Below are 57,671 nucleotides of genomic sequence, written 5' to 3' on the forward strand. Positions count from 1 at the left end.
AACTCTACGCTCGCCGTGAACAATGATCGATTCCAGGCTATGTCAGAACACCTGAGCATTGGTCTTTGTATGTTCGATGGTAGCGGAAATCTTGTCGTCTGTAATGACAACTTCTTGAAAATGTACGATCTCCCGTTTGAGCTTCGCGATCGGGAGGCAAGTTTCAAAGAAGTTGTGATACTTTGCGTCGATAACGGATTCTGGGCGGTGCGGAATGGGGACGAAGGCGGTGTTTCCGAGCCAACCTATTGGGGGCGTCTCGATGAGGAGCCTTCAAACCGTTGCGTGTATGACCTTGTGGATGGCCGATCCATTTTGGTGACGCGTCAGCGTATGAATACCGGTGGCTGGGTATTTACGCATGATGACATCACTGAGAAGCGTAAGAAGGACCGGCAGATCGAACTGTTGGCACTTTCAGATTCGTTGACATCTCTGGCCAATCGTCCGCGCTTGCTCCGCGAATTGGAATCGATGGTTGCGTCTGAGGATCGGAACTTCGCGCTGCTGTTGCTGGACCTCGACCATTTCAAATCAGTCAACGATAGTCTCGGGCATCCGGTCGGCGATAAGCTCTTGATCGAGGTTGCGGAGCGTATCAAGCGAACCTGCCGCGAGGGAGATGTTGTTGCGCGTCTCGGTGGCGATGAATTTGCTGTTATCGCCAAAGATCTCCAGGCCGTTAAGGACGCGAGCAAACTTGCGGCCCGGCTTATACAAGAAGTGTCTCAGCCCTATCTTGTCGCCAGCCATGAACTGGTTATTGGGGTCAGTATCGGTATTGCGCTTGCACATTCCACGGATCTCGCGCCGGAAGTACTTATGCAGGACGCGGACGTTGCGCTTTATCGCGCGAAGGCGGAAGGACGTAACGCTTATCGGATCTTCGCGCAGCAGATGATGCTGCAAGTCAAGCAGCGGCGCCTTTTGGAAACAGAACTACGGACGGCGGCCATCGAGAATCAGTTTGAGCCCTATTTCCAGCCGATTGTTAACACACATGATGGCCGCGCCGTGGGGTACGAGGCATTGGCGCGGTGGCATCATCCGTCGAAAGGACTGGTGATGCCTGGCGAGTTCATTGATGCTGCGGAGGAGACGGGGCTTATTGGTCCAATCGGACGACAATTATTCCGGCAAGCCTGTCAGGCTATGCGGCGCGCCCCGGAGAATGCATTTCTTTCGATTAACATCTCGCCGGTGCAGTTGCGCCATAACGATTTTGTCGAGCGCATTCTGAAGCTTTTGCAGGAAGGCGGACTGGAGCCTGATCGCGCTCAGATTGAGATTACGGAAGCTGTTGTGCTCAGGGATGATGCGATTACGCAGCATAATCTTTTGGCGTTACGGCATGCCGGTGTGCGGATCGCTGTCGACGACTTCGGTATGGGTTACTCATCCCTGAGTTATCTGAAGGAATATCCGTTTGATACGGTGAAGATCGATAAGAGCTTTACCAGCGGCGTCACTGACAATGGCCGTGGCCTTGCAATCGTCAAAGCGATTGTCGAACTAGCGCACGCTATCGGTATGGACGTTACGGCGGAAGGGGTCGAGACGGAAGAGCAGTTCACGCTCCTGAGGAGCATCGGCTGCAGTAAGGTGCAGGGCTACCTGCTGGGGCGCCCAGTGCCGGTTGATATGATTTTTGCTGGCTCCGCTACAGCTTATACGCCGTCGAGCGATGATTTGGGGGCGGGGAAAATTTACGCCTGACGAGAGACGATGCCCCCGTGATTGCTCTCTGACACAGCCTTCTGGGTGAGCGATTAGTGTCGAGAAGCGCGCAAGCGCATGTGCGTCGGATAAGCGCGCACTTTTGGTACGAGACCGGCGTTGAGCGCGCGCTGCATCCCCTCCCAATAGGCTGTTGTCATTAGTTCCCCATTGATTTCGCGAAAAGCGCGACGCAGATCAGGGTCGTCGACGCGAAGTCCAACCAGCATCTCCTCAGGTAGGAAGATGGTACCTTTTTCGAAAAACCAATCGGGGATGTCCTCTTCGCCTTCGATACGATCGAGGTTTGTGCGGACTTTGATGCCTGTGAGGGGTTCCACCGCATCGTAGTCGAATAGATAAACGCGGCCAATTCGGCTGACGCCATAATTGCGGGCGTCGAGATCCTTGTTGAAGATGTTGGCCGCAGCATTATTCGCGATACAAGTGCCGAGTTCGCGTATGGCGGCTTTGGCTTCCGTGGGAGATGCCTTTTTCAGAAACTCGGGAACGGGCGTAAGTTTCATTTGAACGATCAAATGACGGAATAGCACATAGCGGTGGAGAATCTTGACGCTGTCCGGCGCAGCGTTGGCGAATTCCTGCAACAGCTGCGGCGTGAACCATTCGCGGTCCAAGCGGACATTATCGTAGATTATGTTGTCCAGCATGGAGCCCGCACGATCGGTCTCGTGTACCGCCCGGTATTTCTGAAGTATGGCATCGACGCCGGGAAAGGTATCCCACTTATAGCCCTCGGCGGGCTGATCCCGAATTACCTTCAAGACGTACCGCGAGGATGGCGTTGAAAAACCGATGGCCACGGTGCCGCGAAAGCCTAACGCAAAATCGAGCTGTTCGGTGGCGGTGTTGTGTTCGGCTTGAAGCTCGCGCATGACGGCGACCTTGCCGACGTGATTGAAGCCGATCGTCGAATAATGGAGGCCCAAGGGCCGCTTCGGCATGACGGAATGGAGGAAGTGCGCAAGCTGATGGTACGCTTCCGCAGTAACGTGAAAGTTGGCGAGCGCAGAAGAGAAGACGTAATGCAGTCGATCAGCCTCGAACAGGACGGCATCGACATATATGCCGTCCTTCTCATTGAGCAATGCGAGGGCTAATGGAATGTCGGGCCCAGATGGTTGCTTTATGCGACCAACGAGATAAGCACCACGATTTCGGAAAAAGCCGCCATCGATCATTTCGATCGTGATTGATGCGCCTGAAATGTCGCTGTTCGTGGCGGCTTCCAGTGTCTCGTTTATGCGCATTGCGATTAGCCGAGCGTCATCGACAATGTCACGGAAAGGCGCGTTGAAGCCCGGCACCTGCAGCAGATCAATTACCGTTTCGTTTTTAACGGGCCAAATACAGGTGAACGTACGTATGGCAGTGGGGCCGTTGTCATGAGGAACGATCTCTTTCTGCCTGCCGGCAAAATATGAGACTGGCGCCCATTCACCTTGCCGCATGAGGCGGCGCGTTGAACGTAGGAAGGCAAAGGCAAGATCGGCTTCATAGCGCTCGCGAATTTGAGTGAGATATTGCGCTTCAACCTCAACCCAAAAACCGCGTTCGTCAGCGAACTGGGGCCACGATTGCTTTAGCAGTGGAATCAACGCGTCGAGATTGCGCCCGTAAATGTCGAGACGCTCACGGCTCAGGTTGGTCGTTTCCGGCCAATTACGCGTCTCGAACGCTTCCTTGGCAAGATAGGGGATGTGACGCGAGCGGACGTAATAGTTGTCGAAGACGGCCAGGATAGCATTGGCGATGTGGCTCGCCTGAGCTTCTCGTGTTGTGGCTTCGGGTAGTGCGCTGAGCGCGTCGCGAGCGACTTCCTCAACCGGGATGAAAGATGCGGGGGATGAGCTGGCCTGAAACGCGACCGTCATTGCTGTGTCCTTATCGGTTGGGGCGCGACGTAGCCAGATGAGGAATACAAAAAAGCGCTCAAATAAAAAATGCGGCAGCCCAGCCGGGCTGCCGCATTGAATTGGCGAACAGGTCGGTGCCTGTTCGCAATCTTAGCTGATTATTCCGCAGCCTCAACGCGTGCGCGAACTTTCTCAACCTTGGCTGCGCAGTATTTGAACTCCGGAATCTTGCCCATTGGGTCAAGTTTCGGGTTCGTCAGCATGTTTGCGGCAGCCTCTGCAAAGCAGAATGGAATGAAGACCATCCCTTCGGGAACGTCGCGATCCATGCGGGCTTTGAGAGTGATTGTGCCGCGCCGTGTCGAAACTTCGACTTCATCACCCGGCTGCAGGCCTTGCCGTGCGAGTTCGCGCGGATTGAGGCTTGCGATAGCTTCCGGCTCCAGGCTATCGAGCGTGGCTGCGCGCCGCGTCATCGAGCCGGTGTGCCAATGCTCCAGCAAGCGGCCTGTGGTAAGGATCAGCGGATATTCGTCATCCGGCACCTCATCGGGTGGGAGAAGGTCGGCAGGCGTAATCTTCGCGCGACCGGACTTGGTCGGGAACGATGATGCGAAGATGATCTCGTTGCCCGGCTTGTCGGGCGAATCACAAGGATACGTGACTGAGCCCTCACGCTCGACGCGTTCCCACGTGATGTTGTCCAACGACGGCATGACAGATGCCATTTCGTCGAACACTTCGTTGACGCCGGCGTAATCCCAATTCAGTCCAACGCGCTGAGCTAGTTCTTGAAGGAGTTCCCAGTCCTGACGTGCTTCGCCCGGGAGCGGCACGACGGGGCGGCCAAGCTGAACCTGGCGGTTGGTGTTTGTGAACGTACCGAGCTTTTCGGCGTGAGCGGAAGCCGGGAGTACGACATCGGCATGCCACGCTGTTTCAGTGAGGAAGATATCCTGAACTACGAGATGGTCGAGCTCAGTCAATGCTTCGCGTGCATGCTGGACGTCAGGGTCCGACATGGCGGGGTTCTCGCCCATGATATACATGCCGTTGATTTTGCCATCGTGGATGGCGTGCATGATTTCAACGACAGTGAGACCGGGCTTGGGATTGAGTTCTGCTCCCCAAAGCTTTTCATATTTCGAGCGTGTCGCCGGATCAGTCACAGAGACGTAGTCCGGGAAGACCATCGGAATGAGACCCGCGTCGGAAGCACCTTGGACGTTGTTCTGGCCACGGAGAGGATGAAGGCCGGTACCTGGGCGGCCGATCTGACCGGTCACAAGTGCCAGCGAGATCAGGCAACGGGCATTGTCTGTTCCGTGGGTGTGTTGTGAAACCCCCATGCCCCAGAAGATGATGGAGCGCTGCGACGTTGCGTAAAGGCGGGCAACTTCGCGAATTGTCTCGGCGGGGATTCCGCAAACGGACTCCATCTTTTCAGGTGTGAATTCCTGAATTTTCTTTTCGAGAGCCTGGTAACCTTCCGTGTGTGCCTGAACGTACTGAACGTCGACCAAGCCTTCGGTGACGATCACGTTCAGCATAGCGTTCAGGAGCGCGACGTCGGAGCCGCCCTTGAACTGCAGCATGTGCGAGGCGTGACGTGCGAGCGTACCATTATGACCGCGAGGGTCCATAATGATGAGCTTTGCACCGCGTGCGGCTGCGTTCTTCAAATAGGTGGCGGCGACGGGGTGGTTTTGGGCGGGACGGGCGCCGATGACGATCATGCAGTCGCTGTCACCAGCTGCCGTGAACGGAGCCGTAACAGCGCCGGAGCTCACGCTTTCCATGAGCGCTGCCACTGATGATGCGTGGCAGAGACGCGTGCAGTGATCGACGTTATTGGTCCCGAAGCCCTGGCGGATAAACTTCTGGAAGAGATAGGCTTCCTCGTTTGAGCCTTTGGCCGAGCCGAAGCCGGCAATGGCGTTACCACCCTTCTCTTCGCGAATTTTGACAAGGCCCTGGGCGGCTTTCTCAAGAGCCTCTTCCCAAGTTGCTTCGCGGAAGACCTTTGCGAAGTCTTCAGGACGCAACTGCATGTTGGGGTCTTTAGCGACGCCTTCGCGACGGATAAGCGGCTTCATCAGACGGTCTGGGTGACTGATGTAATCGAAGCCGAACCGCCCCTTAACGCACAGGCGGTTTTCGTTCGCCGGGCCGTTGCGGCCGTCCACGTAGAGGATCTTGTCGTCCTTGACGTGTGCGGTGGTTTGGCAGCCAACGCCGCAGAACGGGCAGAGCGTATCGACGGAGTGGTCTTCGTAAGCGACGCGTTTGCCTGCATCATCGAGCAGGTTGGCTTCCATCAGAGCGCCGGTCGGGCAAGCCTGGACGCACTCTCCGCACGCAACGCACGTTGATTCACCCATTCCGGAGTCGAAATCGAAAACGACCTTCGAGTGGTGGCCGCGGTAGGCCATGCCGATGACGTCGTTCATCTGGACTTCGCGGCAAGCGCGGACGCAAAGACCGCAATTGATGCATGCGTCGAGATGGACCGAGATCGCTGAGTGCGTGTTGTCCGCGACAGGGCCGGCTGCGCCTGGGAAGCGGCTCGTCGTGGCGATGTCCATCTGGCCGACCCAGTTCCAGAATTTGGACGATGGGTCGTGGCTTTCTTCTTTCGCAGGCTGGTCGGCGATGAGCAGTTCGAAGACCATTTCCCGGCTTTTCTTCGCCCGTTCGGAAGCGGTCTTCACCTTCATGCCATCGGCGACTTTGCGTTGGCAGGACGCCGTGAGAACGCGCTCGCCCTCGACTTCTACCATGCAGGCGCGGCAGTTGCCGTCAGCGCGGTAGCCTGGCTCCGGCAGCCAGCAAAGGTGGGGAATTGAGGTGCCGTGGCGTTTGGCGACTTGCCAAATCGTTTCGCCAGGCGCGGCCTCGACGGTCTTACCATCGAGCTCAAAGGTGATCTTATCGGTCATGATCTATCTCAGCACGTAATGGAGTTGGTTTCGCCGTATTGCGACGGCTGCTTATCCCTTGCGTTAGTCCCGTTCTGGCGCCGCGGGGCTGCCTGAAACGATGTCGTCCGGGAAGAATTTAATGACGCTGGTCAGCGGGTTCGATGCCGCTTGCCCCAAGCCGCAGATAGACGCATCGCGCATCACTTGCGCGAGATCATCGAGAAGTTCTTTGTCCCAGCTGGGCCGGCTCATCAATTGGACCGCCTTCTCTGTGCCGTTACGACACGGCGTACACTGGCCGCAGCTCTCGTCCTCAAAGAATTTCATGAGGTTCAAGGCCACAGCTTTCATATCGTCCTTATCCGACAGGATAACAACCGCGTGCGAGCCAACGAAGCAGCCATGCTTTTCGAGCTGGCCGAAGTCGAGCGGAATATCCGCCATCGACACGGGCAGAATGCCGCCCGATGCGCCGCCCGGCAGGTAGCCCTTGAAGGTGTGACCTTCTTTCATGCCGCCGCACAAACGCACCAAGTCGTTGGCTGTCGAGCCGGCTGGAGCCAGGATGACGCCGGGGTTCGCGACGTGACCGGAAACGGAATAGGACCGGAAGCCCTTCGCGCCGTTGGTGCCCTGGTTCTCGAACCACCCCGCACCTTTTTCGATGATTTGGGGGATCCAGTAGAGCGTCTCAACGTTGTTGACGAGCGTCGGACGATTGAAGATGCCGACCTGAGCAACGTAAGGTGGGCGATGACGAGGTAGCCCTCGCTTGCCTTCGATCGATTCGATCATGGCGCTTTCTTCGCCGCAAATATAAGCGCCAGCGCCGCGGCGTAGGTTGATCTTGGTATGCGGAGCCAGGTTCGCAGCCTGCAGTTTGGGAAGTTCAGCCCGCAGAATTTCAAGCACAGCTTGATACTCATCGCGCATGTAGATGAAGACTTCCTCGGCCTCTACTGCCCAAGCCGCGATCAGCATACCTTCGAGGAACTGGTGCGGACGCGTCTCGAGATAGTGCCGATCTTTAAAGGTTCCGGGTTCGCCTTCATCGCCGTTGACGGCCATGAGCCGCGGACCCTTCTCAGCCCGAACCAACGTCCACTTGCGTCCGGTTGGGAAGCCCGCGCCACCGAGGCCGCGCAGCCCACCATCAGAGAGTGTTGCGATAACGTCCTCGACTGTGTGCTTGCCGGAGAGGCAGGCCTTCAAGACCTCATAACCACCTTCGGAAACATATTGTTCGAGTGTTTGATAGGCGGGAACCTCAGGATGCGTATGGCCTCCGGTCGCGAGTTCCATCACCTTCGTGGGCGTAGCGTGGTCGACGTGGTGGTGGCCGACGTGTGCAACCGGTGCCGTATGGCAGGAGCCAACGCACGGGGCGCGGAGGATGCGCACATTTGGTGCGTCCTTGGACTGAAGCGCTTCGATAAGCTGTTCAGCACCGGCCATCATGCAGGAGAGGCTGTCGCAGACGCGGACGGTTACGGCCGGGGGACGCTCAGCATCATCCGGGACGACGTCAAAATGCGCGTAGAACGTTGCAACCTCAAAAACCTCTGCCATGGGGACGCGCATGAGTTCTGCTAGCCCCTGGAGAAGGCCGGCAGGCAGGCAGCCCTCGGCATCCTGAATTTTGTGGAGATATTCGATAAGAAGCGGCCGCTCATACGGTCCTTCGCCAATCAGCCCCTTTACCGTCGCGAGTTCCTCGGGCGTGAGAACACGGCCTTTTGGATGCAACAGTGCGTTGCGACGTCCTGCGCCGGGGTGAATTGGCTTCTTACGTCCGCCGCCACCGCCATTGCCGTGACCGCCTTTTATTGTCATATCGTTCATGTTTTCGTGCCTAAACCCGCTTCAAGCGATCCAGTTCTCGAACCAGCGGATCGCATCCCGATTGAAATTTCCTATCAAAACCAGTCTTAGGTCAAATCGGCGTCGTCTATTCCTGCCATCGTCTCTTCTTTTCTTTGTCTATACGGCAAGTGTTTTCCGCATTGTTTCGCCGACTGTGGCTGCGTTGGGTGCGACGACAACGCCGGCTGATTGCAGGGCCGCGATCTTGCTAAGCGCCGTTCCGCCGCCACTCGATGAGGCAAATGCGCCGGCATGCCCCATGCGCCGCTCCGGCGGGGCGTGACGACCGGCTACAAGCGCTACGATCGGCTTTGTCGGCTTAAGCTCGGAGATCAGCTCTGCGGCTTCTTCTTCTTCCGTTCCACCGATTTCGCCAATTACGATGACGCCATCGGTGTCAGGATCATCCAGAAAAAGTTTAACGCAGGTCTTCAAATCGACGCCATGAACCGGATCGCCGCCTACGCCGATGGTTGTCGACTGGCCGAGTCCCGCTTGTGTCGTTTGTAGGACTATTTCGCTGGTTAATGAAGCTGACCGAGAGGCGATTCCAATGCGCCCGGGGCTTGCGTCGACCGTCGACATGACCCCCAACTGCGTTACGCCCGGAACCAGAATACCTTGTGAGTTTGGACCAATCAAACGCGTCTGGGTGCCGATGAGTGCCTGGCGGACGCGGACCATATCTAAAATGGGTATTCGTTCGGTGACGCAAACGATCAAAGGTAACTCAGCTTCAATTGCTTCAATGATCGCTGCGGCCGCGTTGTTGGGTGGCACAAAAACTATCGTGGCATTGGCGCCAGTTGCGTCAATTGCTTCGCGAACGTGATTGTAGACGGGAAGATCCAGATGTCGGTTGCCACCTTTACCTGGCACGACACCTGCGACAAGCTGAGTGCCGTAAGAGAGCATCCGGCCACAGTGGAAAGTTGCGGTGCGGCCTGTCATGCCCTGGCAAAGGACCTTAGTTTCTGGACCAATGAGTACTGCCATCAGGCTGCTTTCCTTCTCGATAGCGCGACCGCCTGCTGGGCGGCGTCCGCCATATCGCTGACGGCGACGTAACGTGTGCCGTTGTTTTCCAGGATGGTGCGCGCGAAATCGGCGTTGTTTCCTGCCATACAAATCACGATAGGTATCTGACGGGGATGACGGCGCAGCGCGATGCCGATGCCTTCGGCGATGGTGTCACACCGTTGCATGCCGCCGCCGTGCACGTTGACCAAAATGGATTTGACCTGTGAGTTTGTCAGGAGCATTCCGAAACCATGCGCGATATCAAGGCTGGTTGCGGTGGTGCGGATGTCCATGAAATTCGCGGGCTGTCCGCCGGCGTCGACGATGAGATCGTACGTCGCCAGAGCAAGACCGGCGCCGTTGACGACTATCCCAACGTCTCCGTCGAGCGGGACGTAATTGATCTGGAAGCGCTGAGCTTCGAGTTCGGTTGGAGAGCAGACGATCCGATCGTTCTCCTGACGCAAGGCGGCGAGCTCGGGGCGGCGGTAGAGTGCGCTGTCGTCGGCAGATATTTTTACATCGAGTGCGATGAGGCGACCGTCCTTCGTTAGGGCCAGCGGATTAATTTCAATAAGCGTCGCTTCGTACGCGACAGCGGCGTCAGCGAGGTCGCGGTAGAGATTGGCTAATCCGGTTACGACTTCGGGTGTGTCCGCGATGATGGACGCCAAGCTGTGGAAGTCCGCGACGGCCTTATTGTTCTCAAGTGTCAATTCGAGTCGATGAATCAACCCCGGTTCTGCAGCAGCCCGCTCTTCGATCGCTTCGCCGCCTACTGCAGATGCGAGCATCACCAACTTGCCGGCCGACCTGTCCAGCGTGATGGCGACATACATTTCGCGCAGGCTTTCGATGCGCTCTTCAACGAGCACTTGCTGGACGATGTCGCCGATTGAGTGGGTCTCGCCAATGCGCAAGGCCTTTCCGATCATCGATCGGGCCTGCGCGCGTACTTGTTCCGGTGTCGAGGCGAAGGCGATGCCGTTATATTTCATACGCGCGAGAAGAGGGACCTGTGCCTTGACCGCGTAGCGATCGCACCCGAGCCGCCGGGCGGCTTCAAAGGCTTCTGACTCGCTCGCCGCAACCTGGCCAATCGGGGTGGCGATGGCAAACCGGCCCAGGAGCCGTTTTGCTTGAAACTCAAGCAAGTTCATCGACGCTTCCTCTGGCGTAAACCCAAGCCCCTATACGCGGTCGGATCTGCGCCATTCCGTTTTGCTGGCAGTCAGCCGGGCCGCATTTGCGTTGGTATATAGGATGATGAACGAAAGTATAGTGTTCGGCCGCGGAGACAAGGTCGCTGTTGATGGCATACGGTATACCAAATTTTGATCGTTGTCGAGGATTAGGTGGTATATTTCCGATCGATCTTTGGGGCGTGTTCAACTCAACCCATTCTTAGCGATTGCCTGTTCCGTGATGTGATCCTGGGCGACCGAAAACACCAAATCTCATGCCCATGTAGCTCACCACCATCGTGATCAAGCTTGAGATGAAGAGTGAGACAAGCGGGGGTGTTGTCGGTTGCGCAATGAGGATCCCAGAATAGATGGCGTAGTTCGCCGCCGCCGTCGTCCAGGCGATGCTTGCATACCCGGTGAATTCACGAACCGTCGGCGGCCGTTTTACAGCGAACGTAAACGTTCTGTGGGTCAACCAGCCGACAACCATCGCAATGGAAATCGCAAAGATACGGGAAACAAAAGGGTCGAGCCCGATGATGCGGTAGAGCAGCGCCAATATGACGGCATCAACGGTGAGGGCGAGCGTTCCAGATATAAGAAAGCGGCCACCGTGGGCTAGGGCATCGCGCATCTTTCGACCATTGGTTGGAGAAGCGTTGGCATCCTCTCTGGGATCGTCCGTCAAGGCCGCTGCTCCAGTCCCTCAGTCACGTCAGGGTGAGGTTCGCCGGGTTTGGCTGGCTGATTGGGGGTAAAACCAATCTCTTCGGCAACAAGGAAGAGTGGGCGCGCTTTCACCTCATCATAGATGCGGCCTAGATACTCGCCGATAATTCCCAGTGAAATCAATTGAACGCCCGCGAGCAGAAGGATTGAAATAATCAGGGTTGGAAATCCGGCGACATCAGTGCCGAAAATTAGAGTCTTTAATAAGAAAATCGCAGCGTAGATGAAGGCGAACGCCGAGACGAGTAGGCCGATGTAGGACCAAATGCGCAATGGGATCGTTGTAAAAGAGGCGATCCCGTCGATTGCGAAGCGTAATAGCCGGCGTGTGCTCCAACGTGACGCGTCTCCCACTTGCCGCTGGGCGACGTTATAGGGGACGCCAATAGAGCGGAAGCCGATCCAGGCAAAGAGGCCTTTGTTGAAGCGGGCGCGTTCTCCGAGCTGATTGAGGGCGTCAACGGCGCGTCGACTTAAGAGACGGAAGTCGCCCGCGTTTTCGTGTAGTTGCGTGCCGGACAGCACTTTGAAAATTGCGTAGAAGCTGCGTGCCAGCATTCGGTAAGTGGCGCTGTCGGATTCCCGATCCATCCTCTGACCGTAGACATCGTCGTAACCCCGCTCCCACAGCGAAATGAATTGCGGTAACGTTTCGGGAGGATGCTGCAAGTCGGCATCCATGAGGATGACTGCATCCCCTCTAGCGTAGCGTAGCCCGGCGGCAACAGCGATTTCTTTGCCGAAGTTGCGGCTGAACGAAACGGACTTAAGACGCGGGTCAGTTTCGTTGAATTGGCGTAGCTGCGATAGCGTCGCGTCTGTTGAGCCATCGTCTATAAAGACGATCTCGTAGTCATATGTTGTTCGCTCGAGAACGGGCAGAAGCCGGGCAAGCAGCCGGGGCAGGCCGTTAGCCTCATTGAGCAACGGGATTACGATTGACAACGACTGCCTCCGGCCCGACGTCGCTATGGAGGTGGCCGGTTTGCGGACAGGCAGCTCGTCGATCTCCTTCGTCAAGAAGGCCTCGTGGTTCACAAGTCGTTAAGTATTTGCAGCGCGTTAGGCCGCATATCTTCAATGCTGCTGATTTGGCTTATTAGCTGCGCTCTGGCTAGAGCAAAGTATGTTTACTCGGTTAATCGGGATCGCCGCTTGCACATAATTTTGGAGATATCTTGCGTTGTGCGTGGGGGCGCGATTGAATCTGGCCCAAAGGGGCCGAAGCACCGGATACATGAACTAGGGAGTCTGCCACAGCATGCCGATTGAGGGGGACCTCGTCCAATTTCTTGAGCGATGGTCTGCGCAGGACCCCGAGCGTGGGGAGGTGGCGCAGGCCGTTGAGGTTATAGCGCGGGCGGCTTTGGCACTTCACGGGCTTGTGGATCGTGGTGAGCTCGCCGGGGGGCACGACGTTGTCGGGCTGAAGCCCGCGGGAGGGGATCAGCAAACCGGGCTTGATCGCCAAGCCAATGCGTTGCTGTTGGATGCGTTGCGGGACGCACCGGTCGCCGCCATGCTGAGTGAGGAAGCTGCGCGGCCCATAACGATACGGACGGACCAGCCGCTTGTCGCAGCGATCGATCCATTGGATGGCACAACAAATATCGATACCAATGCCGCGATCGGAACAATCTTTTCAATATTGCCGCGCTTTCACGCAACGCAGTGCGGTGGGGTCGAAGACTGTTGTTTCTTTCAGCCCGGGACTAGTCAGCTCGCTGCGGGCTTTGTCGTCCATGGCTCAAGTACGCTCATGGCGCTCACCGTCCGTGAAGGGACGCATATCTTCACTTTCGATCCCGATAGCGGACGTTTTCTCCTGACGCTACGCAATGTGCAAATTCCGGCGATGGCCAGAGAATATGCAATCAACGCATCGAACTATCGACATTGGGACGAGGCGATCCGCATTTACGTCGACGACTGCTTGCAGGGCGTCGAGGGAGTGCGTGGCTGCGACTTCAACATGCGTTGGATCGGATCACTTGTTGCCGAAATCTATCGCATTTTTATGCGGGGCGGGATCTATATCTATCCGGCTGATCAACGTGAAGGCTATGAGCACGGGCGGCTTCGTCTCATCTATGAAGCCAATCCGATTGCATTGCTCGTCGAGCAGGCGGGTGGGGCAGCGTCGACAGGGCGCGAGCGCATTCTCGATATCGTTCCCAAGGCCCTGCATCAACGAGTTCCTATTCTCGTCGGGTCGCGCGCGGAGGTCGATTATGTTGATCGCCTCTATACGCATCCGCGGGCGCACGGCGAGCGCTCCCCACTCTTTGGGCGCCGCGGTTTGTTCCGCCTCTGACGGGACGTAAGGTGTGAAGATAGCGGCGCCTGCATGCTTCGCATTGTTAGGTTAAGCGCTCCTCATTCCATCCCTAGAACGTATTTCCAAAAAAGGTATCCAAGGTCATGTCAGCCAAGCATCCGATCATCTCGGTCACAGGGTCTTCAGGGGCCGGGACGACGGCAGTCAGGCAAACGTTCGAGCAGATCTTCCGCCGGGAGCGCGTCAACGCCGTGTTTCTGGAGGGAGACGCTTTTCATCGTTACGACCGCTTCGAGATGCAAAAGGCCACGGAGAAATCGACTCAAAACGGCGAGGGCGTGATCAGCCACTTCGGTGTTGAAGGCAACTTGGTCGAGGAGCTTGAGCGTACGTTCAAAACTTACGGGGAGAACGGCACCGGCCGGACTCGTCATTACGTTCATGATGACGAGGTGGCGGCGCGTTTCGGTGTCCCGGTGGGGCGTTTCACTCCCTGGAAGGATCTGCCGGAGGGGTCAGATCTCATGTTCTATGAAGGGCTTCACGGCGCCCTCGTCACCAAGGACATCAACATTGCGCGCCATGCGGATCTCAAAATTGGCGTGGTGCCGGTGATCAACCTCGAGTGGATACAGAAAATCCATCGCGATAAGTCGACCCGTGGGTATTCAACAGAGGCGGTGACGGACACGATCCTTCGCCGGATGCCGGATTACGTAAAATATATTTGTCCGCAGTTTTCGGAGACGGATATCAATTTTCAACGCGTTCCAATGGTGGATACCTCTAATCCGTTCATCGCGCGGTGGATCCCGACGCTTGAGGAGTCGATGGTTGTCATCCGGTTTAAAACACCGCGTGGAATCGACTTTTCGTATTTGCTGGCGATGATCCAGGGCAGCTTCATGTCGCGGGCGAATTCGATTGTCATTCCAGGCGGCCGCATGGACCTTGCGATGCAGCTCATTCTGACGCCGATGATCATGCAGCTTGTGGAGCGGCGTCGCAGGGTCTTCTAAATTCCGCGAGAGCGAGTGGACGCGCATGACGTCCGTTCTCTGAAAAGGATGTCTGATTTTGAGCCGACCTGCCGGTAGCAAAAGCGCGAAGGGGACCGGTTCCAGTCCCAATCCGTTTGCTGAGCCGCTCCCCGTCGACGAGGTGTTGGAACAGCTGTCGGATACCCTGTCTCAGGGGACCAGCGCCGTTCTGGTGGCTCCGCCGGGTGCAGGTAAAACGACGCGTGTGCCTTTGGCGCTGCTTGACGCTCCGTGGCTGGATGGCCGCAAAATCATCGTTCTGGAGCCTCGACGCATTGCTGCTCGCGGTGCTGCGGAGCGGATGGCCAGGAGCCTGGGAGAGGGACTCGGTGAGACCGTAGGACTCCGGGCGCGCCTCAACTCGCGGGTGGGGCGTAAGACCCGGGTCGAGGTTGTCACGGAAGGCGTGTTCACACGCATGATCCTCGATGATCCGATGCTCGAAGGCATTGGGGCTGTTCTTTTCGATGAGTTTCACGAGCGATCATTGGATGCCGATTTGGGATTGGCGCTCACGCTGGATGTGCGACGGGGACTGCGACAGGACCTGCGTATTTTGGTCATGTCGGCGACGCTGGCGGCTGATCGCGTCGCGGGCTTATTGGATGGTGCGCCGGTCATTGTCAGTGAGGGGCGGAGCTATCCGGTAGAAACACGCTATCTCGGGCGCAGTGTTGAGCGGCGTATTGAGGACCAGGTCAAAGACGCGATTATGCGGGCAGTCCGTTCGGAGCCTGGATCCGTGCTTGCGTTTCTACCAGGCCAACGGGAAATCATACGCGTCGCGGAAGCTCTAGAAGAGACGATGAAGGGGGATGTCATCCTTGCCCCCCTTTATGGCGCTATGGATCCACGCGACCAGGACCAAGCTATTGCGCCAGCACCGGTGGGTAAACGAAAGGTCGTGCTTGCGACCGCGATCGCTGAAACTTCTCTCACAATCGAAGGCATTCGCGTTGTGGTCGACAGCGGCTTGGCGCGGGTGCCGCAGTTTGAGCCTGATGTTGGGGTGACGCGGCTTGTTACGGTTCGCGCGCCGCTTTCGTCCGTGGACCAGAGACGTGGCCGGGCGGGGCGTATGGAGCCCGGCGTCTGCTATCGTTTGTGGGATGAAGCACAGACTTCATCGCTTTCTCGGTTTCCCGAGCCTGAAATTCGAACGGCAGATCTCACGGGGCTTCTGCTCGATTGTGCCGATTGGGGCGTCGTGGATCCGACTTCTCTCTCTTGGCTCGATGCACCTCCTTCGGCTGCGCTTGATGCAGCACGCAGCCAGTTGGTCGCGCTTGGTGCGCTTGATCTTGAAGGCCGCCTCACGGACGTGGGGCGTGCTCTGCGCGCACTCCCATTACCTCCGCGATTGGCGCGCATGGTATTTGCTGCCGTAGAGGATGGCTGTGAAGATGAGGCTGCCGAAATTGCGGCGGTGATCGTCGAGCGGGGGATCGGCGGCAACGACACCGATCTGGCGGTCAGGCTTGCTAAGTTTCGTAGAGATTCCTCACGCCGGGTAAAGGACATGCGCCGTTTAGCAGGGGAGTGGGCGCGTGTGGCGCGCAGTCTCGTCTCACTGCGGAAGCCAATCTCTCTACGCGACATCGGTTTGGCTGGTCATCTGGCGCGCGCTTATCCTGATCGCATCGCGAAATCACGTGGTTCGGATGGCCAGTACTTATTGGTCAACGGCCGCGGTGCGCGTCTCGATACGGCTGATGCTTTGGCGCGTTCTCCTTATCTCGTTGTCGCTGATTTGCAGGGTAGTGCCGCCGCCACCCGTATTTTGTTGGCAGTGCAGGCGAGCGAGGATGACATCGTCGCGATTGCTGGCGCGCGTATGACATCGTCGGTGGAACTCGCTTTCGATACACCGTCATCGAGTGTGCGCGGACGGGAGGTGCAAAAGCTTGGGGCAATTACTTTGTCCGCTAAGCCGATGCAGGTCCGGGCGAGCGAAGAGACGCAAGAGCTGCTTGCGGAGGGGCTGGCAAAGATCGGGATCGCGGCACTTCCTTGGAGCAAGGCGCAAATTCAACTCAGGGCTCGTGTTGCCTTTTTGAGAGCGGAGTCGCCGACTGATTGGCCGGACTTGGGCGATGCAGCGCTCGCTGAAACGGTTCAGCTTTGGCTGGCGCCGTTTCTGGCTGGAAAGCTGCGGGCAAGTGACCTCAACGCGGGGGATCTTTCGGCGGGTTTGGATATGCTGCTGTCGTGGGAACAACGGCGAGACCTCGATGAGGAAGCGCCGACGCATTTCCTTGCCCCGACCGGCAATCGACACGCTATCGACTATGAAACGGCGGGGGCACCGGCACTGCATATCCGGGTGCAGGAATTGTTTGGGCTGACGGAACATCCCGCGATCGCCAAAGGGCGTCTCCCTCTGACGCTGCACCTTCTTTCGCCTGCCCACCGTCCTATCCAGATCACGCGCGATCTGCCCGGATTCTGGGCGGGGTCCTGGGCGGCCGTCCGCGCGGACATGAAGGGGAGGTATCCCAAGCACGTCTGGCCGGATGATCCAGCGCGCGCAGAAGCGACCCACCGTGCAAAGCCGCGGCGCTGAAATTGATCAGACATTCCCTTGCTTTGTACGATTGTCGCGGCAGGGGGCCTGCTTCAATTTGTCGGGGCCTACTCACGACTTAGCTGACAACAAACTGTCACACACTACCGTTTATCACTGCGGCGACGTTGTGGACGCGCACTAACGGTTGCTTTTTGCAGCCATATCGGGCTAGCGAACGCAGTAACCGGGTAGGTGCCTGGACGGTCCTACCATAGAGCGATGGGGGTTGGTTCGTGAAAATCTGCATGATTGGTGCCGGTTACGTGGGTCTCGTGTCGGCGGCGTGCTTTTCCGAGTTTGGTTTCGACGTAACCTGCGTCGACAATAACCCCGAGCGCCTGAAGCAGATGGAAGAAGGCCGCTCTCCCATTTATGAGCCGGGGCTCGACGATCTGATGGCGCGCAATATTGCCGCTGGCCGTCTACGCTTCTCAGGGGATCTGGGACCGGCAGTAAAGGCTGCCGATATCGTGTTTCTCGCCGTTGGTACGCCGATGCGTCGTGGTGATGGGCACGCGGATCTGTCTTACGTCTACGGGGCCGTCGAAGAACTAGCACCGTATCTGGATGGCTTCACAGTCATTACGACGAAATCGACTGTACCTGTCGGGACAAGCCGTGAAATCCAGCGTCGACTTGCGGCCTTAAGGCCAGATGCCGAATACGCCGTTTGCTCGAATCCCGAGTTCCTGCGGGAGGGGTCGGCGATTCAGGACTTTACCCATCCGGATCGGGTGCTCGTTGGTCTCGATGATGCGCGAGCACAAGAAGTGATGGAGAAGCTTTATAAGCCTCTCTCTATCCGGAATGCTCCGGTTATGTTTGTGTCACGCGAGTCTGCGGAGCTGGCTAAGTACGCGGCCAATGCGTTCCTGGCGCTTAAAATCAGCTTCATCAACGAAATCGCGGACCTTTGTGAAGAGGTTGGCGCAAACGTGCAGGAAGTCGCCTCTGCTATCGGCAAAGATCGGCGTATTGGCGATAAGTTTTTGCACCCTGGGCCCGGTTACGGTGGGTCGTGCTTCCCGAAGGATGTGTCAGCGATCATCCGTACCGCACGGGAAAGCAAGTCGCCCTTGTCGATCATTGAACAAGTGCAAATCGTCAATGACGAGCGCAAGATCGCAATGGCCGGCCGTATCGTGAAGGCGGCTAACGGTTCGGTGCGCGATAAGACGATCGCGGTGCTTGGGGTTACGTTCAAACCCAACACGGATGATATGCGCGATGCTCCAAGCTTAGTGATTGTGCCCATGCTGCAGGAGCGTGGAGCCACCGTGCGAGTCTATGACCCGCAAGGCCAAAAGCAAGCTGAGCCTCTGTTGCCCGGCGTTACGTGGTGTGCGGATGCCAACGATGCGATCTTAGGGGCTGATGTCGCGGTGGTGCTGACGGAATGGAACGAGTTTCGTGCTTTGGACCTGAAGGCTGCACGTGCACGCATGTCCGGTGATGTGCTCGTTGATCTTCGCAATATTTTCAGCGCGGACGCTGCACAAGCCGCGGGCTTGCGTTACCACAGCATTGGGCGGCCGGTCTCCGCTGACTAAATCAGCTTGCCGGGATTGAGAATGCCTTGTGGATCGAAAGTCTGCTTGAGCTGACGCATTAGGTCCAGTTCAACTTGACTGCGGAAGTGTGTGAGCGCTTCGCGTTTCATTCGGCCAATGCCGTGTTCTGCCGAAATCGAGCCACCAAGTTCGGTGACGAGGGTGTGAACCGCTTCATTCATCGGTTCCCACAGCTTGAGATAGGCGGCCTTATCCATCTCTAACGGCTGTGAAATATTGTAGTGAATGTTGCCGTCGCCAAAATGACCGAACACGATCGGGCGGCATCCGGGGCAGATGCTCTCCACAATGGGGGCTGCACGCGCGATGAATTCGGGAATGCGTCCGACGGGCACGGAAATGTCGTGCTTGATGCTGCCGCCTTCGAACCGTTGGGCTTCGGACAGCGTCTCGCGGAGTTTCCAAAGAGCTTCGGATTGCGAGATAGACCTCGCAAGGACCGCGTCGGTGATGAGTCCGTTCTCAAGCGCCTCGCCAAGCGCTGTCTGCATCAGATCGTCCGGTTCTCCGATCTGTGCCGTGCTTGAGATCTCAATCAATACGTACCAGGGCTGGCTGAGGGTGTCGAACGGTGCGCGGGCGCCCTCCACGTGATGTAAAACGACGTTCAGAGATTCTCGAGAAATGAATTCAAAGGCTGTCAGATTGTGACCGGCGGCGCGCTCAGCGGCGCGAAAAAACTGGAGCGCTGCATCCAGGCGGGGAAGAGCGACGAGTGCGGTGGATTTCGTGGCTGGCGCCGGAAAGAGTTTCAAAACAGCGGCGGTGATAATACCGAGCGTGCCTTCGGAGCCGACGAAGAGCTGTTTCAGGTCGTAGCCCGTGTTGTCCTTCTTCAAGGCGCGCAGGCCATCCCAAACGCGCCCATCGGCCAGTACAACTTCAAGGCCCAAGACGAGCTGACGTGCGGAGCCATAGGCTAGGACGGCGACACCGCCGGCGTTTGTTGCGAGGTTTCCGCCGATTGTACATGTTCCCTCAGATGCGAGGCTTAATGGAAAAAGGCGATCGACTGCAGCCGCTCGGGCCTGGACTTCCGCGAGCGTGACGCCAGCTTCTGCAGTCATGTGGCCAGCATCAGCATTGACGTCGCGGATACGATGCAAGCGATTGGTTGTCAGAATGATCTCGTAGCCGGTTTCCGCCGGAATCTGTCCGCCGACAAGCCCCGTATTTCCACCTTGTGTGACGATGGCGAAACGTTTGCGATTTGCGATCTCCATGATGGCGGAGACCTCGGCAGTAGATCCCGGGCGCAGCACGAGCGGCGTGCGGCCCACATAACGACCGCGCCATTCGCGCAGGAATGGCGCTTGATCGTGCGGGTCGGTTAACGCGTGCTCGTGGCCGACAATCGCAATCAGCTGTTCAATTGCGGAAGGTGAAGGTGGCAAGAGTCCGGAGATGGACCGATCGTTCATTCGTTATGCTCGCGGTTTGCGAACCGGCTGATTGCCCGATTGGGGAGAGCCTGTCCGTTTGCCGCTAATGCTTATCAATAATCCCCTTCATTTCCAGGGTTCGAATAATTTCATCAACCAGGGCTTCTGGGGCGAGGGTGCCGCCCTGGAGCCGAAGTTCTGGATTTTCCGGCGCTTCGTAAGGGGACGAGATGCCGGTGAAGTTCGCGATTTCGCCCGCGCGGGCCTTGCGATATAGGCCTTTTGGATCGCGCGTTTCGCAGATTTCCAAAGGGGTGTCGACGAACAGCTCAAAAAACTCGCTGTCTTCAAAACGCTCGCGGGCCAGGCGCCGTTCAGCCCGGAACGGGGAAATGAACGAGACGAGGGTTAGAAGCCCAGCGTCAACCATGAGACGCGCGACTTCTGCAACACGGCGGATATTCTCGACGCGATCCGATTCGGTGAAGCCAAGGTCGCGGTTCAGTCCGTGGCGTACGTTGTCGCCATCGAGAATGTATGTGTGACGGCCGAGGGCGTGGAGGCGCTTTTCGAGCAAGTTGGCGACCGTGGATTTTCCCGAGCCAGAAAGGCCCGTAAACCAAATGCAGCAGGCCTTCTGGCCTTTCATCGCGGCGCGCTGGTGTTTGTCGATATCAACGGCTTGCCAATGGATGTTGTGCGCGCGGCGCAGCGCGAAGCGGATCATACCGGCGCCGACTGTTTCATTTGTAAGTCGGTCGATAAGGATGAAACCGCCGGCCTCGCGATTATCAGCGTAAGTGTCGAAGACAATGGGCTTAGACAGCGAGAGATTACAGAGGCCGATTGCGTTGAGCTCCATTTCGCGACCTGCGGTGTGCTCCAACGTTTCAACGTTGATCTTGTGTTTCAGCTCGCTGATCTGACAGACGGTCGATTGCTGACCACAACGGAGAATGTAGGGGCGTCCACGCATGAGCGGACGTTCGCTCATCCAGACGATGTCGGCTGCGAATTGGTCGGCGACCTCGGCCCGCACATCCGCAGCGCAAATCACATCGCCGCGGCTTACGTCGATTTCGTCGGCAAGTGTTAGAACCACCGCGTCGCCAACGGTGGCGCGTTCCAAATCGCCATCATAAGTCACGATGCTTGCGACTTGGGTCGATCGCCCGGCGGGAAGTACCGTGATCCTGTCACCAACGCTTACGGATCCTGCTTGGATCGTACCAGCATAGCCGCGGAAATCGAGGTCCGGACGACACACCCATTGAACCGGCATCCGCAGCGGTGCGGAGGCTATCGAGCTGTCAACAACGACGCTTTCCAGATGCTGGAGAAGAGCGGGGCCACGATACCAAGGTGTGCGTACGCTCAAGGATGAGATGTTGTCGCCATCGAGTGCCGAGATCGGAATTGCAGTGATGTTCGTGAGGCCAAGTTCTGCGGCGAAAGTTCTGTAGTTGCTTTCGATTTCGGCAAATCGCGTCTGATCGAAGCCCGCAAGATCCATTTTATTGATGGCCAGGACGATGTGTTTGATGCCGAGCAAGTGGGCGATGCAGCTGTGTCGTCGCGTTTGGGTGATGACGCCTTTTCTGGCATCGACAAGTATGATTGCAAGGTCGGCGCTCGATGCTCCAGTGACCATATTGCGCGTGTATTGTTCGTGACCCGGAGTGTCGGCGACGATGAACTTGCGTTTGGATGTTGCGAAGTATCGATATGCAACGTCGATTGTGATGCCTTGTTCGCGCTCGGCTTGCAGGCCGTCGACAAGCAATGCCAGGTCAATCTCACGACCGGTTGTGCCGTAACTGCGGCTTTCGTTTTCCAGTGCTTCCAGAGTATCGTCATGGACCAGCTGGCAATCGTAAAGCATGCGGCCAATGAGCGTGCTCTTACCGTCGTCGACGCTGCCGCACGTCAGGAAGCGCAGGAGCGGCATGTTGGCTTCAGCCGCTTCATTAGTGGCTGAAATCGTTGGCGAAGAATTTGGGGTGAAGCGGCTTACGGCGGTCTCTGCCATTAGAAGTACCCCTCCTCCTTCTTCTTCTCCATCGAGCCGGATTGGTCGCGGTCGATGACCCGGCCCTGCCGTTCAGATGTGCGTGACGCTTCGAGTTCGGCGATGATTTCTTCGACGGTTGTAGCTTCGGATACGATGGCGCCCGTGAGCGGATAGCAGCCGAGCGTGCGGAAGCGCACCATACGTTGTTGCGGGATCTCGCCGGGTTTCAGCGGCAAACGGTTGTCGTCCACCATAATGAGTGCACCGTCGCGCTCAACGATGGGGCGCGGGGCGGCGAGGTATAATGGGACGATCGGAATCTCTTCTTGCGCGATGTAGTCCCACACGTCGCGTTCGGTCCAATTCGATAGGGGGAACACGCGCATGTTTTCCCCAGGCGCCAAGCGACCATTGTAGAGATGCCAGAGTTCCGGGCGTTGCTGTTTGGGGTCCCAACGGTGATCGGCTGTGCGGTGAGAGAATATCCGCTCCTTAGCGCGCGACTTTTCCTCGTCACGGCGCGCGCCACCGATTGCAGCATCGAAGCGATATTTCTCAAGTGCCCGACGCAAACCTTGCGTCTTCATGACGTCCGTATGCAGAGCGCTGCCGTGGCTTATTGGACCGATGCCCTGCTCGATGCCTTCCTGATTCATGTGGACGATCAGTTCGAGACCGTACCGGTGCGCGACGTTATCGCGAAAGGCGATCATTTCGCGGAACTTCCAGCCGGTATCGACATGAAGCAAAGGGAAGGGCGGTTTCGCGGGATAAAAGGCTTTGAGTGCGAGATGCAGCAGGACGGAGGAATCCTTGCCGATCGAGTACATCATCACTGGACGCTCGAATTGGCCTGCGACTTCGCGAAAGATATGGATCGCTTCCGACTCCAAGTCTCTCAGATGACCGGTATTTCTCACAGAATTTGGTCCCTCGCTCCCCTGTGCCGATGGCATACTCAACTTTGAAAGCCGCTGTAGGGCCCGCAGTCAAGATCCGACTGTTAGCTTATGGGCTATTGTGGGCTTGGTTTGACCAAGGGGAATGGGGCTGTGGTTACGCGAGTGGCCCGTGAGCCACAGCTGGGTGTGTGCAAATGGCACTCCGTTGGCCTTATCCGGTATGTCGGGCCGAGACCATTAGCTTAAGTGTGCGCCGTCTTCATCATATTTTGAAGACGGCTTATGTGTTGCGCGGGATAACCTGCCCTATCTCCTAAGATCCTTCAGTGAGACGTTATGGCGATCTCCGAGGCAGGGCCGACTGATATGAAGTGCAATGCGATAGGTGATGATGTGAACCTCACGATAACCTCGCAAGCTGACGCCGGCGGAAAACCAGCCGAAGCGGCGCTTGATATTGCGAAGCAATGCCAAACGTGGCTTCGCGAAGGCCGGACGATCGGCCTAGCGACTGTCGCGGACACCTGGGGATCGTCACCTGTTCCAATCGGCGGTCAGATGGTGATAGCCGATGGTGCAAATTTCCAGGGATCGGTTTCGGGTGGCTGTGTCGAAAACGAGGTGATCGTGGCGGCGACCGAGATCATTGAGACCGGTACGCCGCGGCTGCTGGAATTCGGCATCACCAATGAGACGGCTTGGCAGGCCGGGCTGCCGTGTGGCGGGCGCATTATGGTGTTTGTCGAGCGGCTTACGCCAGATGATGATTTGGCTTTCATCGATGAAGTGATTACGGCGCGCGAAGGTCGTCGTCCGATCGTCGCGTTGCGTCAGCTTGATACGGGTCAGCGAGACCTTTTCAAGCCGGGCGATAACGCGCCAGCTGAAGTCAAGGAGCGATTGGCTTCCGGGGACAGTGGGCTAGCCCAAGTGGATGGACGTAAAGTCTTCCTTCAGGCCGTGGTGCCCCGTGCTCGTATCATCGTTATCGGAGGAACGCACACAGCTCAGGCTTTCGCATCGATGGCACCGTTGGTTGACCTTGATGTTGTCATCGTCGATCCCCGTGAGGCGTATGCAGCCTTGCCGCGTTTTCGAGATCGAAACGTTATTGTTGCCTGGCCACAGGATGCGATACCGGAACTTGGCCTTGATGAGTATTCGGCCGTGGTTACGCTTTCGCATGTCGAGCACATTGACGATGAAGCGCTCAAGTTGGCGGTGAAGAGTGACTGTCGCTATATCGGAGCGCTGGGGTCCACACGTAATCACGCAAGACGCCGAGAGCGGCTCGCTGCTGCCGGCCTTGCGTCTGAAGAAATCGATCGTGTGCACTCGCCGGTTGGGCTCGACATTGGGGCGCGGACGCCTGAAGAGATTGCGCTTTCAATCCTAGCTGAAATTGTCCTGACTTATCGGGGACCGCGGAGAAAATGAAAATTGGCTGTGTCATCCCGGCGGCTGGCTTTTCGCGTCGGTTTGGCGCTGCCGACAAGCTTACCGCGGAACTCGATGGGACAGCATTGGTACGCAAGGTCTGCGAAGCCGTTGTCGCGAGCCGCGTTGCAGTGTGCCTCGTCGTAACGCAGCCCGCCGCCGTGAATGTGGTTACGGCGCTCCTCGGACTTCCGGTTTCCATCGTTGAAAATCCGAAAGCCGCGTTGGGGATGGGAACTTCGATCGCCGCGGGGGTTGCGGCATTGGACACAAGTGTCTCCGGGGCGTTCGTCCTGCCAGCGGATATGCCGGGCATGACGTCGGAATTTTTAGATCAATTGATCGCGTGCTTTGCAAGCGAGGGTGGGCGCAAGATCATTGTGCCGGTGACACCGAGCGGCGAACAGCGCAATCCTGTTTTGTGGCCGGCAGCGCATTTCGAAGCGTTGAAAGCTCTCGGCTCTGAGGGCGGCAAGAAGCTTCTCGATGAGCTGCGTGAACAGGTCGTTCAAGTCCCGCAAAGCGATGCCAGTTTGTTCGCAGATGTCGATACGCCGGAGGACTTTGTTCGTTTGCTGGGTGGGCGTGTCCACTGAACGAGGTCAGGGCGCGGGCCTCAAGACTTCGATCGTCATCTTCCAGCGCGCGTGCTTTTCGCGCTCCTTAAGCCAATATGCCGCGAGGTCCGGTCCGGATAGCCATTCTCCGCTCAGGCTGTTCTTCTTTCTGTAGTTTTGCCAGTCAGCGGATGTGAAAACCCGTTTGAATAGATCGGCGTAGTAGGCTTGAGCTGCTTTGGTCATGGAGGGTGGCCCGACGACAGAGCGCTGCATGAAGTAGTTGAAGTCCATGCCGGTTTCCCGAAGAGTGGGAGTAGATTGGAATTGGGTGATCCTTGCCGGGGTAATGGCTACGATTGGCTTGGTGATGCCGGCTTCGTAGTACTTGCGTTGCTCAGACGGATTGTTGACCGTCGAGTCGCACAGCTTCTCGGTTAGCTCCTTGGCTACCGCGCCGCCGCCTTTGAGGGCGCGATAGGACATGTCGAGTCCGAAGGTGGCATTCAAGAACTCCGTCAGTAAATGATCTTCAGCTCCTGTCCCCGTACCGGACATGACCCAATCCTTACCCTTGGTGCGTGCCTCGCGTACGAAGTCCTCGATCGTGTTGATGTCTTTGCGGTCTGTATGCACCCAGAGCAGAAACACATCTTCGGCCAAACGCGCGATGGGTGCGAAGGCGCCGATGTCGATCTTGAGTTCCGGTTTATCAATGGGTGTTGTGTAGAAGCTATTGAGCGTGAACAGAATTATATGGTCGTCGCCGGCGCGTCGCTGCAACTCCTGAAGTGCGTCTGCGCCGGAGTTACCTGGAATGTTCACGACCTCGAATTTTGCCTTGGTCAGTTGATTGCGTTCGATGAGATCGACAATGAAGCGGGTGGCCTTGTCCGCACCGCCGTCGCGACCCGCCATTACAATAAACGTTACGGGCTTGTTTGGTTGCCATTGAGCCGCTGCTGTTACGCATGTGGAGAGCAACGCGGCCAGGATGAAGGCTACGCCTATCCTGAGTTGGCGAAGATGCAATCGCAGCATCCTATCCTCCAAGTTCTTAGGCGATTTGCCTTGCAGCGAAAGCGCACCGCTGCCGGAGCGAAGCTATTTCACCCAGATTTCGACGCGACGATTGTAGTTGCGGCTGGCGGGGGTGTCGTTGCAGGCCACGGGTGCTAACTCGCCGTATCCTTTGGCGATTGCGTTGGTGACGCCGGATTTTTTTAGGAGATCTGCGACTGCCGTTGCGCGTACCTCAGAGAGTCTTAGGTTCTCGTCGTAGCCGCCAACAGCATCGGAAAAACCGAGGACGAGTAGCTGGCGGTCGCGGAATTTGGGTGATTGCACTGTCGTGACGAGGCGCTCAATGTCTTGCCGACCTTTGTTGTCGAGCCCGACTGATCCACTTTTGAAGCGGAATGTCGTCGTGAGCCGTTCGGCTTGAGCAATCTCGCTGATCAGTTGGCGCATTGCGTCGAGATCGAAATCTTCATCGTGCGCGTTCAAAGCGTAGGCGATCCGAGCCCCCTGGTCTCGGAAGGTGAGGGAGTCGCTGCCCAGATCGATAAAGTCGGTGCGTGCAATGGCAGGCTGCGCTTGCTCAGATAAGGTGAAGTCCAAGAAGCGAGCTGCGAGCGGATTTTTCGGGCGTCCCGGCGTGTACAAGTAGAGGCGGCGGGTGAGCGGGTATTCCTCGGTCTTCATTGCGAAGCGAGAGGGCCGGGAGATAAGACCACACGAGGATTCGATATTGAGAGCCTTGGCATTTCGCTGGTAGGCAATGCTGGCAAATGTAATGCCGGAGGGGTCTGCAATTATCCAGTTTGATCGTTCCGCGTCATCGGAGGTGCGCTTGGCGCTTTCGGCCATTTGTTTGCCGTTCGGTTCAAGCACGAGCGTTTGGAACGTGTCCAACGTGCCGGACCCGTCCGCTGGGGCATAGAGGTTGATTGCTCCCTCTCTGCCACCAAGTTCGGACCAGTCGGTTATTTCGCCAGCAAATACCCGGGCGAGATCGGTAATTGTTATTGCTACGACTGGATTGTCCGGCGAGACCAGGACGACCAAGCCATCCAGTGCCAGGACATGCTCATGTGTGGGTGCATGCATATTGCCGAGTCCGGCTGCGGCGAGGCCGGTAGCCTCCAGATCGGCGATCGGTCGCGATGACATCGTGAGTTCGGAGGTTTTCGCGCGGAGTTCGGTGAACGCAGTATCGGAACCTTGCCGACGGAGATCGATGGTTCCTGCGTGACGTCCGTCTGATGATGTCAGCTTCACCGTCGTATTTTTGGGATCAGATCCAACCGCGGTGGAAACGGACAGTCCCAAAGTGTCAGCGTAAGCCTCAATCAGAGCAGGCATAAGCGCATGACCGATAGTGTGGGAGCCGGCTATGGCCATTTTACCCGACGCTGCTAGTGGCGCTAATTTGGCCGGTATCGGCTGCGTTGTCGTCGTGAGATTCGGGCAGGCTCCGCCGATGCATTCAAAGCGTGATGCGTCTGCCTTCATGCGACCGACGAGAGGGGATAGGACGACGTATGTCCGTCCGTCGAAGGAAACCAAGTCCCCTACGATTTCAAAGTCTCCGCCTTTGAGGCGTAACCGAACCTCTTCTGCCGCAGCGGTAAATGAAGATATCAATGAAAATAGTATTAGTACGCACACGGCCCTTGCGGAACTGACCCATCCGGCCATTGCCCACCCTCCCCACGCAAAACTCTAGCGGTGCCGCGTTATCGTTTCGGCCCGTCCGCGGTCAAACAATCTTCCAATATTGTTTTTCCTAGGGGCGCTCCGGTACAAGAGCGCGTGTTTTTGATCTTCATGGTTGATTTTTTACGCATATCATCCGGCGCCAAAACGAACCAGGAGAGCCCCCTCTCGCATTTTTCAATTTAACTAGGTGCTTGTCGGGGGCGCGATCTGTTTCGGCGTCGTGGACTCCGCGGGTTTAGCCCCTTTGGTTGCGGGCGTTTCATTCAACACCTCAAGCAGTGGTGTCAAACCTTCTACGTCAACGAGTTTGAAGATTTCGATGTCCCGACGCGCCTTTTCGCTCCAACCGGCGATGGTGAGGACACGCTCGGCTTTGGAGAACAGGCCATGATTGCGTACAGGCTCGGCGGTCCGGATCTGTTCGGCTTTGGCTTGGTCGAGTTCGATACCCTTGTTTTGCTCCAGCTCGCGGAGCCGTTCTTTGCGTATCTCTGTTAGATCCGTATCGCTGCTGCCCGTTTCTTCGTTCTTTAGTGTCTTTAGTTCAGCGCGGGTTGGCCAACGCACGAGGTCAAGGTCGTCAAGGACGCCAGCGAGCTGATTCATGGCGAGGGCTTTGGCGGATTCGTCTTGATTGTCCGAATCGGTGCTGAAGAGATTTGGAATGACGAAGTAAGACGCGTGATTGTGGTAGATGAAATGACGGCGGACCCACTCGATATCAGCGCCGGGTGCGCGTGCGATCGCCATGTCCATGGCCGAGCGAATTTGCGCGATGACCATGGAGCTCGTGCGCGGTCGACTCGGCGGCGTTGATGGTGGGTTGAGGACCATGAGGACGAACAAGCCGAGGTCGATGCCGATGCTCGCGAGTAAAGCGATCAGGTCGCGACCTGTAATGGGCTGGCCACTTTCCGTCTGACTGTAAGCCTGCTCACCTCCCGAGATTACGTAATTGAAGAGGCTGCTTGAATAGGCACCGATGTTTGACCAGAGGTTCTTGATGGCATTTGCGACGCCGGCTGGACCTTCATTGAAGGAGGCGACCCGCAGATCAAGGTTGGCGGGTTCATCGGCTTGATCTGCCGCTTGACGCAGGCGCTGGGCCAACGTCGGATCGTAACAGGAAAACCCGGCTTTTCCTGGCGGGATGGAAACCACTTCCGCCAGCGCGCGCATTTCTGTGGCGACGGATTTGCCCAATTCATTGCTACGCGACGCGATGTTGCGCGCATGGGTCCGGATGTCTCGCGCTTTTGCCTCAAATTCGCGTTGCCGCTCTTCGACCGTGATGCCTTCCAGGCCTGCGGCTGATTTTCGCAATTCCTCGATGTCGGTTTGAACCGGAGCGATCCATGAGGTGGTGATGCTTTCGCGTAAGGAAGCAACGGCGTCCCGGACGCTTAAGCGCGCATTGTAAAGGGGCCCACGTCCGGCGCCTGAGGGCTGGCCGCAACTCCCTCCACTCGTTTCTTCGCGCGCCATCTGGCTTTCGGACCACGTGACAACGTTGTCTAATTGTATGCGTACTGCGTCCAGCCGAGCTGCAACAACGGAGCTTGCGGCCCGGGCGTCTTCCTGAAGCCCCGACATGCTGGTGCGGGTCGCCTCTTCGCCGGCAATGAGGCTCCACCAGAAGCCGTAGCCAAAGCCGATCGACCAGACCGCCAGGAATAAGTAGAGCGGGAAGGTGATGAGGCGATCGCGCAACGAACGTCCAGCGCCAAAGGTTTCGCGCAATGCGAGCCACATGAGAAATGTCAGAGCGACAACAACGGCTATGACGAGGAACTCATTGGAGACAGAGAGGCCGCCGGGAATTTCCCGTCCTTGGCTCGCTGGCGAGGTTGAGACACCAACGATGAAATCGTTCATTCCGCTCCAGGTTGCGTAACCTGAGATGGCCAGCAACATAAGCGAGGCGATGCCGATCAGCGTATTGCGTCCGAACAAGTAATCGAGCCACCGGACCTTGACGGAGCCGGTGCCTGATTTCGGTTCTGTCATGGTCGTGTCCCTTCCGCGAAACTGGCTCGGGCCGAGTATAGGAAAAAGTCGGGGCCTGTCGTGCCGCTTTCGCGTGCATGGCGACCTGTCATTGGACAAGCGTAGCGCAGCTGCAACGGCTGGGACGGAAATCGCTCGATCTATTCTCCGCGCGATCCGGATCGCGACACAATTTGAGTTCAAATATTATGGAGCGAACGGAAGAGTTTGGGAGTTTGAATAGAGGGCTGTGACGGCGGATGGGCGAAACTGATCTGGCGGGGCGCTGGTGTGGCTTTGCGGATGCGGAACAGATCACCAGGGGTACGGTGATCAGAGAAGCGCAGCGTTTATGAGGGCCCTAGCGCTTGTTTCGGTTATTGCCGGGACTTTGGCCGTTCTTGCGGAAGTCTCTGGTACGTCGACGGCAATCGCAGCGAAATCTCAGCAAACGCACCCCATTGTGCTAGCGCAAAAAAGTAAGCGCGCACCTGAACGTCGCGCGCGGCAGGTCCGGGATATACCCTTGCCGGAAAGGCCAATGGATCCCGGTAAGTCTCCTGCGAAGCCAGCCACGAAGGATGTTGCAATACCGGTGCCCAAAGCGGCGGCCGAACCTGAGCCTCCAGAACCTGACGAATGGTCTCAAGAGGAGGTCGCCCGGGCTTTACGGGACTGCATCAAAATGCTCGGGCCTATTGCGGCGGAGGTGGACGTCACGGTTCCCATCAAGAATGGAGCTTGTGGGGCAGCGGCCCCCGTGCGTTTGCGTCGGATTGGATTGGTGAACCCGGTTGTGCTCTCGCCGCCCGCAACGATGAATTGCTCGATGGTTGCTGCCCTGCACCGCTGGGTGGAAACGCAACTTCAGCCTCGAGCGAAAGAACTGCTCGGCTCTGAAATTGTCGCCTTTGAAAGCGTGTCTGCCTACAGTTGCCGGATGCGAAATGGCACATCGGTCAACAAGCTCAGTGAGCACGCGTTGGCCAATGCCATAGACATTGGGAAGTTCAAGACGGCGGATCGACAAGTCATTTCGGTCGCTCAGGATTGGGGGGCGACCGCGCGAGACATCAAGGCTGCGCGCGCGGGGCGCCCCCAAAAAGAAGATACAACTAAGAAGTTGGCGCCGCCCATTCCCGCTTCCAAGACCGCACAGAAGGCCAGCTTATCGAAGTCTGATGGTATTCCGCTTCCTAGCCGAAGGCCTGAGGCTGAAAACAGCCAGACGAATAATACCGGCGAGACAGAGACGGCCCTCAAGCCTGCAACGTCGAACAAGGCCCGGTTTCTGAAATCGATTCATGAAAGCGCGTGCGGTATATTTGGGACCGTGCTGGGGCCGGAGGCCAATGAGGCGCATCGCGATCATTTTCATTTCGATCTTGCTCACCGTCGGCGCCGAGCCTTTTGTGAGTAGATTTATTCGTCAAAGCCTCGATAGGCCGGCGCAGGACGACGACAATCAGAGCGTGCCTTGGCGGAAAGAGTTTCGTTTATTTATGCTTGAGCCGCTTGGACTGAAGGCTCTGGATGGACCGGTAGAAATCAAACCCCAGATGGTCATGGTGTAGGTAATCGGCAGGCTGCAGAAGCTTGATATCGAAGGCTATACCAATCGATTTTTTATCTATTCTCGAAACAGTTCCGGCCAATTCCGTCTTGTCCAAAAGCACGATGCTGACGGCCTCGCCGGTCTCTGGGCATAGGCCGTCACGTATACGCAACTTGGCCCCAGAGGCAGAGATGTCGAGCAGTTCGCCGACGAGGTCGCCCTTGGGCGTCCGGACGACAATAAGTTGTTCGGTATCGTCGCGTTTATCGCTGCGACGGTCTTTGGTGGATTGGCGATCCTTAGTACTTGTCCGCCCGCTGACGTGCGCCATGCTGCTACCTTAAGGTCCCTAAAGTCGTGAGAACCCCAGAGTTTGGCCGCAACATATTGATATTCGGTTTGCGAGATCAAATCGGCCTGATGGCGCAAACTCGAGTGTGGCTACACTTAAATCCTTGAGCAGATGTTCTGTGTAACAAGTACCCGAGACAGGGACGTCCTGTAACATTTTTGACTCTTGACGCGAACTAATTGCGTGATGCGGATATCTCAAAACGCTATATTTACGAATTCAGCAATTCCGAAGTCTTGACGCAGATTCTCCATGAAGTTACCCCGCGATAGGGGAAGTCGAATTGAATGATTCGATTTTAGGGGGATATCTAGATGATCGTGATCGTCGACGAGCGCGAGCTTGTCATCAACGGTTATGCGTCAATGTTCGATCGTGAGGGTGTGGCGACTACAGGGTTTTGTCCAACAGAATTCGATAGTTGGTTTACGGCTGCGCCGGATCCGGACCTTGGATCAATTGAAGCTTTTTTACTTGGAAACTGTGACGGGCGCAGGTCGCTTGCACGGATTATAAAGAAAAGATCGTCCGCTGCCATTATTGCGATGGATGATCAGAAAACTCTCGACGAAACTTTGGATTTATTCGCCGCCGGCGTTGACGACGTCGTAGGTAAGCCAGTCCATGTGCGTGAAATCATGGCGCGAATTGGCGCAATTGGTCGGCGCGCAAAAACTTCTGATAATGAATTGGAGGCTGGCCCAATCGTTGTGTTCTCCGAGGGAAGAGATCCCGAGGTTGGAGGGGTGCCGCTTCCATTGCCGCGGCGTGAATTGCGCATTCTGGAATATCTCGTGCGCAACCAGGGGCGCCGGGTGACGAAGGCGCAGATTTTCAACTTCGTTTACGGACTGTTCGATCGCGAAATCGATGACAACGTCGTCGAGAGTCACATCAGCAAACTGCGCAAGCGTTTGCGGCAGCGCCTCGGTTACGATCCAATCGATTCAAAGCGTCATCTTGGCTACCGGCTGCATTCGGATTGAGCGTTAGTTTGTCCTGCCTGAAGTGCGTTAACACATTATTAACCTTTGAGTTTTTGTACGAAATTGGAGCATTGCTGTAAGGCCCGCATAAGTCCCGCGTGATGTCATCGCTCCAACTGCTTTTATTGATCCAGCGAGGGACGATCTAATGAGCGTGTACAATTTGATGCGGACGGGTGTGTCCGGCATGGGGGCCCAGTCCAACCGTCTTGGTACGGTTGCTGACAACATCGCCAATGCAAGGACCACCGGTTACAAGCGCGCTTCAACTGAGTTCGCAGCTCTCGTCCTCGACAATCACGGCACCAACTATGCTTCGGGCGGTGTGGAGTCCAAGACCCGCTATGCGATTAGCCAGAAAGGCACGCTTGAGTATTCGGCGTCGGGTTATGACCTCGCGATCAATGGCCAGGGCTTTTTCATGGTCGGCGATGCTGAGGGCAGGGTCTCTTTAACGCGTGCGGGTGCCTTTGTCCCGTTGGAAGATGGTACGCTCATGAATACGGCCGGCTTTCGCCTCATGGGGTATCCGATCACCAACGGCAACACAGGGGCGGTGATCAACGGTACGGCCGGCCTTGAGGCCGTCAATATTCGTAGTGTGACGCTCGTGTCGGAGCCCTCGACAGAAGGTGTCATGACGACCAACCTGGATGTCAACGAAGGCATTGTGGCTGCGGGCAGTTTGCCGTCCGACAACGTGGCCGGTTCGACGTTTACGCATACGTCTTCGTTGAAGGCATATGACAGTGTCGGCCGAGAAGTCATTCTCGACGTCTACTATACGAAGACGGCCGCGAACCAATGGGAAGTTGCCGTCTTTGATCGTGATGACGCTGCTCCTGGAGGCGGGTTTCCTTATGCGGCGGGCCCATTGTCCACGCAGACGCTTACGTTTGATCCCACCACGGGCGCGCTTGATGCCGGCAGCTTCACGGACATTACAATTCCAGTTCCGAACGGTTCCAGCCTTGTTATCGATCTGTCGGCAACAACTGAGAAGGGCACGGGCTATACTGTTCTTGATGCGGAAGTTAATGGTAGCGAACCGGCTGCAATTGAATCGGTCGAGTTTGCCGATGACGGCATTATTTATGCGGTCTACGAGAATGGAGCGCGCTCCGCGATCTACCGTATTCCGCTGGCCAATGTTGCGAGCCCTGACCGACTGAAGCCGGAATCCGGGACCGTCTTTTCAATTACCGCCGAGTCCGGTGATTTGCAGATTGGTTTTCCTGGAGAGGGCGCGCTCGGAACCATCTTTTCCGGTGCTCTGGAGAGCTCCAACGTAGATCTCGCGAGCGAGTTGACGACGATGATCGAGTCTCAGCGCAACTACACAGCGAACTCCAAAGTCTTCCAGACAGGTTCGGAACTCCTCGAAGTTCTGGTCAACCTGAAACGGTAACGCGCACTAGTTTAGCAAAGCAGGGTAGGGGTCTCATTCAATGTCGCTGTCTGTTGGCTTGGATATCGCCAAGCAGGGTCTCAGGACAACGTCTGAGCAAACGGCGATTCTGACGCGTAACGTTACGCGGGCGGATGACCCTTATGCATCGCGTAAGGTCGCGCACCTTATTACTTCCATTACCGGAGGTGCGCGGCTTGGGACGGTTCAACGGCTTGCCGATGAGGCCCTGCTGGAAAACCTCATGAGGTCGGCTTCCAGTCATGAAGCTCAATTGGCGATCGCCGATGCGCTTGATGCGCTCGATGCTACAGTCGGCGATCCCGAACTCGGAGCGTCTCCTGCCGCTATGATGCAGGAGCTCATGGATAGCCTGCAGGAATATGCGGCGCGGCCACACGATGCGATTGCCGCGCGGGCCGCTTTGGATTCAGCAGTGCGTGTCGCCGAGTCCCTGAATAACGCCTCTCAAGAAGTGCGAACTGTACGTGAGCGTGCGGACGCCGACATAAATAGAAGTGTCGAGAACCTTAATCAGCTGCTCAAGGAATTCGATAAGGTCAATGAGCAGATCATTAAGGGTACGCAAGCTGGACTCGATGTCACCGATCAGCTCGATAAGCGCGATGAGCTGTTGCGCAACATCTCGGGCGAAGTCGAGGTTCGCACGGTTTTGCGTGCCAACAACGACATGGCGATCTTTCTAAGCAATGGCGTTACGCTCTTCGATAAAGGGCCGCGTACTGTTTCCTTCACGCCGACACCAACGCTGCTTGCTGGACAGACCGCCAACCAGGTCTATGTCGATGGCGTGCCGATGACAGGATCGGTTACGGGGCGTATCGCGGGGCTCATGGAGGTGCGCGATACCATCGCGCCGACCTATCAAAGCCAGCTTGATGAGATTGCGCGCGGGCTTGTCGAAGTTTTCGCAGAGAGCGATCAAAGCGCGGTGCCGACGCTGCCGGATCTGCCGGGCTTGTTTACAGCGCCTGGACTTACGGGTGTTCCGGCATCGGGAGTCGTTGTTGATGGTCTCGCGGCATCCATCATGATCAATCCCAACGTCGATCCCGATGCTGGTGGAGATTTGATGCGGTTGCGCGATGGTGGGATTTCCGACCCTCTCAACCCAGCATATGTCTACAACGTGGATGGAGCGGCCTCTTATTCGGACCGGCTGCATGGTCTTCTGGAGAAATTCGGAGCTGTGCGAAGCTTTGACCTCTCAGCTGAGGCCGGAAATTCCGCAACGTTGATCAACTATGCGTCTGCGTCCGGCGGATGGCTCGGTGAAGCTCGCTCTGCGGCGAAAAGCGAAGCTGATTTGAGGGGCGCAGTGGTGACCCGGTCGGTTGAGGCGTTGTCGAACGCTACCGGCGTCAATGTCGATGAAGAGATGTCGTTGCTGCTCGACCTTGAGCGCTCGTATCAAGCGTCGTCGCGTCTCATTTCGACTATCGACAACATGTTCCTCGCGCTGCTCGAAGCCACAGGATGACGATATGAAAATCAGTCAGGTTTCTACATCACACATTTCGACGAGCTTGCGGGCATCTGTTGCTGAGCTTCAGTCGAAGTACTTGGTCGCGCATAAAGAGTCGCTTACGCTTCGTGCTGCCGATATGGGGTTGCATCTCGGGAACCGGACCAGTGAGGTGTTGTCCCTGCGCGCTCAATTCTCTCAGATCGGGAGTATTAAGCAGGCCAATGACAGTATCGCGATCCGTATGGACACAACGCAGGCCGCATTAACGGCGATTGTTACGGATGCGGAAGATTTCCTCACGCAGCTTATTCCGATGCGCGATCGCACAATTGGGTCCGACGTTGTGCAGGATCAGGCGAAAACGCGGCTCCAGGCTCTGATGGAAATCCTCAATACCGGCCTCGATGGCGCGAATATGTTTGCCGGCATAAACACGCAGAATAAGCCGATTGTTGACTATTACGCCTCACCAACCGCGACCAATAAGGTTGGGATAGACGCGGCGTTCTCTGCTGCCTTCGGCGGGCTTACTCAAGATAACCCTGCGGTTGAAACGATCGATGCTGCAACCTTGCAGACGTTCCTTGATACGGATTTTGCGCAGAAGTTTGAGGAGCCTGCTTGGTCTGCGGAATGGTCGGATGCGTCGGATGCCGTACGCTACGACAAGATTTCGCTTACGGAGCGGATCCCGACTTCGGTTTCCGCGAATGCTGAGCCTATCCGTAAGCTGGTGAAGGCTTACACGATGATTGCAGAGCTGGGCCTCAACAACATGAATGATCAAGCCTACGGCGTGATCATCGACGAGGCGACGCGACTTATCGGTGAGGCGATTCCTGGGATCGCTACGCTTCAGGCCCAGTTGGGCAACTCGCAGGAGCGCTTGGAGTACGCGAATAACAAGATCGACAAGCAGATCGCATTACTGAACGAGCGTGTCGGCGAAATGGAAGGTGTCGACGGCTACGAAGCTCAAGTGCGCGTAAACGAGCTTAAGACGCGCATCGAGACATCCTATGAGCTGACAGTACGTATCCAGAGTCTCAGCCTCGTGAATTACCTCCGATAGAGACGGTCGAACATAGGGACAAAGGCAAGAGAGCGGCGCCATGTATCAATTTTCATACACGGATGTACTTTCAGATTCGTCAGCCAGCGCGCGCGAGTTAGAGGGTAAGGCGCTTGATCATTCGATCGAGCTATTGCGGAAGGCTGCAGAGGTCGGCCCTAATACCAAAGAGGCGACCGAAGCGATCTATTTCTTGCAGCGCTTATGGACCGTGCTGCTTGAAGATCTTTCCAATCCGGAAAACGGATTGCCTGATGAACTGCGCGCGCAGGTGATTTCAGTTGGTATATGGATCCTCCGAGAAGCCGAAAAGATCCGCCAGGGTGAGGTTGCAAGCTTCGATGGACTAATCGAGGTTTCGGTTGCCATCCGTGAGGGGCTTGAATGACTTCGAGTTTCAAAATCCATCTGCGGCCCAACGAGCGCATTTATATAAATGGCGCCGTGGTGCGGGTGGATCGCCGGGTTTCGCTCGAATTTCTGAATAACGTGACGTTTCTTCTGGAAACGCACGTTATGCAGGAAGCCGATGCAACGACACCAACCCGGCAATTGTATTTTGTAGTTCAGTCGATGATCATTGATCCCGCGACAGCGCCGTTGGCGCAGAAGCTGTTTGTATCGTCGATGCTTGTGTTGCGTAAAACCGTGACAGACGCGGCGATCCTTAACGGATTGGACGAAGTTGAACTTCTCGTGGAGAGTGGACGTTCGTTTGATGCGCTCAAGGCGATCCGTGGCCTCATCTCTCTAGAGGACGAAATTTTGCGGCAGCAGCCTGACGATGGGTTGTTAGAGCGCGAACAGGAAGCGGAGATCGCCTGATGTCTACAGACCCCATATTTGCAATCAGGAACTACGGACAGACTTATGAGTCGTCGTCATCTTCGTCAGCGCGCAACGTGTCTCTTGATTACGATACGTTTCTTCAGCTCCTGATCGCTGAAATGCAAAATCAGGATCCGCTGCAGCCTATGGATTCCAGCGAGTACGTGGCACAGCTCGCTTCCTTCTCTAACGTCGAGCAAACAATTGTGACCAACAACAAGCTCGATGAGCTGTTTGCGGCAACGATGATTTCGCAGGCGGGTAGCATCATCGGCAAGACGATCACTTCCGCTGATGGTGAGGTGACAGGCGTTGTCGAATCTGTTCGCTTCGTTACCGGTGGTGCGATTGCAATTCTCGAAGATGGTCGCGAAGTGGTTATGAGCAACGGCATGATGCTGTCAGAGTCTGGGGCTACGCCTGATTCGGAACCTGAGCCCGAAGCATGAACGAAGCTGATGCACTAGATATTGTGCAATCGGCCATTTGGGCCGTGCTCATGGCTTCGAGCCCGGCCGTCATTGCCGCGATGGTTGTCGGTATCGCCATCGCGCTTTTACAGGCTTTGACGCAGATCCAGGAGATGACGCTTACGTTCATCCCGAAGATTATCGCAATCCTGCTGATATCGCTTGTTTCTGCTCCGTTCGTGGGCAGCATCATTATGTCATTCTCGACATCACTATACGCGCGAATAGAAACGGGATTTTGATGTTGATGGCTCGCCCGAGGGCGGCTTGGCGCAAGGTTTCGCCCTCAAGAATCATGCGAGAGCGAGTGTATGCTCGCATTTGATTCTAAACGGTTGAGACGCAAATCATGGAAAACACGGCGTCCTCGGCGCTGACCGTGCCACGTGAAGGCTTCCGCGACATTGGCTTCGCGGTAGCTATCATCTTCATGTTGACGGTTCTGTTCCTGCCTTTACCACCCATCATGGTGGATTTCGGGCTGGCGCTGTCGATTGCTTTTTCCGTTCTGATTCTCATGGTGGCGTTGTGGATTCAGACGCCCCTACAATTCTCCTCGTTTCCGACGGTGCTGTTGCTCGCAACAATGATGCGGCTCGCGCTGAATATTGCCACAACGCGGCTGATCTTGACGGATGGCTCCAAAGGGTCCGATGCCGCGGGGCATGTGATCGGAGGATTTTCGACCTTTGTAATGGGCGGTGATTTCGTTATCGGGATTATCGTCTTTGTTATCCTGCTGACGGTCAATTTCATCGTTATTACCAAGGGTGCAACGCGTATTGCGGAAGTTGGCGCGCGCTTCACGCTGGATGCTATCCCCGGTAAGCAGATGGCGATTGACGCTGATCTTTCGGCTGGCCTGCTCGATGAAAAGGAAGCTCAGCGGCGACGGCGTGAGCTGGAAGAGGAAAGCTCGTTCTTCGGTTCGATGGACGGTGCCTCGAAGTTCGTACGCGGTGACGCGATCGCGGGGTTGATCATCACTGCCGTTAACATTTTTGGCGGTATGATCATCGGTGTGCTCCGGCACGGGATGTCCGTGGGCGAGGCTGTTGACGTCTTCACGCGCCTGTCGGTGGGTGATGGCTTGGTCACCCAAATCCCTGCACTTATCGTTGCGCTTGCCGCAGGTATGATCGTGTCTAAAGGTGGCACGAAGGGGTCTGCGGAAAAGGCGGTTCTTGGACAGCTCGGTAATCATCCCAGAGCGCTGTTCATGGCCTCCATGCTGATGTTCATCTTTGCGCTGTTGCCGGCGCTACCCTTTGTTCCGTTCGCACTCATTGGTGCGGTCCTGGCTTTCCTCGCGTATTCGATCCCGCAAAAGTGGGCAGAAGAAAAGGCAGCTCAGGAGGCTGACGCCCTCAAAACCGAGATGGCGGCGCAGGAGAAGGCACGCGAGTCGGTCAAGGAATCTCTGAATACTGTCGAGATCGAGCTTTGCTTCGGCCGCCAGCTTTCATCGGGCTTGGCAAGATCTCATTCGGAGCTGGCGCAACGTGTTGCGAAGATGCGGCGCAAGTTTGCGCGGCAGTACGGCTTCGTCGTTCCCGAAATCAAGCTGTCCGACGACCTGCTTATCGAGTCGAAAGCGTATCAGATCAAAATTCACGGTACGGTTATGGCCAACGAGGAACTTCGGCTCGGCGATATGCTGGTGATTGTCGGCGATCGCAAGCCACCTCAGGTTCCTGGCGAACCGGCACGCGAGCCAGCTTTCGGCATGAAAGCAATGTGGGTTCCGCAAACGCTTGCCAAGGACGTTAAGAACGAAGGCTTCGTACCCGTCGACAACCTTTCAGTCCTGTTGACGCACTTAAGTGAAATTCTGCGCAACAATCTGGCTCAGTTATTGTCCTACAAGGATATGCGTTCTTTGCTGGACCGCTTGCCGGCGGAGTATCGCCGCCTTCTTGATGAAATCGCACCGCAGCACATTTCTTATTCGGGAATCCAAGCTGTCTTGAAGTTGCTTTTGGCGGAACGTGTTTCCATCCGAAATCTACATCTCATCCTGGAAGCGATTGCGGAAATCGCACCACACTCCCGGCGGACAGAGCAGATTGTTGAACATGTCCGTGTCCGTATTGGTCAGCAGATTTGTGGCGATCTCTCTGAAAACGGTGTTCTGAGTGTGTTGCGATTGGGCAGCCGCTGGGACCTTGCGTTCCATGAAAGCTTGAAGCGGGATTCGAATGGAGAAGTTGTTCAGTTCGACCTCGATCCGCGGATGATTGAGGAATTCAGCAAGGAAGCTTCGAAGGTCATTCGCGGGTTTATGGATAAGGGCAAGAACTTCGCTCTTGTGACGTCGCCAGATGCCCGCCCTTATGTGAGGCTCATTACAGAACGTTTGTTCGCGAACCTACCGGTTCTATCGCACGTGGAGATTTCGCGCAGCGTTCAAGTTGAGTCGCTTGGTACGATTTCGTGACGGAGCTCGCGAGCGACGCGATTGTGACGGTGCTCGTCATCTTCTGCCGCATCGGTGGATGTTTGATGGTCGTGCCGGGCTTTGCGACGCCGCGCATTCCCATGCAGATCCGGCTGTTTGTCGCTGTTGCGGTGACGTTGGCGCTGTCTCCGGTTCTGATGCCCGTAGTAAAGTCGGCAGGGCCTGACCCGTCCTTGGCGATATTGCTTCCTTTAATGGTGCTTGAAACCATTGTGGGATTGATGATTGGGCTGATGGCGCGTGCATTTTTCGCCGCGTTACAGTTTTTTGCGATGGCCATCGCTTCGTTTGTTGGCGTCGGCGGCATGATGGGCGCGCCGATTGACGACGTGGAGCCGGCCGCGCCGTTGTCTGTATTGATTACGACTACGGCGACCGTGCTCGTGTTTCTCACGGATCGTCATTGGGAGCTGCTGGCTGCGCTCCTCGATTCTTATTCGGCTATTCCTGTGCAGGGCGTCGGCGAGATGCAGGGACGTTTGATCCCTGTTGTCGATGCGCTTTCGCGTTCGTTCTATTTGTGTTTGCAGATTGCAAGTCCATTCCTTGTCTATTCCCTGTTGGTCAACCTGATGTTCGGTATCGCGAACAGGCTTGTGCAGCAGATCCCAGTTTATTTCGTTTCGATGCCCTTCGTTATTGCGGGCGGTCTGGTGCTTTTGTTCTTCACGGTGACGGAACTCTTGAGGATCTTCATGGCGGGGTACGCGAGTTTGCTGGCAGGGGGGTGATGGAATGACGAAGCGGACGGAGAAGGCCCGGCAGATTGTGCAGTTGTGTGATGACCTTTTGCGTGTGGAACGGGGCAAGCTGGCGAAGCTCATACGGCATAAGGACCAGTTACAACATGATAGACAGCGGATCGCAGAACTGATCGACGGCGCCCAGCTTATGAATTCGCGGTTGATGGAAATTGGTGTTAGCCGCCTGTCCTGGATAGATCGGCAACTCCATCGATTGGAACTTCAGATTGATACACAACGAGAGATGGTCAACGATGCTGCGGTGAGAGGGAAAGCTGCGGAGGCATCGTTGCGGTCTGCGCGTGAGCGCGAAGAGCTCGATAAGAGGCGCACGTATGAAATCGAGATGTCCGAAAGTGTCGCCTGGGATTGGTCCGACAAGGCTCCCATAAGTTAGGGGAGCGAGAATACCCTGTGGAATTATAGGGATTCTCATGGGTATCAATCCGTCTACCGACCTGATTGTCGATGTTATGCGCCAAGCGGATCCAGTAAAGGTCCGAGAGGCTGCCGAACGTTTGGCTGAGGTTGGCCGTGCGGTGCGCGTGGAAAGACTAGACGCAAATTTTGCATCGCTTGTGAAAGATGCGATTGGCGAGGGTGAAACGCTGGCCCGATCGGGTGGGGGGGCGCCTCAAGGGCCGGTACAGGTCGTAGACAGTCATCCTGGTGTGCGCATGGCTGAAAAACTGGCACCAGGGCAGCAGCTCGAGTCCTTTGTTCTCACTCAGCTTCTAGAAAATATGATGCCGAAAGATGCGGATTCGCTTTTCGGTTCTGGGATCGCTGGCTCTTATTGGCGGTCGATGCTCGCAGAAAAACTTGCCGCTGAATTGACGATGGCCGGCGGCGTTGGGCTTACCGAACAGTTAGGTTTAAGCGGGATGCGCGATGACCCGAAAATGGCAACGGCGATGCTTGGTGCTGTGCTGAACGGTGGCCGAGCTTCAGCCGCTACAGCGGAAGAGGTGGTTCCCACTTTCGTGCATGGCGGGTCTGCGGCGAGGGCAATCCAAGAAATAATGTCTCCAGTTGAAGGCACTCACAGTGCTGAACCTGAAACGAACGGAGTCTAAATGGTCATGGCGACTCAATCCAAAACGACAGTTGCTGCTGTTGCGGCAGATAAACTGAAAGGGGCTTCCGCACCTATCGTAGCGGTCGTAAGCCGGCTGGCTGATCTCCTCGACGAGGAAACGCAGCAGCTTGAGAAAAATGACGTCAGCAATCTGGGATATTTTATTGACCAGAAGAGCCGGTCGCTGCTCGATCTCAGCCGTGCATTAGCCGCACATGAAAACACTTCAAGCGTGATTGGGCTTGATGACGAACTCACGCGATTGCGCCGCTCTTATGAAAAGAACCGGTCAACGCTCGGTATTCATCTTGCGTCGGTTCAGGAGATAACGGAAATCATTGCAACGGCTATGCAGCAGGCCGAGTCCGACGGCACATATAGCACCCGGATCGCTCGGTAAGGAGCGCACATGATCAAGTTGCTTCTTGCCGGGGTCTGGGTTTGTGCCATCACGTTGGGGGCCAGCTACTTTGCCCATTCCTGGTCTGCACAGCCTGTGCCGACGACATCCGAGGTGACGTATTTCGGGGGGCTGGACTATGTAAAACCGGCTTCAATCAGCGTGCCTATCATCAAGGCCGGTGTCATTGAGGGATACGCAATCGCGCAGTTTGTCTTCACGTCGCCAGCCAATTTGCTTGCCAAAATGACGGTGCCGGCGAAGGTGATATTTGTCGATGAGGCCTTCAAAGCGATTTACGCGAACAGTAATTTCGACTTTTTGAGCAACTCGAAACGGGACCTCGATGCTTTGACAAAAACCATTGCTCAGAACGTTAACAAGCGTGTGGCGCAAGAGGTTGTCGTTGAGGTCATGGTCGAAAGCCTAAATTTCGTTTCGAAGGAGCAGGTGCGTTGTCAAAGCGCGGGTTGAGGTGTCGGGCTGTGAATGGCCCAGCTTTTCAAAGCGACGTCTTTTTGCTGCGTGACGGCTGCATAACCTTGTCGTCCTATTTGAATCAGTCGGTCAGACCTCGCGGGGGAGAGAAATGACGGAAACTCGGCTAGAGGGACCCTTTAGGCTTACTGTCGATGAGATCGACTCTGCGATTGGTGCCAAAACGGCAGGCACTTTCGCCATAGGTCATGTCGATCATCTCGGCCGTTTTGTTGTTCAACACGTGGGGCGCTCCGATAGCGACCTGCGGGCCCAGCTACGCAACAAGATTGGTGCTGAGCCATACTTCAAGCATCTTTGCTTTGGGACACCCAAAGAGGCGTTCGAAAAAGAATGCGAACTTTTTCATGCGTTTCAGCCGCCCGGAAACTTTCTGCATCCGGAGCGCCCGCCTGGCACGGATTGGAAATGTCCCTGCTGTTTGGTCATGAGTTTCCGGCGCTGACAGTCGCCTCACTGCAGGTGGGTGTGTCAGATTATTGACGGCCGTGAGCTCGTAGGGCGGCGTCCAGCAGCGCGTTGAGCTTTGCCATTTCGGCCGTCGCAGACTGGCGGTGGTCTTCTGAGACGATATCGGGATGAATGTGGCGCGCGAGCTGTCGACGTAACGTCTGCAGTTGCGAACGGGTCATTTGTTTGTGGTTCGCCAACTGGTTCAGAAGTTCCGGAAGATCCGGAATTTGCTGTTGTTGTTCGGGTGTGCCCGGCTCTGTATCTGCTTCGTGAGGTTCCAGGTCTTCGTCAAAATCTGTAAAAACCATTTGCCAGTCGCGGTAAGCTTTGCGGAGGTCGTGGGCCGACAGGTGTGGTTTATGGAGCGAACCGCCGGGTTCATTTTCCTGACGCATCTGCAAGAAGTCGGACTTGTTGGCTTGTTTCGTTGCCGGACGGAATGCGCGCGACAAATCTGTGTCGTTGCGTGATCGCGTGGGTTCGCGATGCGCCAATCCGGCATCAATCATTTGTTCAAAGCGAGACCGATTCATAACAACTGCTCAGAACGGTTTGCGGCCCTGACCGTGTTCGCGGGTCCGCGCACCGGCGGTCTGGGCGGTGGTTTCATATCGACATCCACACTTTGGCGAAGGATTGTTACCCTTCGTTGCCGTTGGCGGCGATCATTCACGTCCTGCGACTATTCTCGTATCTAAATCGTTAATGAATGCTGCACGCCAGCCGATTGGAAATACATCAAAATTTATGAATGCATCGCTCTATACGTACGTGTACGGACCGGTTCTTTGATGTGCAATGTGCAATCTATGGTTGTATTTCGGGAAATATATGATTAGATGAGCGGGTCTTGTGATGAATGCGTGAATTTCAATAGATATTTGATGTGTTTGCGAAACCTCAGTGTTCGTCCGAACGAATTTCCGGGTCCTTGTGACGCGGGATGGACGGCTGAGAATGGGGTTGAATGCAACGAAAAGTTTAGTGTATGGGGCATTCCACTGCGAGACGTGCGGGGCGCTTTGGGATTACTCCGAGCGTAGAATGACACGCTGAAATCGATGCAATAGGCCGACGTCAGTTATTGCTGGCGCTGAACGATTCGGCTCGATTTGTTTTGAGGAGAACCTGAATGAAGATCAGGCGTGACGATCCGCGGTTGCCGGCTACGTCGCGACCGTACGCGGGGCCACTCTATTTGCAGATCGGCGATCTTTTACGCGAGCGAATCCGTTCGCGTGGATGGGTCGAGGGACAAGCCCTTCCCAATGAAGGAGAGCTTGCACGTGAGTACGGCGTTAGCGTCGGGACCATGCGCAAAGCGCTCGAACAAGTCGAAGCTATCGGTTGGATCTGTCGGCGCCAAGGTCGGGGAACTTTTGTAACCAACCCAGAAGCCGCATCGGCTCAACGGCTCAATCCTTTCTTTGATGAAGGGGAGCATGTGATGCCACAAGATATCGCGGTTCAATGCGTATCATCGCGCGGGGCGACAACAGAAGAGGCGAAGCTGCTCATTCTCGATGAGGAAGAAAGTGTCGTTGAGATTGCGGCAGTGCGTAGGTCGGAAGGCGTTTTGGTGATTCACGACAATATTGTCGTCCCGGAGCGGCTTGTTCCTGGGCTTGCCGACGAACTGGCTGTTCGACCTGAAGGGGTCACCACTTATCGCAATGACAATGGATTGGTCGTAACGCGGCTTAAAGAAGCGCTTACCGCCGTCGCACTTCCGGAAGACATGGCCGTTAAGCTGGGTCTACCGATTGGTACACCCGCACTTCTGGCCAAGAGAGTTTCATTCGACGCTGATGGAGGCCCGATCGACGTTTGCGTCCGTTATGCTGTGCCGATGAGGACTGAGTATCGTATCGAGTTGAGCTGAGTGTGCTCACAATGCCGACGTTTCGGCGATTTTTCTAAACGAGAACTTATCTGGCTTTTGGGGGGGCTTCCGGACGCTTGGGGGTCAACGCGTTTGCCAGTTCTTGGAACGCGTCTGAGCTCGCTTGATCATCGGGGGTTTGCTGGAGTGCTTCAAGCACCCTGGGTACCAGTTCGACAGCTTGATCCAATTCCGCGTCTTCGCCTTTGCGATGTCCGGCGATAGCGCGAATTTCGCGCGTTTCTTCAAAGCGCGCGATTAGGCCCCGGAGCTTGGGGATGAGCGTACGTTGTTCGGGTGTCCAGGCTTTGTCGGCCAGTCGAGAGACTGAACTCAGTACATCGACGGCGGGAAAGCGCCCTTGCTGGGCGATGGAGCGTTCGAGAACGATGTGGCCATCGATGGTTCCGCGGATGGAGTCTGCGATCGGATCGTTGTGGTCGTCCCCATCGACGAGAACGGAAAATACGCCCGTGATTGAGCCTGAGCCTTCTTCTCCTGCACCAGCGCGTTCGAGCAGATTGGGAAGTTCGGAGAAGACGCTTGGCGTGTAGCCGCGTGCGATGGGAGGTTCACCTGACGCCAGGCCGACGTCACGTGCAGCGTGGGCGAAACGTGTTATTGAATCTACAATTAAAAGTACGTTGTCGCCGGCATCCCGAAAGTATTCGGCGATAGTCATTGCCGTTTTGGGAGCTAGGCGCCGTTTCATCGAGCTTTCGTCGCTAGTCGAGACGACGGCAACGGTATTCTGCCGGTTTTTTGCGACTGCTGTTTCCAAGAATTCGCGCACTTCGCGGCCACGTTCTCCGACCAATGCGACAACGACTGTGTCGAATTCCGTAGATCGGGCGAGCATTGTCAGAAGAGATGATTTTCCAACACCTGAGCCCGAGAAAATTCCGATGCGTTGGCCGGCGCAGAGCGGTGTGAACAGATCAATCACACGGATTCCGGTTTTTAACGGCGAATCAATGCGTTGACGGTGGAGTGGACGGGGAGGCGCACGGTCCAATGGGATGCTGCGCGGTCCTTGCTCCAGAGTGGGACCGTTGTCGATGGCACATCCGAGGGCATCGACAACACGACCTTTCCAGGAGGGGGCCGGGCGTATCGTCAATGGCCCGCGTTTCCACGCAGCGTCACCTATTCGGGTCGAAATTTTTTGCTGGAGAGATTTTACGCTTGCTGATCGCGCGTCGACACGCACGATCTCGCCGATCTCCTCACCATATGGCGCATCGATTTCAACGCAGTCGCCGATCTTCAGAAAGCGTGACATCCCTTCGACGCGAAAATGAGTCGGCATCACTTCGGAGATGATGCCGCCGATCCGATAGGGAGCTTGGCTGTCCATGGTGTCAGACAGTGCGTCAGCAAGACGTTGCAGGACGTTCGGTTGAGCGCTGGACGGCGAGGTGTCGTGCGTCATTTCAATCGGAGCTGTCTGTGATGTTTGAATGCCTTCTGAGACCATTTATTCGGACTATCGGCTTGGCTCGCCTAAGGTGTCGATGGCTTTCCGGAAGGTCGCGTCGGTTTGATCTACTGAGTTTTGCAATGACTCGAAGGCGCGGGAGACGGCGATCAGTTGCGTAATCTCGACGACGGGATTCACGTTGGAGCGTTCAAGATAACCCTGTCGAACGCCAACGGAATTAAAGTCGAGCGCGGGTTCAACAGGTCCCTCGACGGTGACGCCGCTATTGTCGTAGCGATTGAGCTTGGTGTCTGGAGGGATCGTGAACAGGCCAATCGCACCAAGCTGGACGCCGTTCTGCGTTATCATTCCATCATGTGCGATTTTGGGAGCGCCGCCTGCGGGATCCAGCTGAATGGGCGCGCCACCTACATCGAGAATGGGATAGCCTGATACGGTTTGCAGGTCGCCGGCTTCGGTCATTGTGAGGCGACCATCGCGCGTATATGCCATGCCTCCCGGTACTTGGAATGCCATCCAGGCATTACCGTCAATTGCGACATCCAGAGCGTTGTCCGTGCGTTCGACCGCTCCGGGACGACGGGAGATGTAGTTATCTCCTGTTGAGGCAAAGTCCGTACCGGTACTGACCTTTGAAAGCAGCGCTTCAAATTTGATTTCTTCAGCGCGAAAGCCGGGCGTCGAAGAGTTGGCCACATTGTGAGCAAGTGTTTCCAGCCGCCGTTGCAAGGCGAGCTGGCCGGACAACGCTACGTAAAGCCCTGCCTCCATAGGTTAGAATCCTCCGAGTTTGAGATTTTGCAGACTAGCGAGCAGATCAGAGCTGAAACTGGCTTGAAGAGGCTGCCCGATCAGCACGTTTGGTACGGGCGCAGATTGTGTCGGGTTTTCGAGTTCCCAAAGCATGGTGAAGCGCCGAACTAGCTTGTCGAGCTTTTCAGGATCCTGCAGGTCGGCAAGATCGAGCCGCTTTTCGATCATGGCCGCTTGCTTGTCGATATCCTGCGAGGATGCGCTGGCCGGAATTCCCAATGCGACCTGTACGAATTTTGTAAGGGCCTTATCCGCGAGAATGGTATAGGCGCTGGTAATCGACGGCGCTTTGCGTTCGAAGTATAGCGCCAGCCGGACGCCTTGGTTTTCTTCCCCGGCGCTGACCTCTAGCGTCTCGCGTATGTAGCGGTCGACAGTGCCTTGCTGTGTCAGCGAGTATGTGGTGGCGTCCTCGCCCCGTTCTCTGAAGTTGAAGGCATTGGCAAAAGTCGCCAAGCTCTTTTGATCGAGGGCTTCAAGTTGCTCGATGATACCTCCAACACTGTCGAGACCATCTTCCAGAATCTTACGGATAAAGTCCGTGTCATCGGCGAAGTCTTCGAGGAAGAAGGCTTTCAGTGCGTAGTTGAAGACCTCGGTGTTTTCCATGAACTCGCCGATGGACTTGATGTCGGCAATCGTGGACAAATAGTAGTCCGTATCGGCTTCCTGTTTGCTGCCCATCGTGAGCATGTATTTGTCGACGGTGCCCTGTTGGGTTGCCGAAAACGAAGTGGTTGCCTCTCCGTTGCTCTCGAAATTGAAAACTGCGGCGAACTTTCTGAAACGCGAGTCAGCGAGCTGGTTTGCGAACGCGTTCGGGTCGTGGATACCCTCGGTAAGCACCGTGCGCATGAAATCTGCGTCCTCGATCATATCTTCGAGGCCGAAAGCTTTCATGGCGTAGCTGTAGACGCGGGTATTGCCGATAAACTCATCGATGGTCGTGATGGATTGGATACTGGCGAGATAATAGTTGGACTCCATCGAGTCCTCTTCCAACATCCGGCGTGTGTAGTAATCGGTTGTGGTTTCCTGCGCGACGATTTGTGTCGCAGCAGCGCCAAGCTTCTGGAAGTTGAAGGCCTCGGCAAAGGCTCTATAGCGCTTGTCGACCAGCTTGTTTGAGAAGGCGTCCGGATTGTCGATGCCCTCCGTGAGGACCTTGCGCATGAAAGCCTTGGCGTAGCTCATTTCCTCGAGCCCGAACGCCTTCATGGCATAGTTGAAAACGCGCGTGTCATCGACGAATTCGTCTACGGTGGAGATCTCGGAAATGCGTGACAGATAATATTCTGTTTCACGAGCTATGACCGGATCTGAGGCCGTCATTTTCAGGGTCCTATCGAGGTCCTGTGTCAGACGTTGATATTCCGCCATAGTTGTCAGCATCACGAAATCCTTAACCCCGTTTCCAGGCCGATCAGTCTTAGAGGTGGCAGATCACGCTTTCCTGGACCTGATGCCGTTGCGGCTACCGGATCGTGATGAGCGTTGATCCAAGAAGTGAAATCTTGCCCCGCAAGGTAATTACCCTCTGCAAGAATTATGGGACGCTTACTGATTTTCAGTAAAACCTTTGTCTCAAACCCGTCCATTCGGAATTTATTAACGAATCACTTTGCAGCGTTAGGTGGAAATCCGGCAAAAAGCTTCGCGCAAGCAACGACATTTACTCATAGTTCTCGCGCTGCATAAGGGGGACACTGTCGTTGACAATCGTCATTGGTTTGATCGTTACGCTAGGGTGCATCCTAGGTGGCTTCATGGCCATGGGAGGCCATGTCGCGGTCATCTGGCAGCCATGGGAATATGTTATCATCTGCGGTTCGGCGTTGGGGACGTTCATCGTCGCTAACCCTATGAAAACGATCAAAGATGCGGGTAAGGGCCTCATGGAAGCCTTCGCCAACGCATCACCCAAGCAGCGCGATTATCTGGACGTTCTGAGTGTATTGTTCTCGCTTATGCGCGAGCTGCGCAGCAAATCGCGCACGGAAGTCGAGGCACATATCGACAATCCTGGCGAGTCGAGAATATTCCAAGCGTTTCCCAAACTCCTGGCTAATACAGAAGTCGTGACGTTTATTTGCGATTATTTTCGCCTCATCATTATGGGAAATGCGCGGACGCATGAAATTGAAGCGTTGATGGACGAAGAAATTCAGACGCTGCGGGCCGACAAACTTAAAGCGTATTATTCTCTTGTTACGCTGTCGGAGGCGTTGCCGGCCTTGGGAATCGTCGCCGCCGTGTTGGGGGTCATCAAGGCGATGGGAGCCTTGGACCAGTCAACGGAAGTTCTCGGTCACCTGATCGGTGCGGCTCTCGTTGGTACGTTTGCCGGCATCTTCTTCTCTTATGCCATCGTTTCTCCGATAGCGACGCAGATGAAGACCGTGCGTGATAAAAAACTCCGACTGTATGTTGTTATCAAGCAGACCTTGCTCGCGTTTATGAATGGCGCCATTCCGCAGGTGGCTATCGAACATGGACGTAAAACTATTTCGTCTAGCGATCGTCCTACGATCGATGAAGTCGAGCAGGAGACGATGGCGGCGGGTGTGACGGTTACCGCGGAAGCGGCCTAGCCGTCATCGAGGTTAGTGGATTAATGGAGTTGGCGCGGGTGCTGCGCGATTCGTGGCCTTCGCAGCCGGGCCAAAGTGAGAGGATGAGATGACCAACGAGACCGCTTCTGAGACTGAAGCTACGATCGAGGAATTTGCCACCGAGTTGGTTGAAACCGGTGAAGAGATCGCGCGCTCGTTTCAGGGCGTGGCGGGGGCGAAGGCACAGGAAAACCCTTTGACGGCCGGGCGTAATCTCGATGTCGTTATGCGCATTCCGGTATCGGTGAGGATCGTGCTCGGCTCTACGAAAATGCCGATATCCAATTTGGTCAAGCTGGGGCGTGGTTCTATCATTCCGCTCGATCGCAAGGTCGGTGAGGCGGTCGATATAATGGTCAACGACCGAGTTGTGGCGCGTGGCGAAGTGGTCTTGATCGATGATAAAGAATCGCGTTTTGGGGTGTCTTTGACAGAAGTTGTTGGGTGGGATGCTGTCGACGTCTCCAAGTAATTTGTTGCGATATTTTTATGCCTTTGAGGCCCGCAGTTTTTCTTGGCGGGATTTTTCTCGTGCGTGCACAGCTCGCTGTATGAGCTAGTTGCCGAGGGTGTTGTTCGCTTGATGCTCACGTCACGAGTGTGAGCCGCTCTTGTCTCCAACTGAATCTAAGCTGGGTTTCTGATTTGGTCGAAAAGCCAGACAAAGAGAGTAAAACCGAGCAGCCGACCCCGAAGAAAATCAGGGATGCTCTTGACGAGGGAAATGTTCCGAACTCGAGAGAGTTCGGCACCCTTGCTTCTCTTACTGGTGTGGTCGTTGTGGCGGCCTTCGTACTGAACGATGGCGCTGCGTCCATGACAGCCGGCCTCAAGAACTTCATTGATGATCCCGGAGGGTGGAGGCTTGAGAATGCGGCGGATGCAACCCGATTGTTTCAATTTATTGGGATTAATGTGGCGGGGCTTCTTATTCCCGCAGCCTTGATACTCGTCAGTTTCGGGCTGGCGGCATCCTGCGTGCAGAGCGTGCCAAGACTTGTTCCGAAGCGGATCAAGCCAGACCCCTCCCGTCTCTCTATCTTGAAGGGCTTTACACGGATTTTTGGTCCGCAGGGCCGCGTGGAGTTCCTGAAAGCAACACTAAAGCTCTTGGGAATCAGTATCGGAGGCAGTCTTCTTCTGCTGTCGATGCAGAGCCAGGTCGTGCAGACGATGCTGTCAGACCCTCGCGGTTTGCCTGCTGTCTTACTATCGGCGTCACTTTGGCTTTTTGGTGGGGCGATGCTCGCCATGGCGGTGCTGGCGGCCGCGGATTTGTTCTGGTCACGCCATTTCTGGCACACTGAACTGAAGATGACCCGTCAGGAAGTTAAAGACGAAATGAAACAGTCGGAAGGTGATCCGATTGTTCGGTCGCGCTTGCGGTCTCTTGCGCGTGACCGCTCGCGCCGTCGCATGATTGCTGCGGTCCCGAAGGCGACGCTCGTCATTGCCAACCCGACTCACTACGCGGTTGCTTTGCGCTATGTGCGCGAAGAGGGGCCTGCGCCTCTTGTGGTGGCGAAAGGCGCAGATCTTGTTGCGCTGAAAATTCGCGAGGTCGCAGAATTAAATGAAATACCTGTGGTTGAAGACAAGGCTCTGGCAAGGGCGCTGTACGATAGTGTCCAGGTAGATCAGCTTATTCCGCCAGCGTTCTATAAGGCGGTGGCTGAAATCGTGCTTCATCTGATGAAGCGTTGATCAGCTTCATCGACGTTTGTGCAAGGGCGCTCATGATGTTTCGGCAAAGTATATCCATTAAATGCGAATACGAGCGTATTCTTGGTGAAAGCCTTGCGGAGGTCGCGAGCGAATTGCGTCTCGTCGAAGTCTCGGATTTCATTGCCTACATTCGCAACGGCCATATGGGTAATTTAGAGAGCATCGTCGATTCCTCGACAGAGCTGTTTTTTCGGCGCGGAACGATTCGATTGGGTTCAACATCCGATGTCGTTTTGGATTGGGGAGTTCCGCCCATTGTGAAGCTCGGAATGGAGTTTCACAATCATGATGTCTCGGTTTATTTTCATATGATATTGGAGGCCGATAAGGCGGGTCTCGGCATTGATTACATGAATGTGTATGATAAAGCCGGAAGTAGCATTTACGAAGAGGTCGAAGATAAGCTGCGATCAGCTTTGGCCTTTGCGAAGCTGCAGCCTGTCGCGCATCGCAGCATATTCAACTAGCATTTATTGAGCTTCCTTTCTTTTCCTGATGCCGCATTTATTTTTTTGAGCTCTTCTTAAAGAGCTGAACTTCTGCGTTTCAGGCGCTGCAAATGTAATCTAAGTGTGCCTGAGGCGCATCGAATAGACTTGATTTATATATTCTTTTGTTTCTCAAGCACGCTCCCATCAAGCCTCGGACAAGTTTGATCCGTTAGACGAAAAGGAGGTTGATAGGGACGAGGGGGCTATGGGGCCTGTACATCTATTCGAGCTTATCTCTCAGCGCAGTGAATGGCTTTCACTTAGGCAGTCGCTTGTTGCTGGTAATGTCGCGAACGCCAACACGCCGGGGTTTAAGTCGAAGGACGTGATTCCGTTTGAGGCGGTGCTAAATCGCGCGAATCTCGAGCAGACGATGACGCAGCAGGGCCATGTCAAAATCGGCATGGGCAATGTGGCCGATACGGAGGGCACCAAGAAGACGGACAGCATGGTGCTTCACTCCGGCAACAGTGTCAGCCTGGAAGGGGAGCTGCTGAAGGCGGGTGAAGCTTCTCGTGACCACCGGCTCGCGAGCACCGTCATGAAGTCATTCCATCGCATGCTTTTGTCGACGACGAGAGGGTAATTCCGTGGACGCACTGGCCGCAACTCTGAAGATCGCGTCGTCGGGCCTCACGGCCCAGTCGTCGCGTTTGCGCGTTGTTTCGCAGAACTTGGCGAACACGCAGTCAACGGGGAACACGGCAGGGGCCGACCCTTATCAGCGCAAGTTGATCAACTTTACGAGCCATCTCGACCGATCAGCGGGCGTGGATGTCGTTCAGGTCGACAAGGTAACGCGCGATGACGCGCCGTACCGCCTAGTCCATGAGCCTGGCCATCCGGCTGCCGACGAGAACGGCTACGTGAAGTATCCCAACGTCAATGTCCTGGTTGAGATGGCGGATCTGCGGGAGGCCAACCGCACGTATGAAGCCAACCTCCAGGTCATGAAGCAGGCCAATTCGATGATTGCCACAACGCTTGATCTGTTGAGGAGCAACTAATGTTTGAAGCTATTACGCCGACAGCTCCTGTATCTGCCGTATCGGGCAGCGAAGCTGCGACGATTGCGAGTCCTTCAGGAACTTCCGGTGTCAATGCGAGCGTGCTGGCTAAGGCTGGGAGCGCTGTTGTCGCAACGGGCGCCGAACAGGATTTTACGGCAGTGCTCGATAAGCTCATGACCGATGCGGTTGACACTCTGAAGACGGCCGAAGCGACGTCGTTGAAGGGCGTGAAGGGCGAAGCGTCAGTGCAAGAAGTCGTCGAGGCGGTGATGGCTGCGGAGCAGACATTGCAGGGCGGGATCGCGATCCGTGACAAGGTCGTGTCCGCCTATCTCGAAATCAGCCGCATGTCCATCTAAGGAACCGCACCTATGAGAGCTCTTGCGATTGCAGCGACCGGCATGGGGGCCCAGCAGCTCAATGTCGAAGTTATCGCCAACAATATCGCCAATATCAACACTACGGGCTTCAAGCGGGCCCGCGCCGAGTTTACCGACCTTCTCTATCAGGCTGAGCGGGCTGCCGGTGCTCCAGCGCGTGGCGGTGAAAATATTGTGCCGGAGGGCGCGCAGGTTGGCCTTGGCGTACGTACCGCAGCGATCCGAAATCTGCATATGCAGGGCGCTCTGGCCCATACGAACAATCGTCTCGACCTTGCATTGAATGGACATGGCTGGTTCCAGATCAACGGACCGGACAACGAGATCCTCTATACGCGCGCCGGCGCCTTCAACAAAAACGGTGATGGGCAGATCGTGACGATCGACGGCTACCTGGTGCAGCCGGAGATGACCGTTCCGGAGAATACCAGCGATATCATCGTGAACGCCGACGGCACAGTGTATGCGAAGATCGATGGCCAGGATGATCTGCAAGAGCTGGGACAGCTGACGCTTGCGAACTTCGTCAACGAAGTCGGGTTGGAACCGCTGGGCGGCAACCTGTATCGCGAGACTCCGGCGTCTGGCGCGCCGGTGGTCGGGATGCCAGGGGATGACGGGTTCGCCACTGTGCGGCAGGGCTACTTGGAAAGCTCCAACGTCGATCCGGTGAAAGAGATTACGGAGCTTATTTCCGCGCAGCGTTCTTATGAAATGAATTCCAAGGTGATTCAGGCTGCTGACGAAATGTTGGCGACGGTGGCCAAGGGTATACGCTGAACTTGAAAGGGTTGGCCAATGGGCAGGTTTTTGCTTGCGGCCATTTTATTGGCTTCATTCATGCTCGCGCTTCCGGTGGGGCCGTCTTCGGCCGCCGGCGGCGATGACGGAGTTTATCCCGTACCTCGCAAAACCCTCTACCCGGGTGATGTTATTACAAATGCGTCGCTTGAGCGGCGCAAATTCCGTTTTCGGAAGGGCGTCGTTATTCCTTACGTGCAGTCGGCCGACCAGTTGGTCGGGATGGTGGCGCGTCGCACCCTATTGCCGGGGCGTCCTATCGTTAAGAGTTCATTGCGTGAGCCTGAGCTCATTCAGCGTGGACAGACTGCAAGCATCGTCTTCCAATCCGGATCTCTGACGATCTCTGGATTTGCCAAGGCCCTGGAGCCGGGTGCCGTCGGCGACATCATAGCGCTCAGAAATGTCGACAGTGGGTCGATCGTTCGCGGGCAGATCCGCGCTGACGGCAGCGTTGTGCTAGGAGCAAACTAATGCGTTGCCTGTTGGCTGCCGTATTGTTCGTCCTGATGACTGCAAGCGCCATTGCTGATGGCGCTGTTGTGCATAGCGGGAGCCATGGGGTTCGCGTCAAGGATATCGTTTCCATACAGGGCGTACGGTCGAACCAACTTGTAGGCTACGGATTGGTCATCGGTCTTATGGGATCGGGTGATAGCTTGCGCAACTCGCCGTTCACGCAGCAATCCATCGCTGCGATGATGGAGCGTATGGGCGTAAATATCCGTAACGGTGACGCCCGAACGAAGAACGTTGCGGCTGTCATTGTTACGGCGGATCTTCCCGCCTTCTCCGGACATGGTTCGCGCATCGACGTCACGGTTTCGTCGTTAGGCGATGCGACGTCGCTTGCCGGTGGTTCGTTGATCCGTACGCCACTTTATGGTGCTGACAACCAGATCTATGCCGTTGCGCAGGGTTCGCTCGCTGTCGCCGGCTTTGATTCTCGGGGGCAGAATGAGTCGGTTACAAGGGGCGTGCCGACAACTGGCCGCATCGCCAACGGCGCGATCGTAGAGCGCGAAGGGCCCGGACGATTTGTAGATCAGGAGGAGCTTCGCCTGGAGCTTAGAAACCCCGACTTCACCACGGCCGTGCGCGTAGCGGAGGCCATCAATGAATTTGGGAGCGAGCGCTTCGGAAAAATGGGAGTACGTATGGCTCTCGCGGAAGATCTGCGCATGGTGCGTGTATTTCGCCCACCGAATGTCCCATTAGCGATGTTCACCGCCATGATTGGTGAATTGTGGGTTCAGCCGGACTCGCCTGCGCGTGTCGTTATCGATGAGCGAACCGGTACGATTGTGATCGGTAGTGAGGTGCGCATTTCTACCGTGGCTGTGACGCACGGAAGTATCACCGTCCGGGTTACGGAGACGCCGGTTATCTCCCAACCGCTACCGTTCTCCGATGGCCGGACCGTTGTTGAATCGGACACGGAAGTGGATGTCATTGAGGAGCCCGGCAATTTCTCCATCGTAAACGGCAGCGATCTGCACACTTTGGTCAACGGATTGAACCGGATGGGGCTTAAGCCCCCAGGGATTATTGCCATTATTCAAGCTATGAAATCCGCGGGGGCGCTGCATGCTGAACTTATCGTTCAATAAATTTTCGCTGGCGGCCATTGCAGTGGATGGACCCCATGCAACTGCAATGACGGGTGGCACCCGAGTGTCTCAGTTTGTCGCTTTGGGGCTGCTTGTTGCCGGATTGGCTGCTTTCCCGGCTCAGGCTGATGCGGAGCAGGTCGCGCGACCTGCTGATACCGTGACCGGGCGGACGATGGCCGAGCGGTATTGCGCCAATATCGGGGACGCGGCTCAGGATGCGCGCTTTGCCTGGCAGGCCAAGACGATTTCCGACATGGAGAAGGAGCTTGATAAGCGTATCGCGGCCATTGAGGAAAAAAGTGCTGAACTCAAGGACTGGGTCGAGAAGCGTGAAAAGTTTCTCGATATGGCCAATGATGGGCTTGTCGAGATCTATACCAAAATGCGCGCGGATGCGGCTGCGCTACAGCTCGCTGAAATGAATGAAGTGACTGCAGCTGCCATTGTGATGAAGTTGCCTCCGAAAATTGCCGGTGCCGTGTTGTCGGAAATGGAAGCGGAGAAGGCAGCGCGGATGACTGCGACCATTGCCGGTGCCGGACGTGCTGCGAAGCGGAACAAGGGCGGAGAGTCGTGATAACCACCCTACGCGCGCGCATTCTAATCTTATTCTGCGCTCTGCAATGTGCTGGATGCGCGGTTAATCCGCGCGATATGTGGCGTGAGCCGCATCTTACTCCAGTTGGAGCAGGGGTTATTCAGCCGGCCATCGACATTCCCGTCAGCGCAAAGCCCATCCGCACATCCTACCATGGCAATTCGTTCTGGCAGGACGAGAGCGCAGATATGTTTCGCGATCAGCGCGCCATGAACATCGGCGACGTCGTCACGGTGAAGATCTCCATCAAAGACCGAGCGACGATAGAAAACGATTCAGAGCGTTCTCGCGATGCAACGAACGACCTCAACGCGGGCTTTGACTATAGCGCTGCTACCCCGGGTTACACAGGAACCGCGTCAGGCGAGGTCGGAACGGCCATTGGCGCGAAATCAACACATAAAGGCAAGGGAGAGATCGATCGCTCGGAGCGAATCGATCTATTAGTTGCGGCCATCGTTACGGATCTGCTGCCGAACGGTAATTTGATTATTGCCGGATCGCAGGAAGTGCGTGTCAACTTCGAAGTTAGGGTTCTGAGCGTCACGGGGATCGTCCATCCGCGTGATATCGGAGCTGACAACATCGTATCATACGAGAGGATCGCTGAGGCGCGGATTTCTTATGGAGGGCGCGGTCGTCTAACCGAGGTGCAGCAACCGGCTTGGGGACAGCAACTGATCGACAACGTCAGTCCGTTCTGAGCCCCATCGTATACCGAGAATTTCTCACTTGCGCGGGCAGGCGCTAG

General features: G+C 56.0%; 53 protein-coding genes. 35 read left to right on the forward strand and 18 right to left on the reverse strand.

The annotated features are described in order from the left end of the window. Window positions 1-1,716 (forward strand): putative bifunctional diguanylate cyclase/phosphodiesterase (locus tag K5845_RS19285; protein ID WP_287959715.1); only part of this gene is annotated, 1,716 nt, incomplete at its 5' end. Window positions 1,717-1,769: 53 nt separating this feature from the next. On the opposite strand, the gene K5845_RS19290 is transcribed toward K5845_RS19285, so the two are convergent. The 7 genes from K5845_RS19290 to K5845_RS19320 form a co-directional block, all read right to left on the reverse strand. Beyond that, on the reverse strand, window positions 1,770-3,611 hold the full coding sequence (locus tag K5845_RS19290) for an isocitrate dehydrogenase kinase/phosphatase AceK regulatory subunit (protein WP_052744024.1): 1,842 nt from the start codon (window positions 3,609-3,611) through the stop codon (window positions 1,770-1,772). Window positions 3,612-3,751: 140 nt separating this feature from the next. Continuing rightward, window positions 3,752-6,532 carry a formate dehydrogenase subunit alpha gene (gene fdhF / locus K5845_RS19295; protein ID WP_046479283.1) on the reverse strand — a complete coding sequence of 927 codons (2,781 nt, stop codon included), beginning with the start codon at window positions 6,530-6,532 and terminating at the stop codon, window positions 3,752-3,754. A 63-nt stretch (window positions 6,533-6,595) separates the two neighbouring features. Further along, on the reverse strand, window positions 6,596-8,347 hold the full coding sequence (locus K5845_RS19300; protein ID WP_287959728.1) for an NAD(P)H-dependent oxidoreductase subunit E: 1,752 nt from the start codon (window positions 8,345-8,347) through the stop codon (window positions 6,596-6,598). Window positions 8,348-8,494: 147 nt separating this feature from the next. Then, window positions 8,495-9,373, reverse strand: coding sequence for a succinate--CoA ligase subunit alpha (gene sucD / locus K5845_RS19305; RefSeq protein WP_046479284.1), 879 nt, complete (start codon window positions 9,371-9,373; stop codon window positions 8,495-8,497). Further along, complete coding sequence (locus K5845_RS19310) at window positions 9,373-10,557, reverse strand: succinate--CoA ligase subunit beta (protein WP_287959716.1); 1,185 nt, start codon at window positions 10,555-10,557, stop codon at window positions 9,373-9,375. Before K5845_RS19310 ends, sucD begins: the two co-directional genes overlap by 1 nt. Window positions 10,558-10,801: 244 nt before the next feature. Continuing rightward, complete coding sequence (locus tag K5845_RS19315; protein WP_090228452.1) at window positions 10,802-11,272, reverse strand: GtrA family protein; 471 nt, start codon at window positions 11,270-11,272, stop codon at window positions 10,802-10,804. Beyond that, complete coding sequence (locus tag K5845_RS19320) at window positions 11,269-12,333, reverse strand: glycosyltransferase family 2 protein (RefSeq protein ID WP_287959717.1); 1,065 nt, start codon at window positions 12,331-12,333, stop codon at window positions 11,269-11,271. The genes K5845_RS19315 and K5845_RS19320 overlap by 4 nt, the downstream gene beginning before the upstream one ends. Window positions 12,334-12,574: 241 nt before the next feature. Here K5845_RS19320 and K5845_RS19325 point away from each other — a divergent pair, with 241 nt between their 5' ends. From K5845_RS19325 to K5845_RS19340, 4 genes are all read left to right on the forward strand, one after another. Next, complete coding sequence (locus K5845_RS19325) at window positions 12,575-13,627, forward strand: class 1 fructose-bisphosphatase (RefSeq protein WP_287959718.1); 1,053 nt, start codon at window positions 12,575-12,577, stop codon at window positions 13,625-13,627. A gap of 107 nt (window positions 13,628-13,734) precedes the next feature. Then, on the forward strand, window positions 13,735-14,610 hold the full coding sequence (locus K5845_RS19330) for a phosphoribulokinase (RefSeq protein WP_046479287.1): 876 nt from the start codon (window positions 13,735-13,737) through the stop codon (window positions 14,608-14,610). A gap of 58 nt (window positions 14,611-14,668) precedes the next feature. Beyond that, a complete protein-coding gene (gene hrpB, locus K5845_RS19335; RefSeq protein WP_287959719.1) occupies window positions 14,669-17,194 on the forward strand; it encodes an ATP-dependent helicase HrpB in 2,526 nt (841 codons plus the stop codon). A gap of 236 nt (window positions 17,195-17,430) precedes the next feature. Next, window positions 17,431-18,747, forward strand: coding sequence for a UDP-glucose dehydrogenase family protein (locus K5845_RS19340; RefSeq protein WP_046479289.1), 1,317 nt, complete (start codon window positions 17,431-17,433; stop codon window positions 18,745-18,747). On the opposite strand, the gene K5845_RS19345 is transcribed toward K5845_RS19340, so the two are convergent. The 3 genes from K5845_RS19345 to cysD all read right to left on the reverse strand — a co-directional run bounded on the left by K5845_RS19345 (window position 18,744) and on the right by cysD (window position 23,117). Further along, window positions 18,744-20,189, reverse strand: coding sequence for an FAD-binding oxidoreductase (locus K5845_RS19345; protein ID WP_287959720.1), 1,446 nt, complete (start codon window positions 20,187-20,189; stop codon window positions 18,744-18,746). The two genes, K5845_RS19340 and K5845_RS19345, sit on opposite strands and share 4 nt — an antisense overlap. Before the next feature lie 64 nt (window positions 20,190-20,253). Further along, window positions 20,254-22,179: a sulfate adenylyltransferase subunit CysN gene (gene cysN / locus K5845_RS19350; protein WP_082101182.1), complete on the reverse strand. Its 1,926-nt coding sequence runs from the start codon at window positions 22,177-22,179 to the stop codon at window positions 20,254-20,256. Then, window positions 22,179-23,117: a sulfate adenylyltransferase subunit CysD gene (gene cysD / locus K5845_RS19355; protein WP_287959721.1), complete on the reverse strand. Its 939-nt coding sequence runs from the start codon at window positions 23,115-23,117 to the stop codon at window positions 22,179-22,181. The genes cysN and cysD overlap by 1 nt, the downstream gene beginning before the upstream one ends. A 282-nt stretch (window positions 23,118-23,399) precedes the next feature. On the opposite strand from cysD, the gene K5845_RS19360 reads away from it, so the two are divergent. Beyond that, the gene (locus tag K5845_RS19360; RefSeq protein WP_287959722.1) at window positions 23,400-24,500 is read left to right on the forward strand and encodes an XdhC family protein; all 1,101 of its coding nucleotides are present in this window, start codon (window positions 23,400-23,402) and stop codon (window positions 24,498-24,500) included. Next, window positions 24,497-25,096 carry a nucleotidyltransferase family protein gene (locus K5845_RS19365; protein WP_046479292.1) on the forward strand — a complete coding sequence of 200 codons (600 nt, stop codon included), beginning with the start codon at window positions 24,497-24,499 and terminating at the stop codon, window positions 25,094-25,096. Before K5845_RS19360 ends, K5845_RS19365 begins: the two co-directional genes overlap by 4 nt. Window positions 25,097-25,102: 6 nt before the next feature. On the opposite strand, the gene K5845_RS19370 is transcribed toward K5845_RS19365, so the two are convergent. The 3 genes from K5845_RS19370 to K5845_RS19380 form a co-directional block, all read right to left on the reverse strand. Further along, complete coding sequence (locus K5845_RS19370; RefSeq protein WP_046479293.1) at window positions 25,103-26,098, reverse strand: Bug family tripartite tricarboxylate transporter substrate binding protein; 996 nt, start codon at window positions 26,096-26,098, stop codon at window positions 25,103-25,105. A 63-nt stretch (window positions 26,099-26,161) separates the two neighbouring features. After that, entirely contained in the window at window positions 26,162-27,757 is a 1,596-nt protein-coding gene (locus K5845_RS19375; protein ID WP_287959723.1) for a phosphate ABC transporter substrate-binding/OmpA family protein, read from the reverse strand. Between the two features lie 204 nt (window positions 27,758-27,961). Continuing rightward, window positions 27,962-29,785, reverse strand: coding sequence for a hypothetical protein (locus tag K5845_RS19380; protein WP_287959724.1), 1,824 nt, complete (start codon window positions 29,783-29,785; stop codon window positions 27,962-27,964). Window positions 29,786-30,116: 331 nt separating this feature from the next. Between K5845_RS19380 and K5845_RS19385 the strand changes: the two genes are divergently transcribed. Further along, window positions 30,117-31,184 carry an extensin family protein gene (locus K5845_RS19385; RefSeq protein WP_046479295.1) on the forward strand — a complete coding sequence of 356 codons (1,068 nt, stop codon included), beginning with the start codon at window positions 30,117-30,119 and terminating at the stop codon, window positions 31,182-31,184. A gap of 76 nt (window positions 31,185-31,260) precedes the next feature. Here the strand turns inward: K5845_RS19385 and K5845_RS19390 are convergent, their stop codons facing one another. Next, on the reverse strand, window positions 31,261-31,650 hold the full coding sequence (locus K5845_RS19390; protein WP_046479296.1) for a PilZ domain-containing protein: 390 nt from the start codon (window positions 31,648-31,650) through the stop codon (window positions 31,261-31,263). Window positions 31,651-31,985: 335 nt separating this feature from the next. Here K5845_RS19390 and K5845_RS19395 point away from each other — a divergent pair, with 335 nt between their 5' ends. The 14 genes from K5845_RS19395 to K5845_RS19460 all read left to right on the forward strand — a co-directional run bounded on the left by K5845_RS19395 (window position 31,986) and on the right by K5845_RS19460 (window position 43,077). Then, entirely contained in the window at window positions 31,986-32,657 is a 672-nt protein-coding gene (locus tag K5845_RS19395) for a response regulator transcription factor (RefSeq protein ID WP_046479297.1), read from the forward strand. Window positions 32,658-32,805: 148 nt separating this feature from the next. Next, on the forward strand, window positions 32,806-34,065 hold the full coding sequence (locus tag K5845_RS19400; protein ID WP_046479298.1) for a flagellar hook protein FlgE: 1,260 nt from the start codon (window positions 32,806-32,808) through the stop codon (window positions 34,063-34,065). 40 nt (window positions 34,066-34,105) lie between these two features. Next, window positions 34,106-35,566 carry a flagellar hook-associated protein FlgK gene (flgK, locus tag K5845_RS19405; protein ID WP_046479299.1) on the forward strand — a complete coding sequence of 487 codons (1,461 nt, stop codon included), beginning with the start codon at window positions 34,106-34,108 and terminating at the stop codon, window positions 35,564-35,566. 4 nt (window positions 35,567-35,570) lie between these two features. Beyond that, window positions 35,571-36,626, forward strand: a complete 1,056-nt coding sequence (locus K5845_RS19410) for a flagellar hook-associated family protein (protein WP_046479300.1) — start codon at window positions 35,571-35,573, stop codon at window positions 36,624-36,626. Window positions 36,627-36,666: 40 nt separating this feature from the next. Continuing rightward, window positions 36,667-37,014 carry a flagellar biosynthesis regulator FlaF gene (flaF, locus tag K5845_RS19415; protein ID WP_046479301.1) on the forward strand — a complete coding sequence of 116 codons (348 nt, stop codon included), beginning with the start codon at window positions 36,667-36,669 and terminating at the stop codon, window positions 37,012-37,014. Continuing rightward, window positions 37,011-37,451 carry a flagellar biosynthesis repressor FlbT gene (flbT, locus tag K5845_RS19420; RefSeq protein ID WP_046479302.1) on the forward strand — a complete coding sequence of 147 codons (441 nt, stop codon included), beginning with the start codon at window positions 37,011-37,013 and terminating at the stop codon, window positions 37,449-37,451. The genes flaF and flbT overlap by 4 nt, the downstream gene beginning before the upstream one ends. Then, window positions 37,451-37,903: a flagellar hook assembly protein FlgD gene (gene flgD / locus K5845_RS19425; protein ID WP_287959725.1), complete on the forward strand. Its 453-nt coding sequence runs from the start codon at window positions 37,451-37,453 to the stop codon at window positions 37,901-37,903. The genes flbT and flgD overlap by 1 nt, the downstream gene beginning before the upstream one ends. Continuing rightward, on the forward strand, window positions 37,900-38,166 hold the full coding sequence (gene fliQ, locus K5845_RS19430) for a flagellar biosynthesis protein FliQ (RefSeq protein ID WP_046479304.1): 267 nt from the start codon (window positions 37,900-37,902) through the stop codon (window positions 38,164-38,166). The genes flgD and fliQ overlap by 4 nt, the downstream gene beginning before the upstream one ends. Window positions 38,167-38,273: 107 nt before the next feature. Then, complete coding sequence (gene flhA, locus K5845_RS19435; RefSeq protein ID WP_046479305.1) at window positions 38,274-40,361, forward strand: flagellar biosynthesis protein FlhA; 2,088 nt, start codon at window positions 38,274-38,276, stop codon at window positions 40,359-40,361. Further along, window positions 40,358-41,113: a flagellar biosynthetic protein FliR gene (locus K5845_RS19440; protein ID WP_046479306.1), complete on the forward strand. Its 756-nt coding sequence runs from the start codon at window positions 40,358-40,360 to the stop codon at window positions 41,111-41,113. The genes flhA and K5845_RS19440 overlap by 4 nt, the downstream gene beginning before the upstream one ends. 4 nt (window positions 41,114-41,117) lie before the next feature. Then, a complete protein-coding gene (locus tag K5845_RS19445) occupies window positions 41,118-41,522 on the forward strand; it encodes a hypothetical protein (protein WP_046479307.1) in 405 nt (134 codons plus the stop codon). A 37-nt stretch (window positions 41,523-41,559) separates the two neighbouring features. Beyond that, a complete protein-coding gene (locus K5845_RS19450; RefSeq protein WP_287959726.1) occupies window positions 41,560-42,201 on the forward strand; it encodes a rod-binding protein in 642 nt (213 codons plus the stop codon). Between the two features lie 6 nt (window positions 42,202-42,207). Continuing rightward, a complete protein-coding gene (locus K5845_RS19455) occupies window positions 42,208-42,603 on the forward strand; it encodes a hypothetical protein (protein WP_139165327.1) in 396 nt (131 codons plus the stop codon). Between the two features lie 9 nt (window positions 42,604-42,612). Beyond that, window positions 42,613-43,077 (forward strand): hypothetical protein, encoded by a 465-nt coding sequence (locus tag K5845_RS19460; RefSeq protein WP_046479309.1) that lies wholly within the window; start codon window positions 42,613-42,615, stop codon window positions 43,075-43,077. A 500-nt stretch (window positions 43,078-43,577) separates the two neighbouring features. On the opposite strand, the gene K5845_RS19465 is transcribed toward K5845_RS19460, so the two are convergent. Beyond that, on the reverse strand, window positions 43,578-44,087 hold the full coding sequence (locus K5845_RS19465) for a hypothetical protein (RefSeq protein ID WP_287959727.1): 510 nt from the start codon (window positions 44,085-44,087) through the stop codon (window positions 43,578-43,580). A 599-nt stretch (window positions 44,088-44,686) separates the two neighbouring features. Here K5845_RS19465 and K5845_RS19470 point away from each other — a divergent pair. Continuing rightward, window positions 44,687-45,436: a GntR family transcriptional regulator gene (locus tag K5845_RS19470; RefSeq protein WP_052744027.1), complete on the forward strand. Its 750-nt coding sequence runs from the start codon at window positions 44,687-44,689 to the stop codon at window positions 45,434-45,436. A 46-nt stretch (window positions 45,437-45,482) separates the two neighbouring features. Here the strand turns inward: K5845_RS19470 and fliI are convergent, their stop codons facing one another. From fliI to K5845_RS19485, 3 genes are read right to left on the reverse strand one after another with little or no spacing between them, the layout of a single operon-like run. Next, complete coding sequence (fliI, locus tag K5845_RS19475) at window positions 45,483-46,868, reverse strand: flagellar protein export ATPase FliI (protein ID WP_046480720.1); 1,386 nt, start codon at window positions 46,866-46,868, stop codon at window positions 45,483-45,485. A 54-nt stretch (window positions 46,869-46,922) separates the two neighbouring features. Beyond that, window positions 46,923-47,648: a flagellar basal-body rod protein FlgF gene (gene flgF / locus K5845_RS19480; protein ID WP_046479312.1), complete on the reverse strand. Its 726-nt coding sequence runs from the start codon at window positions 47,646-47,648 to the stop codon at window positions 46,923-46,925. A 3-nt stretch (window positions 47,649-47,651) separates the two neighbouring features. Further along, window positions 47,652-49,082, reverse strand: a complete 1,431-nt coding sequence (locus K5845_RS19485) for a DUF1217 domain-containing protein (RefSeq protein WP_046479313.1) — start codon at window positions 49,080-49,082, stop codon at window positions 47,652-47,654. Between the two features lie 320 nt (window positions 49,083-49,402). Between K5845_RS19485 and motA the strand changes: the two genes are divergently transcribed. The 12 genes from motA to flgH all read left to right on the forward strand — a co-directional run bounded on the left by motA (window position 49,403) and on the right by flgH (window position 57,624). Then, window positions 49,403-50,281, forward strand: a complete 879-nt coding sequence (gene motA, locus K5845_RS19490; RefSeq protein ID WP_046479314.1) for a flagellar motor stator protein MotA — start codon at window positions 49,403-49,405, stop codon at window positions 50,279-50,281. A gap of 88 nt (window positions 50,282-50,369) precedes the next feature. Continuing rightward, window positions 50,370-50,774, forward strand: a complete 405-nt coding sequence (gene fliN, locus K5845_RS19495) for a flagellar motor switch protein FliN (protein WP_082101185.1) — start codon at window positions 50,370-50,372, stop codon at window positions 50,772-50,774. Window positions 50,775-50,947: 173 nt separating this feature from the next. Continuing rightward, window positions 50,948-52,006: an EscU/YscU/HrcU family type III secretion system export apparatus switch protein gene (locus K5845_RS19500; protein ID WP_046480722.1), complete on the forward strand. Its 1,059-nt coding sequence runs from the start codon at window positions 50,948-50,950 to the stop codon at window positions 52,004-52,006. A gap of 32 nt (window positions 52,007-52,038) precedes the next feature. Next, the gene (locus tag K5845_RS19505) at window positions 52,039-52,494 is read left to right on the forward strand and encodes a BspJ family T4SS effector nucleomodulin (RefSeq protein ID WP_139165326.1); all 456 of its coding nucleotides are present in this window, start codon (window positions 52,039-52,041) and stop codon (window positions 52,492-52,494) included. Between the two features lie 229 nt (window positions 52,495-52,723). Continuing rightward, entirely contained in the window at window positions 52,724-53,104 is a 381-nt protein-coding gene (gene flgB, locus K5845_RS19510) for a flagellar basal body rod protein FlgB (protein ID WP_090228406.1), read from the forward strand. 4 nt (window positions 53,105-53,108) lie between these two features. Beyond that, window positions 53,109-53,525, forward strand: coding sequence for a flagellar basal body rod protein FlgC (flgC, locus tag K5845_RS19515; protein WP_046479316.1), 417 nt, complete (start codon window positions 53,109-53,111; stop codon window positions 53,523-53,525). Next, window positions 53,525-53,887: a flagellar hook-basal body complex protein FliE gene (fliE, locus tag K5845_RS19520; protein WP_090228403.1), complete on the forward strand. Its 363-nt coding sequence runs from the start codon at window positions 53,525-53,527 to the stop codon at window positions 53,885-53,887. The genes flgC and fliE overlap by 1 nt, the downstream gene beginning before the upstream one ends. A 12-nt stretch (window positions 53,888-53,899) precedes the next feature. Further along, entirely contained in the window at window positions 53,900-54,688 is a 789-nt protein-coding gene (gene flgG, locus K5845_RS19525) for a flagellar basal-body rod protein FlgG (protein WP_046479318.1), read from the forward strand. Between the two features lie 18 nt (window positions 54,689-54,706). Continuing rightward, entirely contained in the window at window positions 54,707-55,183 is a 477-nt protein-coding gene (gene flgA, locus K5845_RS19530; protein WP_090228401.1) for a flagellar basal body P-ring formation chaperone FlgA, read from the forward strand. A 35-nt stretch (window positions 55,184-55,218) separates the two neighbouring features. Continuing rightward, window positions 55,219-56,319 carry a flagellar basal body P-ring protein FlgI gene (locus K5845_RS19535; RefSeq protein ID WP_244465081.1) on the forward strand — a complete coding sequence of 367 codons (1,101 nt, stop codon included), beginning with the start codon at window positions 55,219-55,221 and terminating at the stop codon, window positions 56,317-56,319. Beyond that, the gene (locus K5845_RS19540; RefSeq protein ID WP_052744031.1) at window positions 56,297-56,899 is read left to right on the forward strand and encodes a MotE family protein; all 603 of its coding nucleotides are present in this window, start codon (window positions 56,297-56,299) and stop codon (window positions 56,897-56,899) included. The genes K5845_RS19535 and K5845_RS19540 overlap by 23 nt, the downstream gene beginning before the upstream one ends. Further along, window positions 56,896-57,624, forward strand: coding sequence for a flagellar basal body L-ring protein FlgH (gene flgH / locus K5845_RS19545; protein WP_052744032.1), 729 nt, complete (start codon window positions 56,896-56,898; stop codon window positions 57,622-57,624). Before K5845_RS19540 ends, flgH begins: the two co-directional genes overlap by 4 nt. Window positions 57,625-57,671 lie beyond the last annotated feature (47 nt).

This window comes from Filomicrobium sp., assembly GCF_025698805.1.
GTDB lineage: Bacteria > Pseudomonadota > Alphaproteobacteria > Rhizobiales > Hyphomicrobiaceae > Filomicrobium > Filomicrobium insigne.

Bases quoted from the DNA above. Each gene is read 5' to 3' on its own strand.
- K5845_RS19290 (WP_052744024.1), bottom strand. From the start codon at position 3,611: ATGACGGTCGCGTTTCAGGCCAGCTCATCCCCCGCATCTTTCATCCCG.
- fdhF (WP_046479283.1), bottom strand. From the start codon at position 6,532: ATGACCGATAAGATCACCTTTGAGCTCGATGGTAAGACCGTCGAGGCC.
- K5845_RS19300 (WP_287959728.1), bottom strand. From the start codon at position 8,347: ATGACAATAAAAGGCGGTCACGGCAATGGCGGTGGCGGCGGACGTAAG.
- sucD (WP_046479284.1), bottom strand. From the start codon at position 9,373: ATGGCAGTACTCATTGGTCCAGAAACTAAGGTCCTTTGCCAGGGCATG.
- K5845_RS19310 (WP_287959716.1), bottom strand. From the start codon at position 10,557: ATGAACTTGCTTGAGTTTCAAGCAAAACGGCTCCTGGGCCGGTTTGCC.
- K5845_RS19325 (WP_287959718.1), top strand. From the start codon at position 12,575: ATGCCGATTGAGGGGGACCTCGTCCAATTTCTTGAGCGATGGTCTGCG.
- K5845_RS19330 (WP_046479287.1), top strand. From the start codon at position 13,735: ATGTCAGCCAAGCATCCGATCATCTCGGTCACAGGGTCTTCAGGGGCC.
- K5845_RS19345 (WP_287959720.1), bottom strand. From the start codon at position 20,189: ATGAACGATCGGTCCATCTCCGGACTCTTGCCACCTTCACCTTCCGCA.
- cysN (WP_082101182.1), bottom strand. From the start codon at position 22,179: ATGGCAGAGACCGCCGTAAGCCGCTTCACCCCAAATTCTTCGCCAACG.
- cysD (WP_287959721.1), bottom strand. From the start codon at position 23,117: ATGCCATCGGCACAGGGGAGCGAGGGACCAAATTCTGTGAGAAATACC.
- K5845_RS19360 (WP_287959722.1), top strand. From the start codon at position 23,400: ATGGCGATCTCCGAGGCAGGGCCGACTGATATGAAGTGCAATGCGATA.
- K5845_RS19365 (WP_046479292.1), top strand. From the start codon at position 24,497: ATGAAAATTGGCTGTGTCATCCCGGCGGCTGGCTTTTCGCGTCGGTTT.
- K5845_RS19370 (WP_046479293.1), bottom strand. From the start codon at position 26,098: ATGCTGCGATTGCATCTTCGCCAACTCAGGATAGGCGTAGCCTTCATC.
- K5845_RS19375 (WP_287959723.1), bottom strand. From the start codon at position 27,757: ATGGCCGGATGGGTCAGTTCCGCAAGGGCCGTGTGCGTACTAATACTA.
- K5845_RS19380 (WP_287959724.1), bottom strand. From the start codon at position 29,785: ATGACAGAACCGAAATCAGGCACCGGCTCCGTCAAGGTCCGGTGGCTC.
- K5845_RS19385 (WP_046479295.1), top strand. From the start codon at position 30,117: ATGAGGGCCCTAGCGCTTGTTTCGGTTATTGCCGGGACTTTGGCCGTT.
- K5845_RS19390 (WP_046479296.1), bottom strand. From the start codon at position 31,650: ATGGCGCACGTCAGCGGGCGGACAAGTACTAAGGATCGCCAATCCACC.
- K5845_RS19395 (WP_046479297.1), top strand. From the start codon at position 31,986: ATGATCGTGATCGTCGACGAGCGCGAGCTTGTCATCAACGGTTATGCG.
- K5845_RS19400 (WP_046479298.1), top strand. From the start codon at position 32,806: ATGAGCGTGTACAATTTGATGCGGACGGGTGTGTCCGGCATGGGGGCC.
- flgK (WP_046479299.1), top strand. From the start codon at position 34,106: ATGTCGCTGTCTGTTGGCTTGGATATCGCCAAGCAGGGTCTCAGGACA.
- K5845_RS19410 (WP_046479300.1), top strand. From the start codon at position 35,571: ATGAAAATCAGTCAGGTTTCTACATCACACATTTCGACGAGCTTGCGG.
- flaF (WP_046479301.1), top strand. From the start codon at position 36,667: ATGTATCAATTTTCATACACGGATGTACTTTCAGATTCGTCAGCCAGC.
- flbT (WP_046479302.1), top strand. From the start codon at position 37,011: ATGACTTCGAGTTTCAAAATCCATCTGCGGCCCAACGAGCGCATTTAT.
- flgD (WP_287959725.1), top strand. From the start codon at position 37,451: ATGTCTACAGACCCCATATTTGCAATCAGGAACTACGGACAGACTTAT.
- fliQ (WP_046479304.1), top strand. From the start codon at position 37,900: ATGAACGAAGCTGATGCACTAGATATTGTGCAATCGGCCATTTGGGCC.
- flhA (WP_046479305.1), top strand. From the start codon at position 38,274: ATGGAAAACACGGCGTCCTCGGCGCTGACCGTGCCACGTGAAGGCTTC.
- K5845_RS19445 (WP_046479307.1), top strand. From the start codon at position 41,118: ATGACGAAGCGGACGGAGAAGGCCCGGCAGATTGTGCAGTTGTGTGAT.
- K5845_RS19450 (WP_287959726.1), top strand. From the start codon at position 41,560: ATGGGTATCAATCCGTCTACCGACCTGATTGTCGATGTTATGCGCCAA.
- K5845_RS19455 (WP_139165327.1), top strand. From the start codon at position 42,208: ATGGCGACTCAATCCAAAACGACAGTTGCTGCTGTTGCGGCAGATAAA.
- K5845_RS19460 (WP_046479309.1), top strand. From the start codon at position 42,613: ATGATCAAGTTGCTTCTTGCCGGGGTCTGGGTTTGTGCCATCACGTTG.
- K5845_RS19465 (WP_287959727.1), bottom strand. From the start codon at position 44,087: ATGAATCGGTCTCGCTTTGAACAAATGATTGATGCCGGATTGGCGCAT.
- K5845_RS19470 (WP_052744027.1), top strand. From the start codon at position 44,687: ATGAAGATCAGGCGTGACGATCCGCGGTTGCCGGCTACGTCGCGACCG.
- fliI (WP_046480720.1), bottom strand. From the start codon at position 46,868: ATGACGCACGACACCTCGCCGTCCAGCGCTCAACCGAACGTCCTGCAA.
- flgF (WP_046479312.1), bottom strand. From the start codon at position 47,648: ATGGAGGCAGGGCTTTACGTAGCGTTGTCCGGCCAGCTCGCCTTGCAA.
- K5845_RS19485 (WP_046479313.1), bottom strand. From the start codon at position 49,082: ATGCTGACAACTATGGCGGAATATCAACGTCTGACACAGGACCTCGAT.
- fliN (WP_082101185.1), top strand. From the start codon at position 50,370: ATGACCAACGAGACCGCTTCTGAGACTGAAGCTACGATCGAGGAATTT.
- K5845_RS19505 (WP_139165326.1), top strand. From the start codon at position 52,039: ATGATGTTTCGGCAAAGTATATCCATTAAATGCGAATACGAGCGTATT.
- flgB (WP_090228406.1), top strand. From the start codon at position 52,724: ATGGGGCCTGTACATCTATTCGAGCTTATCTCTCAGCGCAGTGAATGG.
- fliE (WP_090228403.1), top strand. From the start codon at position 53,525: ATGTTTGAAGCTATTACGCCGACAGCTCCTGTATCTGCCGTATCGGGC.
- flgG (WP_046479318.1), top strand. From the start codon at position 53,900: ATGAGAGCTCTTGCGATTGCAGCGACCGGCATGGGGGCCCAGCAGCTC.
- flgA (WP_090228401.1), top strand. From the start codon at position 54,707: ATGGGCAGGTTTTTGCTTGCGGCCATTTTATTGGCTTCATTCATGCTC.
- K5845_RS19535 (WP_244465081.1), top strand. From the start codon at position 55,219: ATGACTGCAAGCGCCATTGCTGATGGCGCTGTTGTGCATAGCGGGAGC.
- K5845_RS19540 (WP_052744031.1), top strand. From the start codon at position 56,297: ATGCTGAACTTATCGTTCAATAAATTTTCGCTGGCGGCCATTGCAGTG.